A 57,671-nucleotide genomic window follows, 5' to 3' on the forward strand; every position below is an offset into this window, starting at 1 on the left:
CATCCAGAGACACGTTTCGTGTATTGGACATTGGCCGATAATACGGAACTTACGGAATATCCGCAATTCAGCGGTTGGTGGGGAAACCGAGGTCGACCCGGCTTCCGGCGGGATCGGGCCAGCGCGCCGTCATCACCTTCGGTTTCGTGTAGAAGTGCACGCCCTCGGGGCCATAGATCGCGTGCGCCCCGAACGCCGACTCCTTCCAGCCGCCGAAGGAGTGGTATCCGACGGGGACGGGGATGGGGACGTTGAGGCCCACCATCCCGGCGTCCGCGTCCTCCTGGAACTGTCGCGCGGCGCCCCCGTCGCGGGTGAAGATCGCCGCACCGTTCCCCCAGGAGTTGTTGCGCAGGAGGTCCACGGCGTCGTGGTACGTGTCCGCCCGCACCACGCAGAGGACGGGACCGAAGATCTCGTCCCGATAGACCGACATATCCGGTGTGACACGGTCCAGCAGCGTGACGCCGAGGAAGAAGCCGTCGCCCTCGAAGGGGGCGTCCCGGCCATCGACGACGACGCGCGCGCCCGCCTCGGCGCCCTCGCGCACGTATTCCGCGACGCGGTCGCGGTGCTCGGCCGTGATGAGCGGGCCCATCTCGGAGGCGGGATCGTCGCCGGGGCCGATGCGCAGCTTCTCCATGCGGGCGCGGATCGCGTTGACGAGCGGATCGGCGCTGTCTCCGACCGCGACCGCGACGGAGATCGCCATGCACCGCTCGCCGGCCGATCCGTACGCGGCGGAAACGGCAGAGTCCGCCGCGAGGTCGATGTCCGCATCGGGCAGCACGACCATGTGGTTCTTGGCGCCACCGAGCGCCTGCACGCGCTTTCCGTGCGCGGTGGCGGTCTCGTACACGTGACGGGCGACCGGCGTGGACCCCACGAAGCTGACGGCCTGCACATCAGGGTGCTTGAGCAACCGGTTCACGGCCACATGGTCGCCGTGCACAACGTTCAGCACGCCCGCCGGGAAGCCGGCTTCGTGGAAGAGTTCCGCGATGAAGTTCGCGGCGCCGGGATCGCGGGGTGACGGTTTCAGCACGAAGGTATTCCCGCACGCGACCGCGTTCGGAAACATCCAGAGCGGCACCATGGCCGGGAAGTTGAACGGCGTGATCCCCGCCACAACCCCGAGCGGCCGCCGGACGGAATAGACGTCGACGCCAGTGGAAGCCTGCTCGCTGTACGTCCCTTTCAGGTGTTCGGCGAGGCCGCAGGCGTATTCGATATTTTCCAGGCCGCGGGCGACCTCGCCCATCGCGTCGGCAAGGACCTTTCCGTGCTCGGCGGTGAGCCGCTTCGCGATCTCCTCGGCGTACGCCTCGACCAGGTTGCGGTACGCGAACATGAGCTTCGTGCGACGCGCGACGCTGACACCCCGCCATTCGTCGAACGCCGCCACGGCCATCGCGATGGCTTCGTCCACTTCGCCGACCCCCGCCAGCGGCACTTCGCCCGTCTGCCGCCCCGTCGCCGGATTGAAGACAGGCGCCGTACGGCCCGAAGCGCCGGGCCGCGCCCGACCGCCAACCAGGTGCGGGACAGGTTCGATCGCTCCCGCCGCGGCGTTTCCGACCGCTTCATCCACCGCCGCCGCCGAGGTCGAGGACAATGCCGTCTTCACTTCGCCTCCTCGTGATAGCCGAGGATCGCCTTCAGCTCGAGGAACTCCTCGAGCCCGTGGCGACCCCATTCACGCCCGTTGCCGGATTGCTTGTAGCCGCCGAACGGCACCCTGAAGTCCGGACGCGCGCCGTTAAGGTTGACCTGGCCCGATCGGATCCGGCGCGCGACGGACCGTCCACGTTCGCGGTCGCCCGCCGACACGTAGCCGGCGAGACCGTAGAGTGTGTCGTTCGCGATGCGAACGGCGTCATCATCGTCCTCGTATCCGATGAGCACGAGGACCGGTCCGAAGATCTCCTCGCGCGCGACGACCATCTCGTTGCTCACGTGCGAGAAAACCGTCGGCCGGACGTAGTACCCCCGCTCCAGTCCCTCCGGCCGCCCGGGCCCTCCCGTCGCGAGGTGCGCACCCTCCTCGATCCCCCGCTCAATCAGCCGCTGGATCCTGTCGAACTGCACATCGGACACCGCCGGACCGATCGTTGTCCCCTCGCCGCCGGGCTCGCCGACCACGACCTTCCCTGCCGCCGCGGCCGCGATCTCCGCCGCCTCGTTCATGCGCGAATGCGGCACCAGCATGCGCGTCGGCGCGTTGCAGGACTGTCCCGTGTTGTTGCACACCGCGAAGACCCCCCGGGACACCGCCCGCCCGAAATCGGCGTCATCCAGGATGATGTTCGCCGACTTGCCGCCCAGTTCCTGCGCCACGCGCTTCACCGTCGGCGCCGCGTTCCGGGCGACCTCCACCCCGGCCCGGGTGGAGCCGGTGAAGGAGACCATGTCGACGTCGGGGTGCGCGGAAAGCGCCGCTCCCACGACTGGACCCGCCCCGTTCACGAGATTGAAGACCCCGGGCGGCACACCGGCCTCATGCAGGATCTCCGCGAAGATCAGGGCGTTCAGCGGTGCGACCTCCGACGGTTTGAGCACCATCGTGCACCCCGCCGCGAGCGCCGGCGCCACCTTGCAGGCGATCTGGTTCAGCGGCCAGTTCCACGGCGTGATGAAGGCGCACACCCCCACCGGTTCCCTCACGAGGAGAGACGTTCCGAGGTCCGTCTCGAATTCGAAGTCCGCGAGGATCTTCAGCATGGTTCGAAAGTGCCCCATGCCGGAAGGGACCTGCGCCTGCACGGCCAGGGCCATCGGCGCGCCCATCTCCGAGCTGACGGTCGCGGCCAACTCCGCCGAACGGGCCGCGTAGCCCTCACAGATGCGTTCCAGCAGCGCGACCCTTTCCTCCCGGTCGGTCTGTGAGAAGGCGTCGAAGGCGTCGGTCGCGGCCGCCACCGCGGCGTCCACGTCGGCCTGCTCACCCATCGCGATGGCTCCGATCACTTCCTCGGTCGCCGGGTTGACCACGTCCAGCGTATCGTCGACCGACGGTTCGACCCACGCCCCGTCGATGTAGAACTTGCGGAGGTTCTCCACGGATCCCCTTCCCCGCGCCGCGCGATGCGGCGCCATGATGTTCGGTACGAATACACAACCCCGGCGGGGGGCGGCCTTCGCCTCCCGCCGGGGTCGGATCCTACGCTCCGGGCTCGGCCTCGACTACCGGCGACCCCGGGTCCCGCCTGACTACGCTTCGGAACTCACCCCGTGAGCCACGACCACCGGTAGTTCACGCGAACGTAGTAGTATCCGCCGTTGAATCCGAACGGCGAGCTCTCCGGATAGAGCAGACCCACATTGTCCGCCGTGTCCGGATCCTGCGCCGCCGGATACGTGTCGAACAGGTTGTTCGCGCCGATCGTGAGTTCGGCATCGTCCGTGAGGTCCGTGGACAACTCGAAGTCGACGAGGAACCGGCCGGGGAAGGCCGTGCCTTCCACACCGCCGATCACGACGCCACCAACGTCCACCCACGAATCGTACCAGGTGCCGCGCACGAGGCCGCGCACCCCGCCGATCGTGTGCAGGACGTTGAGCGAGCCCCGCCACGAGGGGACGGACTGCTCAAGCTGGTCGACCCGGTCCTGGTTGATGACGTCGGGGTTGAAGTCGGTGACCGACGTCCCGTTGTAGTTGAAGAGCACGCTGAAGCTCGTCGCGCCGCCCATCGACGGGGGCGTGTAGTTCGCCACGATGTCCAGCCCCTGCGTCCTCGTGCTGAAGTCGTTCGTGAAGAACCGGAACTCGGCGAGGTTCGCCGCGCTCGTGATCCCCTCGCCCAGGAGTCGCGCGACCTCGGTGTCGGTGAGCGAGAACGTCTGCGTCTGCGCGAAGCGGTCCGAGATCGAGATCCGGTAGTAGTCCATCGTCAGCTTGAACGCATCCGCGTCGAACACGGCCCCCGCCGTCAGGCTGAACGCCTTCTCGGGCTTCAGCTGCTCCCCGCCTCGAAGGGCCGCCACGGCCGACGTCGAGGGGATCGTACCGCGGTTGACGAGGTCGCCGATCGTCGCGTCGAACACCGTCGACACGTTGAAGGCGTTCTGCTGCCCCGGCGTCGGCGCGCGGAAGCCGGTGCTCCCGCCGGCGCGCAGGGCAACCGCGTCGCTCACCTCGAGACGACCCGAGACCTTCCCCGTCAGCTGGCTTCCGAAGTCGGAGAAGTCCTCCCAGCGCAACGCGGCGCCGAGCGTCCACGGATCTTCGCTGCCGCCCAGCTGAACGTCTCCGTAGACCGCCACGTTCTGGCGATCCCATTCTCCCGCGGCGATCGGGCTGAAGCCGGGGAAACCGTTGGAGGACGAACTGAATCCCTGCGCGGCGTAGGGCCCGATCTTCCACGACTCGTCCTGCCCCTGCCCGATCGTGAAGCGCTCTTCCCGCCGCTCGAGCCCGCCCGCGAGGTGGACCTGGTCGCTGGCCTCGTACGCGACGTCGAAGTTCAGGTTGAACTCATCCTGCCGGTACAGCCCCGGGTCGAAATGCGTGGGCGTCTCTGGCCCGAGCGCCGCGTTCACCGTGTTGTAGATGAAGAAGTCGGCGGTGTGGCTGCCGAAGCCGGCGCTGGCGTCCCACGTGAAGCCGTCCTCGTTGCCGCCCTTGACGCCGCTCACGACGGACCAGTCGGTGACGTTGCCGCCGAACTGGGGCGTGAAGCCGCCCGGGAACATCTCCTGGAACGAGAAGCAGTTCGGGTCGGCGAAGACCTGCGCCAGCGCCACCGGGTCGGGCACATGGTTCGTGATGGGGACCTCGGGGCAGTTCGCCGATCCGAGACCCTTCGCCTGCAGCACGTCGCCGATGAGGAGCGACTCGCCCCCGTCGCCGCTGAACACCGCGCCCCGCGTGTTCGGATTACGGAAGAAGAACCCGCCGTCCACCTCCTTGGTGGAGAGGTTACCGAACGCGTAGAACTGCTCGTCGTCGCTGAACGTATAGCCCGTGTTGAGCCACACCTTGAGGTCGTCGTTGACCTCGGGCGACCCCCAGATCTGGGCCGTGGGCGTGCGCACGGCGCTGTTGCCGGCCCCGAGGAGCGCGATGGCGTCGGCGCGCTGGATGGCCCGGTCCGTCGGATCCTGGTTCCCGTATTCGACGCTGAGGTTGGCGAAGCCCGTGGCCCCCAGCGGGACCCCGACGTTTCCGGAGACGGTGAGCATGTCGCCGTCGCCTTCGTAGTAGCTGCCGGTCTTCACCTCGATCATGCCGCCGTCGCGGTCGTCCTTGAGGATGAAGTTCATCACGCCGGCGATGGCGTCCGAGCCGTACTGGGCCGAGGCGCCGTCGCGGAGGACTTCCACCTGCCGCAGCGCGATGCCGGGAATGGAACCGATGTCAACGCCCTGGGCCCCATCCGAGAGACCGGCCCCGAGCCACGTGATGATCGACCCGCGGTGCCGCCGCTTCCCGTTGATCAGCACCATGGTGTGGTCGGACGCGAGCCCCCGCAGGTTCGCCGGGCGCGTGATCGTCGCCGCGTCGCTGATGGGCTCGACCCGGACGTTGTAGGATGGCACCACGGTGCGGAGCAGGAAGTCGATGTTCGTCTCCGCCTGGCTCGTGATCTCGGACACCGGGATCACGTCCACCGGCACCATCGACTCGGTCACCGTTCGCGGCTGCGCGCGGCTTCCGACGACCACCAGCTCTCCGAGGTTGATCGCCTGGAGTTCCAGCGAGAAGTCCTGGTTCGCGGTCTGACCGCTCACGACCGAGACCGTCTGCGTCTGAATGGCGTAACCGATGATCCGGACTTCGACCACATGGTCGCCGGCCGGGACATCGGAAATCGAATAGGCGCCGCCGGCACCCGAGCCCACCGATATGTCGAGCGCGGGGATCGCGACCCTCGCGCCGCTGAGGCCGGCGCCGGATTGGTTGGTGACCCTGCCCTCGATCGTCCCCTGGGCAAAGGCCGCCGCCGGCACCGCCAGAAAGGCAAGGGCCAGGAATGCACGTTTCAGCATACTCATCTCCTGAGGTTGGTTGTCTCAATTCCCGAAGTTTGTCGGTTCAAGCAGATCGGCTCTGAACTTCCCGTCCTCGAGGGCCCGAGCCGATGGGCCCGCGGGACGTCCGATGTCCGAAGATGCGCTAGAGCGGAGCCCAAGGCATCTCGATGGACCTCCACATGTGTGCGACCGGACTGTTGTCGTACCCGAGACCCTCCTTTGGCTGCTTGAAATGTCGCCCGATGATGTCGATGAACGGATCCAGCGAGACCTCCATGCCATCCTGGAAGGCATACGTGTCGTTCACGCAGATCATGCGAGCCGAAACATACAGCGGATGACCCTTCGCGTACTCCGCAGCCTGCTTGATGTAATCCGGCGGGATGTAATCCTCGCCGAAGATCCGGTTGTACAGCTCCGGGTATTCGTACCCGTACTCCTCGTCCGGGTAGAAGCGCAGCGCCCCATGATACCGGATGCCCCAGCTCACGTACTCCGGCACATACGGTTCGTAGAGCTGTGCGCCCCACCAGCCATGATCCACCTTGATCAGGTTCTGCACGGTGTCGTGGAGCAGGCCGGCGAGGACATTCTCCTCGGGCTGCCCGTCATTCAACGCGTGAGTCGCGCTCTGCAGGACATGACGGGCGGGCCAGAACCTCAGGCGGAAGAAATCTTCCAGCGTCGGATTCGCGGGCAGGGGTTCGAGGACCTCATCGCTGGGCCTGAACAGGTTGCCGGTTCCGCGCGGGGCGCGGACTTCCTGTCCGGCATCATGGTCGTCGTCGTGGTGGTGTTCGTCCGCGAACTCGGCTTCGGCCTCCGCCGCTTCCGCCAGCAGGTCGTTCTCGTCGAGGAGCCGCGGGTCGAGGTCTTCGGTCCGCGGAACGGGACCGTGGTGGTGATGATGGTCGTGGACGTGACCCGGATCCTCGCCGTCGAGGAGATCGCACATGTAGTGCTCCAGAGCCTCCGCCTTGTCCTCGGGCGTCATCACCGCGAGGGCACCGGCACCAACCGATGCAAGGAACCTTCTCCGGTCGATCTCCATGATTCCATCCCGGCGCTGGAGGTTACGCGACGGTTACACCCTCAAGTTGATTAAACGAGTGCGGGACCGCTAGTGGCGTGCCCGGAAATCCGCGAGCTACCGGGAGTGCCGTGACATTTCCGGACACGACACCGGATGTGGCGGTGGGGAGGGTCGCGCCAGGCCACGAAAAAAGGGGGCGTCCCATCCCGGACGCCCCCTCCCTTCTACGTGCCCCTCAACGCGATGCGCCATGCTGCCGGTGGGTCAGTAGGCCTGCTTGACCACGTTCTCGGCCTTGGGGCCCTTCGGTCCGTCGACGACATCGAGCTCGACCTTCTCGCCTTCCGCCAGACTCCGAAAACCGTCCGCCTGGATCGCCGTGTGGTGAACGAAGACCTCCGCGGATCCATCATCGAGCGCGATGAACCCGAAGCCCTTCTGATCGTTGAACCACTTGACTGTGCCGCTTCTGCGCATGCCCGTGCTCCTGAAGGTATTGGTGTCGCCGAGAGTACGGGCCTTGCCGCACATGCCGACCACAATGCCGGCGAACCTGATCCGGTTCGCATTTTCCGGAGCCCAGAATACACAGCCAATTTGCGGTTGTCCATGCGCCGGGCGGGATGCGCCTACTTCCCCACAGAGAGGAAATCGCGAAGCCGGAGCTTCGTCTGGTGGTCCTGCATCCGCATGCCGCGCATGTTCTGGCCGCGAATATAGGTCCGCTGCCAGCCCTCTCGAACCGTCTCTTCATCCCGGGCGTGGAGGTCGTCAATGAACTGGGCTCTGGACTCGTTCCATTCCGTGTACTGCCGGGCGACGAGCCTGTCGTCCCACAGCTCTCGCGTGCGGGGGCGCGCGTTCTCGAGATAGTGCCGCGGCATGGGGAGGATCCGGCAGATGGGCTCTGCCTCGTCGAAGCGGATCCAATGCTTGGGCCGCGTGACCTTCCAGTTCATCGTGAACGAGAACGGGGCCCAGTCCGTCTCGATGATCCCGTCGAGCGGAACGATGCCGTCCTTGGGGAGGTTCGGGCAGCCTCGCGCCCAGAGGTTGTGGCCCTTCGTGGTGCGGAACAGGTAGCCGGGCGTGAACGTCACGACTCCGCTCCCGAAATGGCTCGAGATGGCCGGGTGCGGTTCGTCCTCCCAGCGAAAACGGATGGACTCCAACCCGACCCCGCCGTCCCAGCGAAGCCAGAACTTCGTCGGACAGAGCAGATCCCAGCCGGCCTGGTTCGCGATGAGGAGCGGCAGGCAGCGGTACGCGAAGCGGTCGGGCGTCTCGTCCATCCACTCGCGACGCTGGTCGCCCGTCTCGATCTCGAGGGCGGTGTCCGCGACCCGGAACGCCGTCAGTTCGATGCCGCGCGCGGATCGGGGCCGCGCCTTCGCCTTCTTCGCCACCGGGACGCCGTACGCGTTACCGCGCCGAGACGCGGTTCGCCGGCCCACCTCCACCGCCGCCCTCGATCGGATCGAAGAGCGACTTGCCCAGATCCAGAGGCACGAGCCGGCCGCCGATCTCCGCGACGCCCTGTATGCGGACCCAGCGGTCGAGAAGCGTCACCTGGAGCACGGTCTCGAACCCCGCGATCGTCGCCGAGGGGTCGATCTTCATCGTGATCCGCCGCGCATTGACGTCGTACTCCCACGAACCGTAGAGCCGGGTGTCGAGGGTCGTACCGCCCGACCCGAATCCGGTCAGCGTTATCCGTGAACTCAGGTTCTGGACAGACCCGAAGACGAGACGAACATCCGAGCCGGCGGGGAGAGGCTGGAAGTCGTCGGGAAGATCCGGCACCTCGCGCTGGAGGAGTTCGAGGGGCCGGTAGGCGCCGACGATGGTGTGATGGACCGTTCGGTATGCGGGCCCGTACGGATTGTTGTCCAGTTCGCACGCCGTCATGCCGCCGGCGAAGGTAGCGACCGTGGCCGCGCACACCATGTTCCGGACCCGCGGGTATCTCATGAAGCCTCCAGCACTGGTTTCGACCGGTCTGCCGCCGCCCCCCGGGCACGGCCGGGCCGGCCCGGGGGGGCGCGACACCCCTCTGATAAGAAACGCTACTACCTCTTGCGGGCAACCCGCCGTCCGCGCGTCGGGCGCCGGGAGGCCTGCTCGTCAGAGCGACATGGGTCCTCCGCCGCCGCCGATGGTTTCCGGGGTTCTCGGAGTCGGCTTGCCGAGATCCACGTGGATCAGCTGCCCATCGATTTCGCCCGCACCCTGGAGTCGAACCCAGCCGTCGAAGGACGTCGCGTGCAGGATCAGCTCGAACGCCGCCGTCGAGGCCGTGGCGGCCACGCTCAGCGCAACTTGCCGGGAGGACCGGTCATAGTCCCAGGAACCGTTCAGCCGCGCGTTCAGGCCGGTTTCTCCCGGTATCTGCGACGGCAGGATCACCCAGCCCGTGAGACTCCCGCTGGATCCGAAGACGAGCCGGAGGTCTCCCCCCGGGGGCAGCGCGCGGAAGTCGTCCGGCAGATTGCTTACGATCGAGAGGCTGGTGAGCGGGCGGTACGCCCCGACGAGATTGGACTGGGCGTCTTGCCACGCGGCGCCGTACGGGTTTCCGTCCCGTTCGCACGCGGCCGCGCCGGCCAGGAGGAGGGCGAGGGAGAGTATTGTTCGCGATCTCATGGTTGTCCTCGACGTGATGGGGGGACGCGAAGCCGCGGACTTTCCGCTGACGCGCCACCGGTTTCGAAGAAGCCGCCTACCCGCCCGGTGCGGCCGGGTTCCGCTCCCGCGGAGCGCGTCCCCGGCGTCCAGCGGTCCGTGCCGGGCGTTGCGCGGGATGTCCCCGGTTGGCAGGGTCTTGGCGAGGTCAACCGTGCGCCGACTGATACTCCAACCCGGTTCATTGCGAAATGCTCACGATACGCCCCATCCGCCGCGCGCTCGTGCCCGTCGACTCGGCGGCCGCGCACCGCGTCTCCGCGCTCAACTACGACGAGTTTCAGGGAGACCACGAGATCTGGGAAGCCATTCGGGACGCACCGGACTCGGTGCTGAGCGTCACCATGGCGCACTGCGCCGTGGCGAGCCCGGACCGGATCCTGAGGGGGGACTCGGAGGAGTCGCTCGCGCGGGCGCGCCGCAACTTCGAGCGCCTGTGCGGCTCCCCGCTCACGCACGAGGTGCAGAGGACCCTGTACATCTATGAGATCGTGGATCCGCAGCGCCCCGGCGTGCGCCAGATCGGCCTCGGGGGGCTGGCGCGCACGGCCCAGATCCGGACGGAGGCGACGGCGAACGGGCCGATTATCCGCAACGAGGGAGTCCGCCCGCCCAAGGCGAGGGGACGAGCACGGCTGATCGAGGCGACCGGCGCCATCATCGGGACCGTCAACAACGCGGTGCCCGACGCGTCGGGGGCGTTCGCGGCGGCCCTCGAGCGCCACGCCGATGGAACGGCGGTCGACTTCGAGGTGGAGGGACACCTCGGGACGACGCATCGCATCTGGCTCGTCTCGGAGCCGGGCGCCGTCACGCGCCTGCAGCGTCTCCTGGCGGGCGAGCCGGAAGCGTACGTGGCCGACGGGAACCACCGGAGCGCCGCCGCGGCCATGCTGGGACACGAGTCCTTTCTCGCGGTGTTCTTTCCGGCCGACCGGATGGGGATCTCCCCCTACAACCGGCTGGTCCGGCTCCCCGGCGATCGCGACGCGTCGGTGGAGTCGGCGCTGGCGCGCTCGTTCGACGTGGCGCCTGCGGGAGACGGGCCTCTGCAGCCGGACGAAACACACGTGGTCGGCGTGTACACGGCGGACGGAGGTTGGCGGCGCGCCTTGCCGCGGGCCGGCGTCTACGACGAGACGGACGCTGCGGCCTCCATCGACCACGATATCGTGCAGCGGACGCTCCTCGCGGATCTGGGCATCCCCGATGCGGCCGACGAGCGGCTCACCTTCGTCGGCGCCAACAGGGACGCGGCGTGGCTCGCGGCCGAAGTGGACGGGGGTCGCGCCGACCTGGCCGTCACACTGCCCGCAGTGACCATGGACCAGTTCGTCGCGGTCTGTCGGCAGCGCCGGATGATGCCGCCCAAGTCGACCTGGTTCGAGCCCAAGATCCGCAGCGGACTCGTCATGGCGCTCCTCGGCGACGACTGACCCCCGTCACGGTCTCGCGGAGCGCCGCGCGGTCGACCTTCCCCAGGTGCGTGCGGGGGAGCGCGTCCACGACGTGAACGGCGGCCGGCGCCTTGTACGACGCCAGGCGCGAAGCCACGAATGTCCGCAGCGTCGCCGCCAGTCCGGTGGCGTCGGAGTTCGCCCCGGCCGGTACGATCCAGGCCACCGGCTGCACGAGCCCGTCGCGGCCCGGGACGCCGACCACGGCCGCGTCCGCCACGGCCGCGTGCTGCAGCAGGCAGTCCTCCACTTCGCCGGGCGACAACCATTTCCCCTTCACCTTGAGCATGTCGTCGCCGCGCCCGCAGTAGCGGAAGACGCCCCGTTCGTCGCGGACGACCATATCTCCGGATACGTACCACTCGCCCCGGAACGCCTCCGCCGTCGCGTCCGCCCGCTGCCAGTAGCCCAGGGCCCGGGATCCCCCGCGGACCCGGAGCCAGCCCACTTCGCCATCCGGCAGCTCCCGGCCTTCGTCATCGCAGACCCGCACGTCGAACCCGGGGACGGCGCGGCCCAGGGTCCCGGGATGAACCTCCTCCGGGCGATTGCTCAGGAAGATGTGCCACATCTCCGCCGTCCCCAGTCCGTCCAGGAGCGGGACGCCCCACGTGTCCCGCCAGCGCCGGTGAAGCTCGGGCGGCAGCGCCTCGCCCGCCGAAGTCGCCAGGCGGAGGGAGGACAGGTCGCGGCCGGCGGCGTCCGGCTGCGCCACCATGAGCCGGATCATGGTGGGGACATTCACGAGTATCGTCGGGCGGAACGTCTCGATGCGATGGAAGAGGACCTCGGGCGTGCAGCGTTCCGGGAAGAGGGCCGCCGTCGCGCCGACCGAAAAGGGGAAGAAGAGGTTGGACCCGGTGGCGTATCCGAAGAACAGCTTGGGGACGGAGAGCGTGATGTCGTCCTCCGTCAGGCCCAGCACGCGCTTCCCGTAACACTCCGTCGTATTCGCGAACGAGGCGTGCGTCTGCACGACGCCTTTCGGGCGTCCCGTCGTTCCTCCGCTGAACAGCCAGAGGGCGGGATCGTGTCGGTGAGTGGGGAACGGATCCAGCGTCGCCGGTTGGCCGTGCAGACGCTCCCTGAACCGCGGCCGGTCCACAACGAACGTTTCGCGAGGGGCGGAGATCTCTTCGCCCCAGCGGAGCCCCTCCCCGTCATCCGCCGCGGATCCCGCTCCGGCATCGGCCACACCGGGCGACGCGGCTTCGCGGAAGGCGTCCGCGCGGCCGGAATCCACGAGCAGGACGGCGCCGCGCGTATAACGGAAGAAGTACGAGATCTCGTCGCGCCGAAGGTACGGGTTCAGCATGACGCCCACGGCGCCGATCCGCAGCGTCCCGAAGAGGGCGCCGACGAAGTCCGGTCCGTCCGGGAGCGCGATGAGGACCCGCTCCTCCGGCCGCACGCCGGCGCGGCGCAGGAGGTGACCGTAGCGGTTCGCGAGCGCGTCGACCTCGGCATAGGTCTTCTCGCCGCCATCGGTGAGGAGCGCGCGGCGGCCGCCCCACCCCTCCCGGATGCGGTCGCCGAGGAAATACTCGGCGATGTTGAAGCGCTCGGGCGGATCGAAGATCGGCTGCGGAACGGCGGCTCGCATCGGGCTCCGTCGGCGAGGGTCTTCCGGGCGGTCCGGGGTCGGGTTCGGGTTTCGCAGGGTATGTCCGGCCCGGCGCGTCTACAACCGACGCCAGCCTCCCGGACTTGCGCCCCTCCCCGGCACGGCGTAGCGAGATTCCATGACTCTGTACAGGCTGTCGGACCTCACCTGGGAGGAGTTCGGGGCGCTCGACCTCGATCGAACGGTCGCCATCCTGCCCGTGGGAGCTACCGAAGCGCACGGCCCCCATCTGCCTCTCGACACCGACGTCATCATCGCGGAAGCGATGGCGGAAGCCGGCGCCCGGCGACTCTCGGCTCGCGGTCTGGAGACCGTGCTCCTCGACGGCCTCCGGTACACGCCCGCCGCCTTCGCCGCGAACTTCCCCGGCACCATCGATATCGGGACCGCGACATTCACCGCCCTCGTCGTCGATATCGCCGCCAGCCTGGGCCGGGCCGGGATCGCTACGCTGGCGATCGCGAACGCACACTTCGACCCCGCTCACGTCGAGACGCTTCGGGCGGCGGCCGCGGCGGTCGGCGAGGGGGACGCCATTCGCGTCGTATTTCCGGACGTCACGCGCCGGCCGTGGGGAAGCCGGCTGACGGAGGAGTTCCGAAGCGGGGCGTGTCACGCCGGGCAGTACGAGGGTTCGATCGTTCTCGCCCGTAGCCCCGGGTGCGTGCGCATGGAAATAATGCGCGAACTGGAGGACAATCCGGTCTCCCTCTCCGCCGCGATCGGGGCCGGACTCGGAGACTTCGCGGAAGCGGGGGGGACGCGGGCCTACTTCGGTTATCCGTCGCAGGCGACGGCGGAAGAGGGACGTGCTACGATTGAGACGCTCGGAGACATCCTCGCGGAAGCGGTGAGCGCAGCCCTGGAAGAGGAGAAAGAGTCGTGAGTCTCGCCGGACGTGGCGCTCTCATCACGGGCGGGGGACGCGGCATCGGGGCCGCGACCGCCCGCACGCTGGCGGACCGGGGCGTCCGACTCGTCCTCGCGGCGCGGAGCACGCCGGAGATCGAGGCCGTCGCCGCCGAGCTTCGGGACCGCGGCGGAGAGGCGTGGGCGGCGACGTGCGACGTGTCGGACCCGGCGAGCGTGGAAGCCCTGTGCCGCGAGGCCGCGAATCGGCTCGGAGCCGTGGACATCCTCGTGAACAACGCCGGCGTGGCGAGTTCCGCCCCGGTCGTGAAGCTCGCGCTGGAGGAATGGGAACGGCTGTGGCGCATCAACGCGACCGGCGCGCTCCTCGCAATGCAGGGCGTGCTGCCGGGCATGGTGGAACGCGGCTGGGGCCGGATCGTGAACGTGGCCTCGGTCGCCGCGTTGCGGGGAGGGCGCTACATGGGGGGCTACGCCGCGTCGAAGCATGCCCTTGTCGGACTCACGCGCTCTGCCGCGGCCGAAGTGGCGCGAGCCGGGGTCACGGTGAACGCGGTCTGTCCCGGCTACGTCGACACGCCGATGACGGATGCGACGATAGAGAACATCGTGAAGCGAACGGACATGGAGGAGACCGACGCCGTCGAGGCGATTCTCGCGACGACGCCGCAGCGGCGGCTCATCGCCCCCGGGGAGGTCGCGGCGTCCATCGCGTTCCTGTGCGAAGATGAAGCGCTGAGCATCAACGGCCAGACCGTCGTGCTGGACGGCGGCGCCACATCGGCCCTCCAGTGACGTGTCGGGGAACGCCCGCATGAGCGCCGATGGCGGGGCCGATGCCCGCACCGACCCGTTCGAGGTCCTGAATCCGGCCGCGCTGGGCGAGCCGCAGGGCTGGAATCACGGACTCCTCGCGCCTCGCGGAGGGCGGGTGCTGTTCGTCGCCGGGCAAACCGCGACCGGCCCGGGCGGAGACATCGAGACGCCGGACTTCGCCGCACAGTTCGCGCTCGCGCTCGATCGCGTGCTGGCGGTCATCCGGGCGGCCGGCGGAGAACCTTCGCACATCGGACGCATGACCATCTACGTTACGGATCTCGCCGCCTACCGGGACGCGCGTTCCGAACTCGGGGCGGCGTGGCGCGCCCGGCTGGGCCGACACTATCCCGCCATGTCGCTCGTCGAGGTCGGCGGGCTAGTCGATGTCGGCGCGCAGGTCGAGATCGAAGCGACCGCCGTCGTGCCGTGACGCCGCACCACTCCCTGGAAGGAAGCGCGCCGTGCCTCTGAACCCGACTTCATTCCTGTACGAGGTCGATGCCGCGACCTCCGTCGCGACGATCACGCTGAACCGTCCCGAACGGCGCAACGCCCTGACCTTCGAGATCTACGACGAACTCCGAACCACCTTCCGCGCGCTCGACCGGGAACCGGGGGTCCGCGCGGTCGTGATCACGGGGTCCGGCACCGCCTTCTGCACGGGCGGAGATGTGCGGGACATCATCGGACCGCTCCTCGAGATGGACTCCGGCGAACTGCTGGAATTTGCGCAGATGACGTGCGACCTGATCGCCGCCATGCGGGAGTGCGGCAAGCCCGTCGTCGGCGCCCTGAACGGAACGGTGGCGGGGGCCGGGGCCGTGATCGCGACCGCCTGCGATGTGCGGATCGCGGCGGAATCCGCGAAGATCGCCTACCTGTTCACCCGGGTCGGGCTTTCGGGCGCCGACATGGGCATCGCCTGGCTCCTGCCGCGCATCATCGGTCTCGGGCGGGCGACGGAGCTTCTGATGACGGGCGACTTTCTCGACGCGCGGGAGGCGCTTCGTCTCGGACTGTACAATCGTGTCGTACCCGCTGGCGAAGCGCTCGCCGCGGGAACCGAGTGGGCGGCGCGGCTGGCGGCGGGACCCTCCTCCGCGCTGTCCGTCACCAAGCGCGCTCTGGAGAAGGAGGCGCACATGACGCTGCGCGACGCGCTCGCCGAGGAGGCCCGCTTGCAGGCCGCCTGCATGGAGGACCCGAACTTCCGCGAGGGCTTCCGGGCCTTCGTCGAGAAGCGGGCCGCGGTGTTCTCGTGATCGACCTCCATCCCGTCCGCGCCTTTCTCGAACCGGGGCACTTCGAACTCGGTGAGGGCCTCGGGCGCTATGCGGCCGCGGAGTTCGCCGAACACGCGCATCGGGACGACGATGATCTCGCCCGACGGTACGCACGGGAGATCTGCGCGTCCCTCGGGCGGGGCGGCTGGCTGAAGGCGATCGCCCGGCAGGACTTCCGGGCCTGTTCCGTGATTCGCGAGACGCTCGCCTTCTACTCGCCGCTCGCGGACGCGATGTTCGCACTCCAGGCATTGGGCTCGACCCCGATCGCGCTGGCCGGCGACGAGAGGCAGCGGCGACTGTGGCTCGACCGCGCCGTCCGGGGGCGAGCCGTGGCCGCCTTCGCGATGAGCGAGCCGGAGGCCGGGTCCGATGTCGCCGCCATGCGCACGACCGCCGTCCGGGACGGGAACGATTACGTCCTCAACGGCGTGAAGACGTTCATCTCGAACGCGGGGATCGCGGACTTCTACCTCCTGTTCGCGGTCACCGACCCCGGCGAGGGCGTGGATGGGATCTCCGCCTTCCTCCTCCCGGCGGATACGAAGGGGTTCCGCTTCGTGCGGCCGCTTGTGATGGCCGACCCCCACCCGCTGGGCGAGATCGCGCTGGAGGACTGCCGACTGCCGGCCAAGGCCCGTGTCGGAGGCGAGGGTGAAGGGTACAAGCTCGGGCTCGCGACGCTCGACCGTCTCCGCCCCACCGTCGGAGCCGCTGCGTGCGGGATGGCGGGCCGCGCGCTGCACGAGGCGCTCCACCACGCTCTCTCGCGGCGGCAGTTCGGACGGGCGCTCGCCGATTTCCAGATCACGCAGGAGAAGGTGGGACGCATGGGCACCGACCTCACCGCCGCGCGGCTCCTCGTATACCGGGCGGCGTGGGAGCGCGACGGCGGGGCGGACCGCACCGACCTCGAGGCCGCGATGGCCAAGTCCTTCGCGACCGAGATCGCGCAGGGGGTGGTGGACGACGCCGTGCAGATCCTCGGCGGACGCGGCGTGCTGGCGGACCACCCGGTCGACCGGCTGTATCGCTCCGTGAGAGCCCTCCGCATCTACGAGGGCGCGACGGAGATCCAGCGTCTCATCATCGCGCGTCATCTGCTCGACGCCGCGCGCGCCGAGGGCGACCCCTGAGGATCGTCTGCGTCGGAGGCGGGCCCGCCGGCCTGTACTTCGCGATCCTGATGAAGCGCTCGGATCCGGCGCACGACGTCATCGTCCTCGAGCGCAACCGCCCCGGCGACACCTACGGATTCGGCGTCGTCTTCTCCGACGCGACGCTGGAGGAACTCGCCGCCGCGGACCGCGAGAGCTACGAGGCGATCACGCGGTCCTTCCACCACTGGGACGACATCGACATCCACTACCGGGGCCACCGGCTCACGTCGACCGGCCACGGGTTCAGCGGCCTCGCCCGCACCACCCTTCTCGAGATCCTGGAGGCGCGAGCGCGCGAACTCGGTGTCGATCTGAGGTGCGGCGTGGAAGTCGAGTCGGAGGAGGCGTACGCCGACGCCGATCTCGTGCTCGCCGCGGATGGAGTGAACAGCCGCATGCGGGACCGATACGCCCGCGCGTTCGGCCCCCGCGTCGATCTCCGTCCGAACCGGTTCGTGTGGCTCGGCACGACGAAGCCCTTCCCCGCCTTCACCTTCCATTTTCGTGAGACCACACACGGTCTGTGGCGCGTGCACGCGTACCAGTACCGGCCCGGCGGCGCCGGGGAGGAAGCCGTCTCCACCTTCATCGTCGAGGCGACCGAGGCGACGTGGCGCGCCGCCGGCATGGACGCCGGGTCCGAAGAGGAGACCGTCGCCTTCCTCGAGGACACCTTCCGCGAGGAGCTGGACTCCCATCGACTCGTCGCGAACCGCTCGATCTGGCGGGGCTTCCCGACCGTGCGGAACCGGTCTTGGCGCCACGGCAACATCGTGCTCGTCGGCGACGCCGCGCACTCGGCCCACTTCTCCATCGGGTCGGGCACCCGGCTCGCGATGATCGATGCGATCTCGCTCCACGAATCGCTCCTCGCCCACGATCTCGCCGTCGCTCCCGCGCTGGAGGCCTACGAGACGGCCCGCCGGCCGGAGGTCGAGAGCGTGCAGAGGGCGGCCCAGGCGAGCCTCGAGTGGTTCGAGGGGACGGAGCGTTTCCTGGAGACGGAACCCGTGCAGTTCGCCTTCAACCTCATCACGCGCAGCCTCCGGATCACCCACTCCAACCTCGCGCTGCGCGACCCGGAGTTCACCGCGCGCGTCGACCGCTGGTTCGCGGAGCGGGCCGCGGCGGATGCGGCGACGGGAGCCGGGAGGCCTCCCCCCGGGAGCGTCGCGTCCGGTCCGGCTCCTCCTCCGCTCCTCGCCCCGTTCCGTCTCCGGGAACTCGAGTTGAAGAACCGGGTCGTCGTCTCAGCCATGTGTCAGTACTCGGCGGAGGACGGCACGCCGGACGACTGGCACCTGGTGAACCTCGGCAGCCGTGCGATCGGCGGCGCCGGACTCGTGATGTCGGAGATGACGGACGTGAGCCGCGAAGGACGTATCTCGCTGGGCTGCACGGGGATGTACGCTCCCGCGCACGTGGGCGCGTGGAAGCGGATCGTCGATTTCGTCCACCGCCACTCCGAGGCGGCGATCGGGATGCAGCTCGGCCACGCGGGACGGAAGGCGTCCACGCGGCTGTCCTGGGAGGGCGACAACGAACCGCTGGAAGAGGGCGGCTGGCCCATCATGGCCGCTTCTCCCGTGTCCTGGTTCGAGCACAGCCCGGTTCCGCGCGAAATGACTCGGCGGGACATGGACCGGGTGACGGCCGAGTTCCGTCGCGCGGCCGAGATGTCCGAGGAGGCCGGGTTCGACCTGCTGGAGATTCACTTCGCGCACGGCTACCTGCTCGCCAGCTTCATCTCTCCTCTCACGAACCTCCGTGAGGACGAGTACGGGGGAGACGCGGACGGGCAGCTTCGCTTCCCGCTCGAGGTGCTCGCGGCGGTGCGAGCCGTGTGGCCAGCGGAGAAGCCGATTTCCGTCCGGATCTCCGCGGTGGACTGGGCGGAGGGCGGGATGACGCCGGACGGGGCCGTCGAGGTCGCGCGCCGCCTGAGGGATGCGGGCGTGGACATCATCGACGTCTCGGCGGGGCAGACCGTCCCCTGGCAGGAGCCGGTCTACGGCCGCCAGTACCAGACCCCCTTCTCGGACCGCATCCGGCACGAGGCGGCAATCGCGACCATGGCCGTGGGCAACATCTCCTCCTTCATGGACGTGAACACGATCCTCGCGGCGGGGCGTGCGGACCTCTGCTGTCTCGCCCGCGCACACCTCTGGGACCCATACTGGACCCGGCACGCAGCCTACGCTTCAGGGGCGCCGATCCCCTGGCCTCCGCAGTATTCGTCGCTGGATGGCTACACGCCGCGCTTCGAGTGGGGGTACTGAGGACCGGCCGCCGAAGGGAGATCCATGGCGCACGGGAAATACCTGACCTATGCCGGATATCTGCACCTCGACGAGTTGCTGTCGCTCCAGCGGGAGCAGTCGGGCGAGGGCGGGGACCCCGAGCACGATGAGATGCTGTTCATCATCATCCATCAGGTGTACGAGCTGTGGTTCAAGCAGCTCCTGCACGAGCTCGAGTTCGCGCGCGACCGGATGGGCGCGGACGACATGCCGCGGCTGCTGCACACCATGGGGCGCATCCTCACGATCCTGAAGGTGCAGGTCCATCAACTCGACATCCTGGAGACGATGCGGCCGCTGGAGTTCCTCGCCTTCCGGCAGCGGCTGGAAGAGGCGAGCGGCCTGCAGTCGTACCAGTTCCGGGAACTCGAATTCATTCTCGGCCACAAGCGGCGGGACGTGTTCGACCGATACCCGGAGGGAAGCGACGCGCGCCGGCGGCTCGACTCCCGCTACGGGGAGCCGTCGCTCTGGGCCGCCTTCCTCCGGTTCCTCCACGCGCACGGGTACGCGATCCCGGCGGAGGACCTGGAGCGGGACGTCACGGCACCGACCGAGCCGTCCGCGGGCGTGCGGGCCGCCCTCATCCGGTTGTACCGGGAGGATCCGCAGCTCGTCCAGCTGTGCGAGCGCTTCGTGGATCTCGACGAGGGACTCCAGGAGTGGCGCTACCGGCACGTGAAGATGGTGGAGCGCACGATCGGGGCGCGGCCCGGGACCGGCCAGACGGGGGGCGCCGCCTACCTCAGGAAGTCGCTGAACCGCCCGGTGTTTCCCGACCTGTGGGCGATCCGCACCGACCTGTGACCGGACACCACACCCGTCTGGCGCCGGAGGATCTGTACCGGGAGCCGAACGCGCTCGCTCCGCACTATTCCCGCTTCCGGGTCGCGGAGCGGCTGCTCCTCACCGGACATTCGCACCAGGCGTGGCCCGACTGCGGATTCGCGGGACAGCTCCGGGCCTGGGAGGACGCAGCCCGCCTCGTGGACGGGAAGTGGGAGGAGGCGTTCGCCCGCGGGAACCGGGTCCGCGCCGGGTACGCCGAACTCCTCGGACGCCCGGGGCGCCCGGACGAAGGGGACTATGCGCTGGGCTCGAACACGCACGAACTCGTGGTCCGCTTTCTCTCCGCCCTGCCGCTGCGCGCGCGGCCCCGGCTCGTGACGACGGCGGGGGAGTTCCACTCCATCCGGCGCCAGCTCGACCGCCTGGAGGAGGAGGGACCGACCATCGTTCGCGTGCCCGTGGACCCGATCGACTCGCTCTCCGAGCGGCTCCGTCTCGCGACAGACGACGAGACGGCCGGCGTGCTGGTCTCCGCCGTCCTCTACCGCGACGCCCGTATCGTCGGCGGGCTGGACCGCGTGGCGGAACGCTGCGAAGAAGTAGGGTGCCACCTCCTCGTGGACGCCTATCACGCGCTGAACGCGATCCCCTTCGACCTCTCGAAGCTGGGGCTCGAAGGCGCGTTCGTCGTGGGGGGCGGGTACAAGTACTGTCAGCTCGGTGAGGGGAACTGCTTCCTGCGCGTACCTCCGGACTGCGGGCTGCGCCCCGCGGTCACGGGGTGGTTCGCGGAGTTCTCGGCGCTGCACGGGGCGGAGGACGAGGGGCGGGTAAGCTACGGGTCGGGGGCGGAGCGGTTCGCGGGCAGCACGTACGATCCGACGAGTCACTACCGGGCGGCCGAGGTGTTCGACTTCTTCCGCGAGCGGGGACTCGCGCCGGCGTTTCTGCGCGCGGTGAGCCGGCACCAGATGGACCGCCTCGCGCGAGGCTTCGACGGGCTCGACGCGGACCCGGAACTCGTGGACCGCGACCGGGAGACGCCGCCCGATGCGGTGGGCGGCTTCCTCGCGCTCCGGACGCCGCGGGCACGCGACTTCCACGAGGCGCTCGCGGCTCGGGGCGTGGCGACGGACTACCGCGACGATCTGCTGCGGCTCGGCCCGGCCCCCTATCTCAGCGACCGTCAACTGGACGACGCGGTCGCCGCTCTGGGAGAGGTGGCGGCCGGGTTCCAGGCCGTGTCCCGGCGCTAGTCGGATCCGGCGGCGCGCCGCACGGCCCAGGCCAGGTCGGCCCGGCTGTCCACGCCGCGGACCATCGCCTCGAGGTCGCCGAGCCGCTTCAGTTGTTCGGGCGAGACGGTTCGCACCCGCAATCGATCGAGGAAGCTCATCATCGAGGGAGACGGGGCGCCGGACGCGGCGGAGCGCGCAAGGAGCCGCGCGGCGAGCCGGCCAACCCCGCGCCGATAGGCGGCGCACAACGGCTGGGCCCGGCCGCGCGCGCGCGGCACGACGGCGTCCAGCTCCGGGTCGTTCGCGAGTTCGCCGCTCAGGCGGTCGACGAGGTCCGGCGTGACGAAGGGGAGGTCGCCCGCCAGCACGACGCAGATCGCGCCCCGCGCCGCATCAAGCCCGGAGGCCACGCCGGCGAGCGGGCCGAGGTCGGGCACCGGGTCGGGCACAGCGACGAGGGCGCGGCCCTGCGGGCTCCGGAACGCGACCGAGCCGGGTGGGCCCGCGCTATCCGAGTCGGATTCCCAGCCTTCCGCGGCGAGGGCGCGCCGGAAGGGCGGAACCTCGCGCACCGCGAGGACCACGTCCGAGATCTGCTCAGTGGCTTCCAGGATCCGCGACAGCACGGTGCGGCCGTCGATCTCGACCAGAGGCTTGTCGCGGCCGAGGCGGCGTGAACGCCCGCCGGCCACGATCACGAGCGACCGGTCCGGCCCGCTCACGCCCCGGGATCCCCTCCGGGCCCTGCCGCCTTCACCCCGGGCGGCACGCCCAGATCCACCAGCAACGCGGCCACGCGCCGGCGGATGTCATCCCTGACCGCCCGGAACTCGTCCGGGGGCAGGTCCTTCGGGTCCTTCACCTCCCAGTCCTCCCGCCGCCGCGCGGGCACGTGCGGACACGCGTCGCCGCACCCCATCGTGACGACCGCATCGAACGGCCCGGGCGGCACGTCGTCCAGCCCCTCCGACCGGTGGACGCCGAGATCGTAGCCCAACTCCGCCATGGACTCGATCGCCCGCGGGTTCACGACGCCTGAAGGCCGCGAGCCCCCGCTCGACGCCTCCACGCCGGCACCCGCCAGCATGCGGGCGAATGCCTCCGCGATCTGGCTGCGGCAGGAGTTCTCCACGCAGACGAAAAGGAGCCGCGGGCGCGTCATGGTCAGGTCCGCCGCACCGATCCCCGCTCGCGCCCGCGGCGCTCAGCCGCCGAGGACGTTGAACTGCCGGCTGAACTTGACGATCAGCGAGCGGCCCTGCGGCCCGTGCAGGTCCTGGATCCCCTGGATGTCGTTGTAGACGATGAACAGGCCGGTCCCCGCCGTGTTGAGCCATCCGAAGCGCACGTTGGCGGAGAAGGTGTCGAGCTGGGTCGAGTACTGAACGAGCGACTGCAGGTAGATCCGCGGCGTGAAGAAGTAGCCCAAGTTCACCCCGGCCAGCGTGGCGACGAAATCCCCTTCCTCCAACGTCACGTTGTTGTAGTCGAGCCGCAGCGACGTACTGAACGAGGAGCCCGGCCGCACGGTCAACGTCCCGTTCAGGCTGCGGCGCGAACCCGACAGGAACTGGCCGATGTTCGCCCCGCTGCGGAAGGAGACCTTCGCCGATTCGTTCGTCCAGAAACGGAGCTGCGTCTCCCACCCGTCGTAGGTCCCCGCGGGCACGATGATGTCCGTTCCGGGCATCGGGAACGGCTCGTACAGCCCCTCCCGGTTCCAGTTCATGCCGGTGTGGGCCTCCATCCCGTCGTTGAACTCCCAGTGGTTGTCGATGTGGAGCCGGGCCGACTCCTCGAACCCCCGCGTCACCCCGGTCTTGTCGCTCCGGAAGGTGAAGTAGGAGATGTGCGGGCGGATCTCGCGGAAGGTCTCCTCCGGATGGATGTTGTACATGAGGAAGAGTTGGTAGTACTTGTGGCCCGTCCGCCGCAGGAAGCCCACTTCGGGGTTGAAGTTCTCGCCGAAGTGCTGATACTGGAGGTTCCCCCGCCACTTGCGGGTCGTGAGACCGAAGGTCGCGTCGAACGCCCCGTCCGCGTCCGTCAGACCGGGAGTCGCCGTCCTCGCCCCCCACGCCGTCAACGTCCACGCCTCCCCCAGTCCCAGCTGTCCATCCACCGCCCAGGTCCGGTTGTAGTCGCCGGACGCGCTCCCGTCGCGGTTGATGAAGGCCCCGCCGATCCGCGACCGGTTCGGCAGTTCACGGGCCACGCGGGCGACCGAGTACGCGTTCGCCCCCTGGACGCCCTCGATCCCGTCCGTCCCGATGTGGAGCATCCCGACGTTGAACCCGGCCGCGCGCCCGGAGACGCGGGCGCCGCCGGTGATCGGGACCTGCCGTCCGTTGGCGATGCCGATGCGGCGGCTGAAGAAGAGATCCGCCCCGCCACCGCCGACTGCGAAGAAACCCGCGTTCTCGAGGAAGAAGGGGCGTTTTTCCGGGAATAGCAGGCTGAAGCGCGTCAGGTTGACCTGCTGGTCGTCGACCTCCACCTGAGCGAAGTCCGTGTTGTACGTCGCGTCGAGCGTCAATCCACGCGTAAGCTGGAGCTTGGCCTCGCCGCCGAAATCGTAGTTCTGCTCGAACGCCGTCTGCCCGCCCGCGTAGTCGCGCGCCGTCGCACCGAGCATGTACGGCGTGACCGAGCCGAGACGCCGGAATGGAAGCTCGAGCCCCGTCAGGTTCCCCGCGTAGTTGAGCCGGTAGAGGTTGAACTCGCGGGGGACCGCGGACCAGAAGGATTCCTCGTTCCGGCGCCGGATCTGACGGGCGACGTTGAAGCCCCAGGTCGGATCGGTCCCGTAGCGGAGCGTGTTGAAGGGAATCCGAAACTCGGCGTACCAGCCCTCGCCGTCGCGGCTCGTCGCGACGTTCCAGGAGCCATCCCAGTTCTTGTTGAAGCCTCCGCCGGCGCCCGACTGCATCCGCCGCTGGGTGTTGAAGCCGCCCCCTAGGAAGAAGCCGCCGCCGCGGCCTTCGTTGGCGACCTGTCCATCGTACTCGATACCCGCCGGCGTCGTCCCGAACACGAACGCGTTCTGGTCGTCGTGGTACGTATCGAAGGCGAGCAGCACGTGGTCCGCCTCGGACACCTCGGCGTCCCGGATCCGGTCCCCGGAGATAATCCCCGCCGGGTCTTCGTCGAGAGCCCACACACCCACGTAGATCGCCTCGTCGTCGAACACCATGCGCACTTCGGTCCGTTCGGACGCCGGCTGCCCGTCGAAGGGTTCGCGCTGGATGAAGTCCGTCATCACCGGAGCCCCGTCCCAGGCCGCATCGTCCAGGACGCCATCGATGGCGGGCGCCTGCGCCGCGCGCACCGCGAGGCCTTCGAGCGTAGAGGGCGATACCCCTTCCGGTTCGCGCTGCCCCGGACCGTCCTGCGCGCGCAACTCCGGCGCCGGCACGAACAGGACGATGAGACAGGCGATACCGAAGCCGAGTCGACAGCCGAGTCGATGGCAGGGTAGACCATGGGTTTTTCGGAAGCTCATATCGCGAACACCTCGAAGGATGGATCTGCGCGTACCGGGACTGGAAGATAACGCTGAGTCAACACGTACCGGTGCCACACAGTTGCAACCGTGCGTCGCCAATCGGTATGTTCAGATATATGGACACTGTTCAATCTCGTCTCGGATTCTTCCGTAAAGATGTTCAGGGCTTGTCGCTGCGCGATTTTCGGAGCCGCGTCAACGCGGAGTTGCCCGAGCGCGCTCGCGTGAGCCTCGGCACGCTCTCGAACTACGAACGGGACGGCGGCGGGTCCCCGAGGGCGGGCCCGCGGGCCGAGTTTCTTGCGGCGCTGAAACGAGCCTTCCCTCCCCTTCGACTCGAATGGCTGATCCTGGGCGACGGAGAGCCGACGACGATCGCCGAGCGGCTCGCCGCGCCCGAGGGCCTCGAGACGAAGGCGGCGTCAGCGACGGGGGAAGGTCCCTCCTTCGCCGTCCGGGTCCTGGCGCGCTACCCCGACCTCGAGCTGCTCTCGCCGGAAGCGTCGGCCCTGTTCATGGCCGCGCTGACGCGGCTTGCCATGGGCGAACCCAGGCTCGCGCTGGATGAGGGGGACCTGATCGAGCTGGCGGGCGACCTGCGCTGGCTCCTCCTCCTTCCGCCGGGAGCGTGGGGGTTCCGCCACGCGCCGCCTTACCGGGCGTTCTCCGACTACGCCGTCGCAATGCTGCACGCGCTGAGCCGGCTCATGCCCGAGAGCGGGGAGGGCGATCCGATCTCGGACCACCCGGCCTCGATTCTCCCCCGGCTGCGCCGATTTCGGACGGTCGGTTTCTAGACGCGGGAGGGGCGCGTAGATTCCTCGCCGGGTCTTCGTCGCGGTTGGGGCGGGGAGGTTGCGGAAGGCGAAGGCGGAGTCGTGGCGAGTCTCCCGAGCCCGGAGACCCGGCACTCAACTCTTCCTGAATATCTGGACATACATGGCAACCCCTATCGACCAGACTGACGACCTGGAGCGCGCCCTCAGCGCCCTCGCCCGCCCGGAATGGCGGGACCTCCAGGCCGAGGACCTCCTCGCGATGTATCGCGTGATGTACACGTCGAGGACGATCGACGACCGCGAAATCGCGATGAAGCGGCAGAACCGCATCTTCTTCCAGATCTCCGGCGCCGGACACGAGGCGCTCCTCGTCGCGGCGGGCCGCGCACTCAAACCCGGCCACGACTGGTTCTTCACCTACTACCGCGACCGCGCGCTCTGCCTCGAACTCGGCATGTCGCCTTACGAGATGTTCCTCGGCGCCGTCGGGGCGGAGGAGGATCCATCGACGGGCGGACGGCAGATGCCGGCGCACTTCGGTTCCCGGGCGCTGCACATCGTCACGCCTTCGAGTCCGACGGGCACCCAGTTCAACCAGGCGGTGGGGTGCGCGGAGGGCATCGCTCGCGCCCGGACCGCCGGCCTCGACGACCTCGATGCGGTCGCCCCGCACGTGGAAGCGGATGAGATCGTGCTCGTGTGCACGGGCGATGGCACGACCTCGGAAGGAGAGTTCTGGGAGGCGATGAACACCGCCTCCAACCTGCAGCTTCCCATCCTCTTCCTCGTGGAGGACAACGGATATGCGATCTCCGTGCCGGTGGAGGTCAACACCGCCGGAGGCAGCATCTCGAGTCTCGTGCGGAACTTCCCCAACCTCCACGTAGAAGAGGTCGACGGAACGGATCCGCTCGAGAGCTATGTCGTGATGCGGCGCGCGGCGCGATACGTGCGGTCCGGCCGGGGTCCGGCGCTCGTTCACGCACAGGTCACCCGGCCCTACAGCCACTCGATGTCCGACGATGAGCGGCTCTACAAGTCCGACAGCGAGCGGGAACTCGAATCCGCACGCGACCCGCTCGTCACCTTCGCCGATTATATCGTTCGGGAAGGCGTGATCGAGGCCGACGAACTCGAATCGCTCAAGGCGGAGATCAAGGCCGACGTCGCAGACGCCGCGGACCGGGCCATGGCCCGACCGCAGCCGGCCCCCGAGACCGTCTACACCCACGTGTACTCGCACGACGTCGATCCCCGGTCGAGCGCCTTCGAGACGGAGGCCCGCCCCGAGCCCGAGGGGAATCCGAAGACGATGGTCGACCTGCTCAACGCGTGCATCCGCGACGAGATGCGGCGCGATCCGCGGATCGTCGTGTTCGGGCAGGATGTGGCGGACGCGAGCCGCGAGGAGCTCCTGGATGAGGTCAAGGGCAAGGGCGGCGTCTTCAAGGTGACGCACGGCCTGCAGCGCGAGTTCGGGTCGCTTCGGGTGTACAACGCGCCCCTCGCGGAGGCGAACATCGTCGGACGCGCCGCGGGTCTCGCCGTGCGCGGGCTGAAGCCGGTCGCCGAGGTCCAGTTCTTCGACTACATCTGGCCCGCCTACCACCAGTTCCGGAACGAAGTCGCGACCTTCCGCTGGCGCTCCGCGGGACGCTGGAAGTGCCCGCTCGTCATCCGGACTACGTACGGCGGCTACATCACGGGCGGCGCGATGTACCATTCGCAGACGGGCGCCTCGCTCTTCACGCACACGCCCGGCATGCACGTGATCTGCCCCTCGAACGCGGAGGACGCGAACGGGCTCCTGCGGACGGCAATCCGGTGCGACGACCCGGTGCTCTTCCTCGAACACAAGCACCTCTACCGGCAGACGTACAACAAGGGGATCTATCCGGGCCCCGAGTACATGATCCCGTTCGGCAAGGCCGCGTTCGTCGCGGAGGGGGACGACCTCACGATCGTCACGTACGGCGCGATGGTCGAGCGCACGCGCAAGGCGCTCGCGAAGCTGGAACGCGCGGGAGAGCCGGTGCGCGCGGACCTGATCGACCTGCGGTCTCTGAACCCGGTCGACATGGATTCCATCCGCCGTTCCGTAATGAAGACGAACCGCGTGCTCGTGGCCTACGAGGACGCGAAATCGTGGGGCTACGGGGCGGAGATCTCGGCCCGCCTGGCCGACGAACTGTTCGAGTGGCTCGACGCGCCGATCCGGCGGATCACCTCGACGGACACCTTCATCGGCTACGCGCCCTCGCTCGAGAACGCGTCCCTGCCGCAGGTCGACGACATCGCCGAAGCGATCGTGGAACTCGCCACCTGGTAGCGGATCATGCGCCCCCCTCGGGAGCCGCGGGCGGTCCGCCCGACCTGAGCTCTTCGAGCGCCTCCAGGCTGCGGGGCCAGTCCTTCCCCAGCAGCCGGGAGAGGGCCCGGTCCGCGAGCACCTTCCCGCCGGTCTGGCAGGCGGCGCAGTAGTTCGTTTCGTTGTCCGCGTAGCGGATCCGCTGCACCGGAGCCGCGCAGGCCGGACACGGACGCCCGTACTTCCCGTGTACCGCCATCGCGTCGTGGAACGCGGTCACCTTCTCCGGGAACTTCCCCGCCAGCTCGTCGCGCAGCCGCCTCGTCCACTCCTCGAGCGTGCGGCGCGTGGCGTCATGAAGCCGGCCGATCTCCTCATCGTCCAGCCGGCTCGTCCACTTGATCGGGGACAGCTTCGCCCGGTGCAGGATCTCGTCGGAATACGCGTTGCCGATGCCCGAGAAGAGCCGCGGGTCCGTGAGCGCGCGCTTGAGCGTGTGGTTGCGTGCGGTGAGCGTCTCGCGGAAGAGGGCCGCGTCCGCGGTCACGGGGTCGATGCCGCCGGGGTCGTGCCGGGCGAGAGCCTCCGCACCCTTCACAACGTGGAGTGACGCCCGCTTCTTCGTCCCGGCCTCCGTGAGCAGGAGGCTCCCGTCGACGAAATCGAAGGCGGCGAGACCGAGCCGACGCGGGATCTTCACGCCGGGATCCCGCCACCGGAGCCGCCCCGCGATCATGAGGTGGAGGACGAGCCACAGTTCCGGTTCGTCTTCCCGGTCATCCGGGGCGGCGAGTCCGATCGCGATTCGCTTCCCCAGCCGGCGCAGCGCCACAACCTCGCGTCCGTGCGCGTCCGTCAGGGGCGGATCGACGCTCCGGAGCAGGAAGGGACTGCCGAGCCGCACCCGCTCCAGCGTACGCCCGAGGAGACGCGCTTCGAGCCCCTCCAGGTAAATCGTGATGTCGGGCAGTTCGGGCATGGGCGCCGCCTGGCGAAAAACCCCGGGTACGGCTAGCCGCCGCGGCCCGAGCCGGATGCGTGGCCGTGGCCGCGCCCCTGGGCAACTTCGTTCGGTTTCTCGAGGGTATTGCGAAGATCCTGGACGTAGTCCGGGTGCGCGCGGCTGAACGCGGGCCAGTCCTCATCCGCGGCGATGATGATGCCGCCGACCGCGCCCATCCCACCGTCCGGCGCCGGGTGCCCGAGCGGATTCGAGTACTGGACGGAGATGCGGTAGACGTGGTCCTTCCGGATCCGCACGCCCCCGCGCCACCAGAGCCGGCTCGTCGGCACGCCGACCGTGCGGCCTTCGCCGTCCACCTCGGGCCCCGCCTCCCAGATCACCTTGCCCGCCGTGACATCCTCGAGCCGAATCCACTCCCCGTAGTCGTGCAGGTGCCCGCCGATGCCGAGGATTCGCCCGTCCACGGCGGGGCTGCCCTCCCAGCTCCGCCCGTGCGTCCCGGGCGGAAGCGGAAACTCCTTCTCGCCGACCGGGCCCATCACGTCGAGATAGAACGGATAGACGTCCACGGGCTCGACGAAGCCCGGATCCTCGAACGGCGTGTACGGAAGCCGGACGTGCAGGAAGGCCTCGCCGTGCGACGCGTCGGGGAGCGGGGCGAACATCGCGCTCACAAGGACCCGGGTGCCCGGCGCGAGGGGAACGCCCAGCACGCCGGGCAGAAGCTCGCTCTTCGTCTCGCGGCCCGCAGCGAGGATCCGGCGCGGGACCGCGGAGAAGAGTTCGCGGTTGTCGGGGTCGATGACGTTCACGTGATGGAGGAGCCGGTCGGGGAGCGGGTTGCCCGCCCGGTCCCTCATCCGCCACGAGAAGCCGTGCATCCAGCCGGCGACGGGCAGCTCCGCGAGTTGCACCGGGGGCCGGAGGTGCGGACCGCCGGCCGGCAGCGACACGGGGCCGACGACGATCTCGAACTCGCGCTCGGCCGCGTGCACCCGCACGTCGATGAGCGGGCTCGCGGCAGGCAGGCGCGGCGGGTCCGGGTCGCCGGCGTGCGCCGAAGCTCCGTGTGCGTGCTGCTGCGCGGCGGGGGTGTCCGGCGTCTGAACATGCGGCGCGGGCTCGCGCGACGAGAGCGGGTGCGGCAACAGCAGGAGGCCGAGGCTCATGATGCGCGGCACCGACAGGCCGCGCGGACACCGGTGCCACACCGCGGCGGCTCGCCTCAGGGGTCGGACTCGAGGCTCACGCCCGGGATCAGTCGGGCGGCGGAACGTCGAAGTAGGTGTAGTTCTTCGCGGTGAAGGCGTCATACTGCTCCGGCACTTCGTCGTCCGGATAGATCGCCTCCACAGGGCACTCGGGCACGCAGGCGCCGCAGTCGATGCACTCCTCGGGATGGATGTAGTACTGATCCTCTCCCTCGTAGATGCAGTCGACGGGGCACACGTCCACGCAGGATGCATCCTTCTCGCTCATGCATGGTTCGGTGATGATGTAGGTCATGCGCGGGAACATACCGGGGGTCCGAAGGCTGAGCAATTCCGCAACGCCGCCCGCGGGAGCGGGGCGCATCGGGTTGGTCCGTCGCGCAACAGCCGGTATCTTGGAGGGTTCCGGGCGGACGGGATGCGGACGTGTCGGCCGGGTTCGCGGGAACGGCGAATACGGCGCGGATCACACAGCGAGAAGGCGGCGACGTTGAAGCCACTCGAGGTCATACAGGGAGGGAGCACGGCCGATTCCTGGCCTTCGCGGAAGCCGCGATGGCTCAAGGTGCGCGCGCCCGGAGGCCCCAACTATCAGCGCCTCAAGGAACTGATGAGAGGGCTGGAACTCAGCTCGGTCTGCGAGGAGGCGCAGTGCCCCAACATCGGCGAGTGCTGGGAGGCGGGCACGGCGACGTTCCTCATCATGGGCGACGTGTGCACGCGCAACTGCCCCTACTGCGCGATCGCGCACGGCCGGCCGGAGGAACTCGACGAGGACGAGCCGCGGCGGGTCGCGGAGGCCATCGAGCGGCTGCAACTCAACCACTGCGTCATCACGTCCGTCGACCGCGATGACCTCCCCGACGGCGGCGCCTGGATCTTCGCCGAAATGATCCGCGAGATCCGGTTGCGCCGTCCCGAGTGTTCGATCGAGGTCCTGACGCCGGACTTCCAGGGGAATCCCGAGGCGATCCGCACGGTGATCGCCGCGAGGCCGGAGATCTTCAACCACAACATGGAGACCGTGCGCCGGTTGCACCGGGTCGCCCGGCCGGGCGGCCGCTACGACCGCTCCCTGAACGTCCTGACGACGGGCCGGCAGTTGGACGACCAGGTCCTCATCAAGACGGGGATCATGCTCGGGCTGGGGGAGACGGCCGCCGACATCGACGAGTTCATGGGAGACGCGCTCGAAGCCGGCGTACAGATCCTCACCCTGGGCCAGTACCTGAGGCCATCGCCGGACCATCTTCCGATCGACCGCTACGTGTCCCCGGAGGAGTTCATGAACTGGAAGGAGATCGGGGAATCGCGGGGGTTCCTGCACGTCGAGAGCGGGCCGCTGGTGCGGTCCAGCTATCACGCGCGCGAGCAGGTGGTCGAACTGCGCCGGCGGGTCGCGGCGCTGGCGGCGGGATGAGCGCGGCGAACGCGGACCGGTCCACGGCCACGGTCTCCGACGCTCCGGCGGCGGGAGCCCCCGGCGGGGAATCGAGCGAAGACCCCGACGCCTTCCTCGGACTCTCGACGGAGGAATGCGTCGGACTCCTCCGTGAGATGATCATCGAGCGCCGGTTCGAGGAGAAGGCGGCGGAGGTCTACCAGGTCGGCAAGATCGGCGGCTTCTGCCACCTCTACATCGGGCAGGAGGCGGTCTCCGCAGGATCGATCTCGCCGCTGCGGGACGACGACTACGTGGTCACCGCGTACCGCGACCACGCGCAGGCGATCGCGCGCGGGATGACGCCGAACGCCGTCATGGCCGAACTCTATGGACGGGCGGACGGCTGCTCGAAGGGCTTCGGCGGCTCGATGCACATGTTCGACAAGACGCTCAACTTCATGGGCGGGCACGGCATCGTCGGGAGCCACCTGCCGCTCGCGGTCGGGGTCGGCTACACGATCCGGTACCGGGGCGGAGACCAGGTCTGCCTCTGCTTCTTCGGAGATTCGGTCGTCAACATCGGCGCGTTCCACGAGTCGATGAACATGGCGGCGCGCTGGAAGCTGCCCGTCATCTTCCTCCTCGAGAACAACCGGTACGGGATGGGGACCGATTTCCGGCGCGTGGCCGCGGTGAAGGAACTGAAGGACCGCGGCCGGGCGTACGAGGGCCTCACCTCGCTCGATGTGGACGGCATGGACGTGCTGGCGGTCCGCCAGGCCGTGGAGGAGGCGATCGAGCGGGGACGGAACGAGAAGACGCCCAGCTTCATCGAGGCGCGCTGCTTCCGCTACATGGGCCACTCGATGGCGGACCCGATGCACGGGACGTACCGGACGCGCGAGGAAGTCGAGAAGTGGCGGTCGGATGACCCGATCCTCTCCTTCACCCGGCAACTCATGGACGCGGGGCGGCTGACGGAGGAGGAGTACCAGGCGATCGACCGCGAGGCGAAGGAGATCGCCGAGGAGTCCGCGGCCTTTGCGGACCGGAGCCCCTTCCCCGATTCGGACGCGCTCTATCGCTACGTGTATTCGGACGGGTACCCGGACGACATGCGGCGGCGCGACGCGTGGCGGAAGGAGCTGCGCTGATGGCCGTCCTCACGTATCGGGAAGCGCTGAACGACGCCCTCCGGGAGGAGATGGAGCGCGACGACTCGATCTTCATCATCGGCGAGGAGGTCGGGGAGTACGACGGCGCCTACAAGGTCACGAAGGGGCTGCTCGAGCAGTTCGGGGAATGGCGCGTCCGGGACGCCCCCATCGCCGAACTGGGGTTCGCGGGGCTCGGCGTGGGCGCGGCGATGGCGGGCCTGCGGCCGATCGTCGAGTTCATGACGTGGAACTTCGCCCTGCTCGCGATCGACGAGGTCGTGAACGCGGCGGCGAAGATGTTCCAGATGTCGGGCGGACAGTACAACGTCCCCATCGTCTTCCGGGGACCGGGCGGCGCGGCGCTCCAGCTCGCGGCGCAGCACTCGCAGTCGCCGGAGCCCTGGTACAGCTACGTACCCGGGCTGAAGGTGATCGCGCCCGCCACGGCGAAGGACGCGAAGGGGCTCCTGAAGAGCGCGGTCCGCGACAACGACCCCGTCGTGTTCATCGAGAGCGAGATCATGTACAACCTCGTCCGGGATGAGGTGCCGGAGGAGGAATATCTGATCCCGATCGGCAAGGCCGAGGTGAAGCGCGAGGGGTCGGACGTGACCGTCGTGTGCCACTCGAAGATGGTGCACCAGGCGCTCGCGGCGGCCCGCGCCCTGGAGAAGGAAGACATCGATGTCGAGGTCCTGGACCTGCGCACCGTGCGTCCGCTGGACGTGGACGCAGTCGTGGCGTCGGTGAAGAAGACCAACCGGGCCGTGGTCGCGGAGGAGGGGTGGCCGATGTGCAACGTCGGGGCCCAAGTCGTCGATGACATTCAGCGCGAGGCCTTCGATTCGCTGGACGCGCCGGTGGCGCGCGTGAACGGGCTGGATGTGCCCATGCCCTACGCGAAGAACCTCGAGAAGCTCGCAACTCCGAACGCGGACCATGTGGCGGCGGCGGTGCGCCACGTGTGCTACGCGGACTAGCCCCCGGGACGCCGACCGATATGCCTACGAGAGTCGTGATGGCGCAGCTGAGCCCGACGATGGAGGAGGGCAAGCTCATCGAGTGGAAGGTCGCCGAAGGCGATGCCGTGGCGCAGGGGGATGTCGTCGCGGAGATCGAGACGGACAAGGCGAACATGGACGTCGAGGCGCTCGGCGGCGGCGTGCTGCGCAAGATCGTCGTGCCGGCGGGCGCCACGGTCCCGGTGGGCGCGCTCATCGGCGTGATCGCCGAGCCCGACGAGTCGATCGACGACATGCTCGCGGAGGCGCAGGCGGCCGACGGCACCGGGACGGCGGAAGGTCCGGCCGGGGAGCCTGCCGCGCCCGCCGCCGAGCCGGAGCCCGCGGAGCCGGTCGAGGTCGCGGCGGAGCCGGCAGGGGCCGACCCGGCCGGGGCGGCGACCGGGGCCGGCGCGGCTACTGCCGCCAGGGGCCGCATCAAGGCCTCGCCCGTCGCGCGGCGGATGGCCGCGGAGAGCGGGATCGCGCTGGCCGGCCTCGCCGGATCCGGGCCGGGCGGCCGGATCGTCAAGGCCGACGTCGAGGCCGCGCTGGCCGCCGGCGCCCCGGGCATCGCCCCGGCGCCCGCGCCCGCGCCGCCCACGGCGCCCGGTCCTCCGGCGCCCGTGCCGCCGGCACCCGTGCCGCCGGCGCCCGCACCGATCCCTCCCGGGCTGGAGGACCGGGTCGAAGAGGCGAGCCAGATGCGGAAGGCGATCGCGCGCCGGCTTGGCCAGTCGATCGGGCCTGTCCCCCACTTCTTCCTCACGACCGAGGTCGACATGGGCCGGGCGCTCGAGTTGCGCGCCGACCTCAACGCTCGCTTCGCGGACGGCAAGATCGGGGTGACGGACCTGCTCCTGAAGGCGACCGCGGAGGCCCTGAACCGTCACCCGGCGGTCAACGCGTCGTGGGAGGAGAACGCGATCCGCTACCACGGCGCGGTCCACCTCGGCATCGCGGTGGCGCTCGACGAAGGCCTCATCACGCCGGTGCTGCGCGACGCGGGCCGCAAGGGGCTGCGACAGATCTCGGTCGAGGCGCGCGACCTCATCGCCCGGGCGCGGGCGCGGAAGCTCGCGCCGGAGGAATACCAGGGCGGGACCTTCTCGGTCAGCAACCTCGGCATGTTCGAGATCGACCAGTTCACGGCGATCATCAACCCGCCGGAAGCCGGCATCCTCGCCATCGGCCAGACGGTCGAGAAGCCCGTCGCGGTGGACGGCCAGGTCGTCGTCCGCAAGCGGATGCGGGTGACGATGTCGTGCGATCACCGCGTCATCGACGGCGCCACGGGCGCGGCGTTCCTCGGCACCTTCAAGGCGATGCTCGAGAACCCGCTCGAGATGATCCTCTAGCGGCCATGGCCTCCTCCAGGGCCACGGGCCTCTTCCAGCGGCCATGGGCTGCTCTAACCCTCCAGGAACAGAGAGAGTGAAGGGATAGATGTCGGAGACATACGACGTCGTCGTAGTCGGGGCCGGACCGGCCGGCTACGTATGCGCGATCCGGGCCGCGCAACTCGGCCTCCGGACGGCCTGCGTCGAGAGCGGGTCGTACGAGGGCGGCCTCGGCGGCACCTGCCTCAACTGGGGCTGCATTCCCGCCAAGGCGCTGCTCGAGAGCGCCGCGCTCGCGCACAACCTCCAGCACCACGGCGCCCGCATGGGCGTGAAGCCGGTCGAAGTGGAGTACGACTTCCCTGCGGCCGTGAAGCGCAGCCGCATCATCACCCGGAAGCTCACCGCTGGCGTCAAATACCTGCTCGGGAAGAACAAGGTCGACATCGCGCAGGGCCGCGGCCGGCTGGCGGGGGCGGGCCGCGTCGCCGTGGAGACGGAGGACGGCGAAACCCGGGAGATCGCGACCCGGAATGTCGTGTTCGCGACCGGCTCCGTGATGAAGACCTTCCCCGGCTTCGAACTGGACAGCGAGAAGGTGATCGGCAGCCGGGAAGCGCTGGGTCTCCAGGAACTCCCGGCGAAGATGGCGATCGTCGGGGCCGGATTCGTGGGCGTCGAGTTCGCCGACGTCTTCAACGCCTTCGGAGTCGACGTCACGCTGATCGAGGCGCTCGACACGCTCGTGCCCTTCGAGGACCCCGAGATCGGCAAGGCGCTCGAACGCTCGTTCAGGAAGCGGGGCATCCGCAACCTCACGAACACCCGCGTCAAGCACCTGGACCGTGACGCGAGCCCGATGGTCCTCACGGTCGTGAACCCGGACGGCAGCGAGACCGCCGAGGAGACGGATCTCGTGCTCATGGCCGTCGGACGGCGGCCCGTGAGCGAGAATCTCGGCCTCGAGAAGAACGGGGTCGCCGTGGAGGACGGCTTCATCCGGATCGACGAGTGGTGCCGGACGAACCAGCCCGGCGTCTACGCGATCGGGGATGTGGCCGGGCAGCCGATGCTGGCGCACGTCGGGTCGCACGAGGGCATCGTCGCCGCCGAGCATATCGCGGGCGTGGCCAAGCACCCCATGACGTACGGGAACATCCCGTCCGTCGGGTACTGCCACCCCGAAGTCGCCTCGATCGGCATGTCCGTGGCGCAGGCCGAGGAGGCGGGCCACGAGGTCGTCACCGGCAAGTACCCGCTCGGAGCGCACGGACGCGCGCTGACGGCCGAATCCGCGGACGGGTTCGTGAAGATCGTGGCGGACGCCAAGTACGGCGAAGTGCTGGGCGTCCACATGATCGGTCACAACGTGAGCGAACTCGTGGCGGAGGTCGGCATGGCGCGCGAACTGGAAGCCACGCTGGACGAGATCGTGCGGCACTCGCACGCACACCCCAGCATGGCCGAGGCCGTGATGGAGGCCGCGTTCGCCGCGCTCGGGCGTTCCATCCACATGTAGGCTGGCGGGGCAGGCGGAGACAGGTGGAGCTTCGATGAGCGGGGAGCGGCAACTCCGGGTGGTCGACCTCGGCCGCCGCGAGTACCGGGAGGTGCTCGAGCTGCAGCGCTCCATCGCCCGCTGGCGCCGGAGTTCCCCGCCGGACCACGACCTCCTGCTCCTCGTCGAACACCTGCCGGTCCTCACCTTCGGGCGGGGATCGAGGGAGGACGTCACGCCCCCCGACCCGGCATGGCTCGCCGAGGCGGGGCTGGATCTGGTCGAGATCGAGCGCGGCGGCGACCTCACGTATCACGGCCCCGGCCAGCTCGTGGGCTATCCGATCCTCGACCTCCGCGCGCACCGGAAGGACCTCCACTGGTATCTGCGCCGCATCGAAGAGGTGCTGCTGCGCGTCCTGGCCGAGTGCGGCCTTCCCGCCTTCCGGGTCGCTTCGTACACGGGCGTGTGGACGGGTTCTCCACCCGCCGGGAGCCTCGAGACGATCGAGGAGGACGGGTTCGGGACGGTCGCCGCCGGACGCGCGGAGGCGCTCATCGGGGCCGGCGCGATCCGCAAGGTCGCATCGATCGGCGTGCACGCGAGCCGCTGGATCACCTCGCACGGCTTCGCGCTCAACGTGACGCCCGAGCCTCTCCTGAACTTCCGCGGGATCGTCGCGTGCGGCATCCACGGCGTCCGCATGACGAGCCTCGCCTCCGAGGGCGCCTCCCTCACCCTGGAAGAGGCCGGCGAAGCCGTCGTGCGCGCCTTCCCCGCCGCGTTCCCGAACCTCGCGCCGTCACCGGTGCCGGCAGCCGGCCTGCGCATCTGACGTTCCCGAGGGAATGTACTCCACGCGATACCCCACGCAGTTGCCCATCGTCCTTGAACACGGCCCGACCGACCCACGCGGCTCGGCGTCGGGCTTGAGCCCGGCCGCGCGGCGCTGAGCGCTTCCATGTAACGTCTGGCCGCCTCGCCGCATATGAGGGATAAGGGTGCCCCACCATGTTTCCCGCACGATCGAAGCCGACGCGAGTCTGGAGCCTGGAGTTGTACGATGGCCGCATCAGACGTGACGCAGAGACACCATGCAGCCTGAGGCGCGCGGGCGGGGGCGCTCGCAGCCCCTCTCCTTGCGCCTGAGAGGGGCTGCAGGAAACAGCGCCGGGCGCGATCAACCACACAGATCGCCCGTTCGCGAGAGTGGGACAATTCCGATCTACTCTGGCACAAGGAGGAAAGCATGCTGAAGCGTGCGAAGATGGCCGCGCTCGCGGCGATGATTGCCGTGGCGTCACTCGCCGTACCGGTTCCCCACGCCCCCACAGGACCGGCACAAGTTGTCGCCGAGGAATCGGCCTTGAAGGTGTTTTTGATACCGCCCTTCGGATTTATCTGCTTCTGGTCGTGCGGTGACAACTTGTTGTGCTGCCGAATCGTCATCGAGTAAGGCGCGTGCCGGGGGTCCGGTACGTGTGAAGGGACGTAAACACCAGCAAGGAGTAGGGTCATGCGCGGACGAGGACGACGTATCACACGGAAGAACATGCTAGCGGCGTTTGCGCTGGCGATCGTAGCGAGCTTCGCTCTGCCTTTCACGGCATCGCCCGACCGCACTTACGCCAGCGTGTCGGCACAGCTTGTTCTTCAAGCCCGCAAGATTCCTTTCATACCCGTCTGGATTTGTCTAGGCACGTGTGACGGCGGGCAGTGCTGCTACATCGGCCCGGCGTAAGACGGGAGCATACCATGAACGCGCCCGGTTCACGCTGCATGCGAGGGGTGTTCCCGCTTATTGCTTTCGTGACGGTCGCATGTGCCGAAGATCCCGCACCACGCGTCTCGGCGGAACCGGTGGTGGACATGGAGGCGTTCGAGGAAGCGTTCGAGGTGGTGCGTGTGGTGACCTTGGAGGAGACCGACGATGTAATATCGGTCACACCTAGGATCGTCGCCGACGGCCAGGATGGCTTGATCATAGTGGAACCGCAGGAGTCACAGGTTAGGGAGTACGGTCGCGATGGCACGCTCCGGGCCGTACATGGCCGGGCGGGCGGAGGACCGGGCGAGTTCCAGATGCCCATCTCGGCACGCCGTACGTCGGACGGTACGCTCGTCGTGCCGGACATCATGCTAGGTCGTCTGACGTTCCTCGGTGCGGACACGCTGGTCGACGCTGCGCCGGTGGCCATGCTGCTTGATGCGCATGACCTAGGAGGCGGAGAGCTTCTCTTGACAGGCATGGGGAACCAGTCGGCCGACCGCCCGCGTTTCCTTCACATATGGGACATGGAGGCCGACCGCATCGAGCGCAGCTTCTTCCCCATGGGTATCTCGGACCGGGATCGGCCCACGGCCAGCGCCTTCGCGTCGGCCAGCGCTTCTTTGGTCGGTGACACCATTTGGGCTGTGTGGTCCCTGTCCGATACGGTCTACCAGTACAGCTTGGGCGGTGACCTGTTATCCGCCATCCCTATCCCGCTCGTTCGACCACGTGCGGCGCTACCTAGCTTCGCCCGCCAGATCGACGTGTCGGAAGCGGGCACCGCATTGGACTCGGTTTCGCAAGTGTCCCGCGTATTAGTTGCTGAGGGCGACGGGCTGGCCGTTACCGTAGCGCACATGCGCGGCATCGAATACGAGTGGGATCTGGTGGTCATGGACCGCGACGGCACACCGCGAGTGCAGCTACGCGCCGCACCGAGGCTACTTCTTGTGGACCGTGACGAGTTTTGGTTCTCCGACCCGCAGGGTCTACAGCCCAACCGCATTCTAGTCGCCCGGCGAAGGGATGCACCATGAAGAACGTTTCCCTTCTTGCCGCGCTGTTCCTGTGCGTGGCATGCCGCCCACCGGGACCGACGGTTGTAGGTGACGCCGCCCCCGTAGCGGTCGCTACGGACCGCCCTGCGGTCGTGTGGGCGTTCAATGCAGACCGGTGTCTTAGCTGTACCCTTACGGACCCTTCTCGCATCCTGCGTGGCATTCAGCACCGTCACGGGGACGCCGTGGACTTCGTGGTCGTTGCCATCACCGCTGACCGCGAACGCGACGAAGCACTCGTGGACGCGTTCTTGCGGACGGCACGGCTGTCGGCCCGCGTTGAGTTACAAAGCGCGATGGCGTTCACGATGGCCTTTGGCCTAGGTGGACCCGAACCGGCGGTCTACGTGGCCGACGCAGGCCGTGTGGTAGCGGTTTACGGCGAGGATCTGGAAGGTTTGTCGGATCAAGTAGCTTCGCTCGTGACCCCGGACCTCGTGGAGGGAAAGACGTAGGTTTGCTAGAATCCCGTCAGGAGCGACGATTAGCCGACGAGATCGAGCAGGGCGAGAGCAAGCCGCTGGAGCGCCTGTACAAGGCGTATTCGAAGGAGTTGTACAACATCGCGTATCGCTTCACCGGGTCGACGGCGGATGCTCGCGATGCCCTACATGACGTGTTCTGTCGGCTCCCCGAGGCTCTGCGGAGCTATGATCGGAGGCGCCCGCTCGGGCCGTGGCTCCGTGCTGTGACGGCTAACGCTGCGCTGGAGCGACTTCGGCGGGAGCGTCGTCGAAACGAAGTCTCCCTATCGGACGAATCGGTTAGCGGGGCGCTGGCTGGGGGGACCCCCGCCATAGATTCAATCGTGCTGGAAGAAGCGCTGTCCTCGCTCTCGGACGGATTGCGGCACGTGATCGTCCTGAAGGAACTCGCCGGTTATTCGCACCGGGAGATTGGCAAGCTGCTGGGAATAACGCCCGCAGCCTCACGGGTGCGGCTATGCAGGGCACGAGCGACCCTCCGTGCCATGTTCGAGGAGTAGGGGACTGTACGATGTCAACCGACAGACGAAACGAACACCTCGACGATCTGACCCTGAGCCGCTTCGCGGACGGCGAGTTATCTGTGCGTTCTTCTCGCCGCGTCCGGTCGCATCTTCGATCGTGCGAAGCGTGTCGCGAAGAAGTCCAGTTTATTCGCACCTTGAGCGCTGCGATCCGGAGCATTCCCTCTCCGAAGCCGCCGGACGAGTTGTTCGACGATCTCTTCCGCCAGGAGCCAGACGGTGCGGCGGTCGTCCAATTCCGGGCTCCGCAGCGGCGGTGGAGCGCGCTTTCCCGAGTTCCGTTCCTGTCGGCATGGGCCGTTCTGCCGGTGCTGATCGCGGTCGTTCTGGCGCTCGCGGTTGGAACCGACCGGGTGATGGCCGGCTCGAGCTCGCTGAGCCTTCAATGGGAAGAGCCGGATGAGCTGGCGCTCCAGTATGAGACGGTCTCGTTCGCTGCAGAATCCCGCCTTCGCGCCAGGCTGCGCTACTGGGTCCCAGACTCGCTACGCTACGGCCAGACCGCGTCGGGATACGCCGTGGTCGAACTCTCCGGGCGGGGACCAGGTGTCTTCTCCGGCGCCGTGGACCTGCCGCCCGGCACCGCCTACGCCGTCGCCGCTGTCGAAGACCTGGCTGGAACCTACATCGACACCGACTTCGGCCGGCTCTGGGAATACCTTGAGACAGAAGAGCGGGAACGACCTACCTTGCAGGCGCGGCGCCACCAACTGCTGGCAACTTCCGAATTGAGCGCGGCCAGAACGGCAGCGGTCGCAGAGGAGGCAGCCGCACAGTTCCCCGAGCAGCCCGAGTTCCGGGTCTGGCAGTTGTTGTTCGCGCAGGGGGCGGTTCCACCCGAATCGCGGGATTCTCTCCTACGGGAACACGCCGCGCGCCTCGTGGCGATGGACCGGCTGGCTCGGGAAGGGAATCCCGACCCGGTGGAACTCGATGCTCTCCATCGCTACTCGGCGCTACTCGGGCGGCCGGACTTGGCGAGCTACTGGTCGGACCAGCTGATGAGCCTGTACCCGCAACACGAAGCGGCGGTGCTGCTCCGCCTGCAAGCGATCGCCCGTTCCTCCATGACGACTCGAAGAAAGCTGGAGGCTCTCGAGGAGAGCTGGACGAGTGTGAGGGTGCCGATCACCGCGCAGATCGGACTCCGGCTCGCCCTCGAACTTGCAGAGCCCGACGTCGTCGGGATATGGCTGGATCGCCACTCGCGAGCCTCGGTGTTTCGTGACCTGACGTACGACGCTGAGCTTGCCCGGGATCTGATGGCCGTACCCAAGCTGGCGTCACTCGCCGAAGTGTGGATCCTCGACCGGCTCGCCGATGGAGACCATCAACTGGAACCGGACCGGCCGCTGGATCAAGCCCGTCGGAACTTTCGAGCCGCGCGGAGCCGACTCCGCGCACAGCTCAACATCGACCTCGCCAATCTCCGACTCGTGCGAGGGCAGCTACGTGGGGCGCTCGAGGCGGCGGACAGGGCCGTTGAACAGACTTGGAGTTCCGAGGTCTTTCTCGAGGCGGCCGAGATCCATCGGGCTGCCGGCTCCGATCTCCGCGCCGCTGAATTGTTGTCGTTCGCTCAGGTGGACCCGATCACGCCCTCGAGTTCCCGTCCACGCACCGATCCGCCTGGGGGACTCCCCAGCCCTTCGGAGGGGGAACTGGCGACAGCTCGGGCGACCATGTACAACCGTGTCACGGCCACATTGCTCGACGAACACGTCGACCTCAATGCGCACATCCGGTTCGCGACGGGCACCGAGACGACGCTCCGCGATGCTGCGGGCGGGAGTCCCGTCGTAGTGGTGTACGCAGTACGACCCGACTTCGTAGCCGACGAAGCGTTAGCACTGCTGGACGCGAACCTGGAGCGGTTAGGTTCGGCCGGCGTGCAGGTTCTCCGCATAGCCCAGCAGACAGCCCCGGCCCCGTTGGAACGATCCGGCTTCGACTCACGCTTCCATTACGACGTGCGATACGAAGCCTGGGACAATCTTCGGGCGTGGCGCGAGGTCCAATACTTCGTGTTGGATTCGGGCCGAATCCGCCACCGCGGCGCGGATCTTGGAGAGGCCCTCCGCGTCTCTCTCGTGCTCTCGACACGAGCCGTCGCGTCCGATTGATGTAGTCACTCACCGAAAGGACCCAGAAACATGACTTGTAAGCGCTTGCTGACAGCCGCCGTGATCGCCCTCGTCACCGCGATCATCCCCGTCACAAACGAGACCAGCGCCGCATTTGGCGTGGAATTGTCGACCGCTGCCTGCGCGGAAGCGGGTTGTGGATACGTGACCTGGGTGGACTGCATCTGTCCCGACATTCAGATGCCCAACCGTAGCCCGCAATGCGACGAGTAGTCTCTGGTGGTATGAGCAGGGCGTTGGCCAAATGGACCGTCGGCGGGGTCATCGCGGTCGTGATCTGCGCGCTGGGGCTGGTCCGGTCAACGGGGGAGGAGGCGAGGCCAGCGGTCCCGGTACGTCCGACTCTCGTCCCCGAAGTCGTGTACTCTGACGACTCGCTGGGCTGGGTCGTCGACCTCGGGCTGGCAGGTGGGCGCCTCGTGGGCATCGACGCGTTGCTGGACCCCAGTGTGCATGTCTTCGATCTCGGGAGCCTGGAGCGTCTGGCTTCCTACGGGCGGCGCGGCGACGGACCGGGCGAATTCAAGGACCCCGAACAGATCGTGCCGGGAGGCACGGACTCGCCCGATGAGGTGTGGATTCTGGACGGCGTCCACCAACGACTGACGCGGCTATCCCTCGACGAGATCGTAACGGGATCCCTTGTCGAGCCCGAAACGTTCCAGATGGACGGCCCGAACGCCGGGTCGCTGGTCCGTGCCCCCGACAGCCACTGGTTCGCCGGTGGCTGGATCACCGGAGGCCGGGTGGCGCGGTACCGGCCTGATCGAAGCTACGATCGCACGATCCTCGGCTTTCCCGCGGGAGCCGCAGCGCCCGGAATGACACTCCTTCAAGCGTACGAAAGCCGTGTTGTAGCGGACCCCGCCGGGGGCAGGCTGGCGGCGGCTACGCTCCTTGGAGGACTCCTCGAGATCTTCGACTACGATGGCGCGTCCATCGCGCAGGCCGCTGTCCCGGACGCCTTTCAGCCGACGTGGCGACAGGGACGATCGCGGGGCGGAAGGGCCGTCATGTCCCTGGGACCGGAGACGCGCTACGGATTCACGGATCTGGTCGCGACGGAGCGTCGCGTTTACGGCCTCTTCTCGGGACGTAGCGTGGCTGAGCCCGGAACACCTTGGGCCACGACGCAAGTTCAGCTCTACTCTTGGGACGGCGCCTACCTTGGAACACTGCAACTCGGCCGAGCTGCGGAGGCGATCACGGTGGACGCTTCCGACACCTGGCTCTACGCGAGCGGACCCGATCCCGAGCCGTGGGTCGGACGGTTTCGGCTGCCGAAACCATAGCAACGCACGTTCAACGCTAAACAACTATAGCGGGACTACGCTCAAGACTCTCCCACTGGTCGTCACCGGAAAAGCCACTGGCGTGACGAACGTCCCCATTACGCCAGTCGCGAGTTCATAAAGGAGGATAGGTCGGTCGATCTTCCACTCCTGGATCACCCACCGGTCAGGGGCGATCATGCCGAATCGGAGCCAGCCGCGGAAGCGGGACTCCAGGATTCTGGTTCGGGCAAACCTTGGGCGCGGAAAGCGCGATTGGATGTCCGCCCTCAGAGCTGGCTCCAGGTGTCGCCGCAGGAAGGGGCCCAGCGAGACGTACCGGAACTCGAGCTCCCGCGGTTCGACGGCCATGGTATCGATCCACAGGACACCCGACACTTCAACGACCTCACGTCCTGGCCGGGGCTCGAACGCCAGCCCAGCCGTGCCCTCATCCTCGGCCTCGGTCGTACTCAGGCAATGCGTCGCAAGGAAGCCCGGAGACACCAGGGCGTCTCCGTCCGGGACGTAGAAGGTGGTCAACGTATCGTTGATGGCCTCGGCGTATCCGTGCGTCGCGAGGTATCCGGGCGAAGCGTTATACAGAGATCTTGACTGAACGACGGCTGTGGTGTCGTACCCGTACAGGAACTGCCCGCGCCTCCACTCCTTGATCGGTCGTACGATTCGCATCCTCAGGTGACCGATGTCTTCGGTGTGCGAGACGGAAGCGAGGATGGGGACGACCGATTCGTAGAGGTCGAACGCACGCTGCCGCTCCTCGGGCGTCGTCGGACAGTCGGTCTGCTCCGTGACCATCAGCTCCGGGAGCGGTATCGGCTGCACCGGGATCTCGAGGCGCAGGGGGCCGGTCGCCTGGGCTGAGTCGATGCGGATCGGGCCGGAGGTCCACGAATCGTAGCCGATGCGCGACACCCGCACGCGGTACGTGCCCGGAGGCGGCGACGGCAGGCTGAACGCGCCGCTGACGTTCGACAGCGTCTCCCACACGACGACGCCGTCGAGACCATCGAGCGACACGACCGCCCCGTCCACCGGCGCGCCGTCGCCCTCGGACACGAGGACGCCCGCCAGCCGCGGGCCCGGCTCCTGCGCGGCGACCGGAACCGCCGCCATGCCAGCCGCGAAGAAGACTGCAAACGAGCCCACGTTCATCAACTTAAGGTCGTGTGTCAGGGATTCCTCCAAGGGAAACCGTGAGCCGGAAGCGGCGGCCCAATGTCCACCCACACGCCTCATATGCCTGGAATTAGGCGGACGTTACATGCCCGTTCCGGGACGACCGTGCGTACGGCAGGAAGGGGTGGAGCAGTCCGCGGGGACTCGTGGGCGGAAATGTTGCCGAAACGCGGGCTTGGACCGACCTTGTGGCCCGTCGCTCACCTATGGGGGTGACCCGATGTCCGTCGTCGAATCGCACAAGGATGGCTTGCGAAGATGAGTACGATTCTCGGAATCCTGCTGCTCAGCACGGTCGTCGTTGCACTGCTGCTCGGACAACTCGCGAAGCTGTCACTCCGGGAGCGCGTCCTTCAGACCGGCGCCATGCTCGCCGCCGCGTTCGTCTTCTACGGCCTCGTCGTCCTGGTCGAGTCCGCCACGCACTAGCTCGTCGAGTCCGCCACGCGCCAGATGTTCGGGCGCGACACGCGCGGACGGCTAACCGCCGTGAACCGTCGTGGCGGATACGGCCGCGGCGGCGGTTTCGTTCGGGCCGTGGACGATCTTGGAGCCCTGCCAGGCGGCGATTCCGATCATGAAGGTCGCGAACAGGCCCAGCAGGAGTACGAAACGCCGCAGCCGGCGGTCGTCGCGCTCGTGCAGCGCGAAGGCGGCGAGCGCGCCGGCGGTGAAGGCGGGGACGGCCGCCCACGTGGCCCAGAAGCGGTGGGTCTGGACGATGCCGGGCCGCACAAAGGTGCGGTCCGCGACGACGTCGGCGGCGGCGAGGCCGGTCAGATAGGCCGGGGCCACGAAGGCGCCGGCGATGACGAGGGCCACCAGCCCCCACAACTCGAGCGGCTCGCGGTCGCGCGCCCACCCGTACAGACCGACGGCGCTCCCGGTCGCGGCGAGGACGATGGGGAAGGCGTGCATGATGTTGTGCAGGTATTCCCAACTCACCGCACCCCACCCCCGCTCCGTACTCCACCACCGCTCCGCGCGCTGCCCCGACTCTTCATCATCTTGACACGCCTTCCAGCCCGACTAGAATATCGCTTCCCAACTCGGCCCCCTTCGTCTAGTGGCCCAGGATACCTGGTTCTCAGCCAGGAGACAGGGGTTCGATTCCCCTAGGGGGTATGCGCCGCGGCGGGTCCCGACCGGATCCGCGCGGCGTTTGTCATGCCACGACGGTTCACGTCACGGCGTGTCCGGCGCGTTCAGGCTCCAGTCGTATTCGTGGTCGAGCGACCCGTCGAAATCCCGAAGCTGCTCGGCCAGGTCGCCCTCGGCGTACTTCCGCAGGTGTTCGAGCACGCCCGCCTCGGAATCCCCGAAGTCCTCCTGGTACCAGAAGTAGATGCTGGAGACGACGCCGGACGCCTGGCCGCGGAGCGTCACGCCCCGCGGGTGATTCACGTAGTCCCGCGCCGCCTGGTCCAGGAGGCGCTCCAGGTTCTCCGCGGTGTAAGGCTCCGGGGCGAGGTTCGGACAGCCGATGCTGGCGCAGTTCACGCCGTAGTGGATCCGGGCGTCCCGCCAGATGGGACGCAGGATGTCGTGCTCGATGTTGTCCAGCGTCAGCGGGTGTCCGGCCACGTTCGCGTGGATGTCGCGCCACGGGCCCGTGCCGGGAATCAGGCCTTCGTGGATGTCCTTGATCGACTCGACGGGATACTCTTCCACGACGACCCGCAGGGTGACGGCGTTGTAGAGGTTGATCCAGTACGCCATCTGCACGTCCTTCGCGTACTCTCGCGGATCCAGTTCCTGCAGGTAGTCGATGTAGCCGGCCAGGCGCGCCCGGTCGGCGGCATTCGCCCGCAGCTTCGCGTAGTCGACGAGGGTGACGCCGGACGGGTCGTCGGTGATCAGGTAGGCGTCGAGCAGCGCCTGCCATTCGCTGTGGTCGAGCGTGGCGGTATTGGCTGGGTCGTGCGCGTCCCACTCGACGTCGGTGGACGGCCCGGCGCACGAAATCCCGCCGAGCGCCAGGAGGCCGAGCAGCCCCCACGGGGCGAAGCGTGTCATCGACGAGGAATCCCTTTCCGTCCGTTCATTTTCCTGCCTCCTGCGGCCGGGTGGAGCGGGCGGCGCGCCACTGCCGCCAGCGGAGCCGCGCGATCATCGAGAGGATGCCGGCGCTGGCGCCGACGACTCCCCGAACCGTGCCTCCCACCTTCGACCGGCCGAAACGGCGCCGCAAGGTGTCCACGGGCACTTCGACGACCCGCAGACCGTGCTGGATGGCCTTGACCTGCATCTCCACGGTCCAGCCGTACGTGCGGTCGCGCATGTCGATGCGGCGCAACGCCTCGGCGCGGATGGCGCGGTAGGGCCCGAGGTCGGTCACCGCCGCCCCCCACAGCAGACGTATGAGCAGCGCGGCCACCCGGTTGCCCGCGATCTGCGGCGCCGACAGGGCGCGCGGCTCCCTCCGGCCCAGCGCGCGCGACCCGATGGCCAGGTCGGCCCCGCCGGCGACGGCTTCGAGCAACCGGAGTCCCTGCGCCGCCTCGAACGACCGGTCGCCGTCGGTGAACAGCACGATGTCGACGGGGCGCAGGTGCGCGAGGGCGGTCAGGCAGGCCAGTCCGTAGCCCGGCGTGTCCTGCCGGACGATCCGCGCCCCGGCCTCGCGCGCGCGGGTCGCGGTCGCGTCCGTCGACCCGTTGTCGCAGACGACGAGATCGTCGACCACGGGCCGGCCCCGATCATCGCGCAGCGCCAGCAGGTCGGCGACGACACCTCCGATATTCTGCTCCTCGTCCCTCGCCGGCACGACCGCGCCCACCGTCATTCCCGCGTACACGCCGCTCCGGCCCTCCGCTCAGAAGTCGACCTGGGCGAGGAACTGAAACTGGCCATCGGACAGCGTCGGCGCGTGGGGCGAGTCGTCGAGGGCGCTGGCGTACTGCAGCCCGAACCTCGCGTAGCCGTCGGGATACAGATTCAGTCCGAACACCATGAACTTCCGGTCGGCGCCCAGAGCCGGCCGGAATCCATCATACCGCACGACGGCCTCGAGCAACCCCCAGGGCCGATAGCCGAACTGCACCCAGCCGCCGTAGGCCTCCGTCTCGGCCGGCCCGCTCCCGGTGAGCGGCGCATCGAGATCGAAATCCGCCCGCAGGTACTCGCCCGTCAGCGTAAGGCTGTGGTAGGAGACCTGAACGTCCGCACCCCAGTACAGGCGGCTGCCCGCAAAATCGGACGTGATCCCGGGTGCCGCCGATCGATCCCCGGTGATGATGCCCTTTCCGAGCGGCGCGGATGTGTCCTCCGAATAACTGAGGGAAGCTCCCGCCTGTACGACGAGTTCGTCGTAGAAGGCGATCGTGCCGATCGAGTTGTACTGCAGGCGGCCGGCAAACATGTAGTTGTCACCGTCGTTCGTGACGGACCGGCCGTTGCCATTGTAGAGGCCGGCCCCGTAGGTGAACCGCCCATCGAGCGCCTGCCCGCCCGCCTGCACGCCGATCTGCCGGTCCGGCCTGAGGGCGGTCGCGGCCTGCGAGCGTTCGACGAACGTGATGTCGCTTCGCGACACCGTGGCTTCGTAGCCAAAGTAGGGCTTGAACATGCCGAGGCTGAGTTCGAATTCCGGAATCACCGGCATCGTGACCACCGCGTCGTGGATCCGGTACGTGTCACGCCCGGCGTCGTAGCGGACGACGAACTTGTAGTCGAAGACGAGTCCGACGGCGCCCTCCACCTTGAGGCGGGATTCGAAGAGCCGGAATCCCTGCCCGCCCAGGGTGGAATCGGCATGCGCCCGGGCTCCGGCCCGCAGCAGCCCCCCGACCTCGATCGGGGAGGCCTCCTGCGCCGCCATTCCCGACGGAATGGCCAGGCCAAGCGCGACGACCGTGCGCGCGCAAATTCTCGCGATCATGTATCACTCCTCATCATGTCTCGGGTTCATCGGGTTCGTCGACATCGAAGTTCGCGTGGAGGTGGCGCCAACCTCCCAGGCCGATCGCCGCGTTGATCCAGAAGTGCCCGACGATGGACGGGAACAGACTGTCCGTCCAGATGACGGTCGCCGCGAGCACGACGCCGAGCGCCGTCGCCCGGACCACGCCGACCAGCTTCTGGTATCCGTGAGCGAGTCCGAAGGACACGGAGACCAGGGCCACGCCGAGCCACGGGTTGCCGGTCCATGCCGAGACGGCCCACAGGCCGAATCCACGATAGGCATACTCCTCGCAGACCGCAGCGATCCCGGAGAGCGCGAGAAACCAGCGTTTTTCCGAGGCGTTTCGCGGCATCAGCAGCAGCACGGCCGCGGTCTCCCGGAGCCCGGCGAGCCGCCCGGCCGCGGTGATCAGCCAGGCGGCCAGGAGCCCGACGGCGGCCACGCCCAGGCCCCCGAGCAGCGCGGGCGCCGGCGCGTCGACCCTCCAGCCCAGCGCGGCCGCGGGGACGCTCTGCCACGCCGCGACGCCGAGCGTCACCAGGCCGAGCACGACGAGCGATGCCCCTACCGACACGTACAGCAGACGGCGGTGTTTCGCCGCTGCGGCGAGATCGGCCCCGCGACGGGCATCGAGGGCGGCGAGGAGGGGCATGCCGATCAGGAGCAGCAGGGCGTACGCCGCCGCGATCGGGGTCGGAGTCTCCGGCATCGCGGAGGGATAACGCGGCGCGGGCGCCGCGTGCAACACGCGCACCGGACGACGGTGGCCGGGCCCGTTGACAGCGGCGCGCGGTTCGGGGACGTTCACCCGACCGCCGGCCTCCGGACCGACGGCATTTCACTCGAACGACGACTGCGGAACGCGCATGCCGCTCGATATCGCGATCGCCCAGTTCCGGCCCTCCAAGGGCAACTTCGACGCGACGCTGGACGGCTGCGCGGGGCTCATCCGGCGCGCGGCCGGAGCGGAACGGCGGCCGCGCCTGATCGTGTTCCCGGAGACCGCGCTCACCGGCTATTTCCTGGAGGGCGGAGTTCGCGAACAGGCCATCGCGGCCCCGGAACTGTTCGAGGCCCTCAACGCGCGCGTCGGCGAAGATGCGGACGGTCTCGATGTCGCGATCGGCTTTTACGAGCGGGACGCGGCGGGCATCTACAACTCGGCCCTGTACGCGACGCTGGGGCCCGGCGGCGGGATCCTTCACGTCCACCGCAAGGTGTTCCTCGCCACCTACGGCGTCTTCCAGGAAGAGCGGTTCGTCGAGGCGGGGGCCGGAATCCGGGCGTTCGACGCGCCGCCGGGACGCACTGCGCTGCTGATCTGCGAAGACGGTTTTCACTCGGTCTCCGGCACGCTCGCCGCGCTCGACGGGGCGTCGATCATCCTCATTCTCAGCGCCTCGCCGGCGCGGGGGGCCGCCCCCGGGGCCGGAGTGCCCGGCAACCTCGTCCGCTGGGACGCCCTCGCGAGCGGGATCGCCGCCGAGCATGGGGTGTTCGTCATCGTGTCCCAGCTGGTCGGGTTCGAAGGGGGCAAGGGATTCGCCGGCGGGTCCGCGGCCTACGACCCGCGCGGACACCGGCTCCTCGCGGGGCCGCTTTGGGAGGAAGCGGTGCTGCCCGTGCGGGTCGACCTCGACGAGGCCGCCCGCGCCCGCACCGAAGAGCCGCTTTTTTCGGACCTCGAACGGTCCTGGACCCGTCTTCTCGTGAACAGTCCGGGATCCGGCGTGCGCCGGCCGGCTCCCGACGGCGAATGACCGGCGCCTGGCCGCCGGCGGGCACCGCGGAGGCCCGCGCTCCACACCCCGCCGACCGGGGCCCGCTCGACATCGATACGGACCTCGTGCGGGATTGGCTCGTCCAGTTCCTTCGAGAGGAGATCGAGCGTCGGCGCGGTTTCCGCCGCGTCGTGGTCGGGTTGTCGGGAGGGGTGGATTCCGCCCTCACCGCTGCGCTGTGCGTGGAGGCTCTCGGTCCCGAAGCAGTGCTCGCCCTCCTGTTGCCCTACCGGACCTCGAGCCCCCGGAGCCGCGAGCACGCGCTCCTCGTGGCGGGGAAATTCGGGATTCCGACGCGCACGATCGATATCACGCGGGCCGTGGACGGCTATCTCGACGAATTCGAGCCCGAGGCGGGCGGACACCGGAGGGGCAATGTGGCAGCGCGCCAGCGCATGATCGTCCTCTTCGACCAGGCCTTCAAGCTCTCCGCCCTCCCCGTCGGTACCGGAAACAAATCCGAGCGTCTCCTCGGCTACTATACCTGGCACGCGGACGACTCCCCGCCGGTGAACCCGCTCGGAGACCTGTTCAAGAGCCAGGTATGGGCGCTCGCGCGGGCCATCGGCGTTCCCGTCGAGGTGGTCGACAAGCCGGCGACGGCGGATCTGATCCAGGGGCAGACGGATGAGGACGACCTTGGCGCCACGTACCCCGAAGCCGACCTCATCCTCCACCACCTCACTTCCGGACGCGGGGCGGATGATCTCGTCGAAGCGGGGTTCGAGAGAACGAAGGTCGAACTCGTCGCCCGGCGACTCGAAAGCACGCACTGGAAACGCCACCTGCCGACGGTCGCGATGCTCTCGCCGACCGCGATCGGGGAATGGTACCTGAGACCGGTGGACTACTGACGGACTTGTCATGGGGAGAGGATAGGCGGGTCGGGTAACGCCCCCGGACGGGAAGCGTCACGAGTTTGTCACAACCGGTTGCCGGGAAACGCGTCACGCCGCGCGGATGTTTACGATATGGTTACAAAAACGTTACGATTCCGACGGCAGCCATGAGCCAGGTTAGCGCATGGTGAAGATGGCGGACGCACGGATCCTGGTAGTGGATGACGAGCCGGATATCCTCAGCGTACTCGTGTATCACCTGAGTCGCGAAGGATACCGGGTGACCACGGCCGTGAACGGTCAGGGGGCGCTGACCATGGCGGACGCCGAGCGCCCAGACCTCATCATCCTCGATCTCATGCTGCCGGGCATGGACGGATACGAGGTGCTGCAGCGGCTCAGGCGGGCTGACCGCACGAGCGCGATACCCGTCATCCTGCTCACGGCGAGGCGGGCAGAGGACGAGAGGGTCAGGGGATTCGAGGTCGGGGCCGACGACTACATCACGAAGCCGTTCAGCGCACGCGAACTCACGCTCCGCGTCGAGGCGCTGCTGCGGCGCGCGAAGGCGGAACCCGTTTCCGCTTCGCGGAGGATTGCCGTGGGTCCGGTGGAACTCGACCGCGAGGCGCATCGGGCCTTCTCGGACGGCGCCGAGGTCGACCTGACACCGCTGGAGTACCGGTTGCTCGAAGTTCTGCTGGAGCGGCGGGGACGGGTGCAGAGTCGCCGCCAACTGCTCCAGGCCGTCTGGGATACGAACGCGGCGATCGAGACGCGCACGGTCGACATGCACGTCGCCCGCCTGCGCACGAAGCTCGGGGGCGCCGCCCCGCTGATCGAGACGGTTCGAGGGATCGGCTACCGGTTCCGGGCACTCGACAAGTAGTCCGCGCAAGGTGAGACTCGCGAACCGCTTTTTCCTCGCCGCGGGGGCGGTGCTCTTCGTGGCGTATATCGCCGCCTGGTTCGTGTTCCGGCTCGACACGAGAGGCGTAGTGGTCGAGTCGGCCGTTCTCGGCGGCATTCTGATCCTGCTGTGGCCCGCCACCCGGCTCGCGGCCCGCCGGATCGAGGCGGAAGTCGACCAGGCGCGGGAGACCGTGGACCGCATCGCTTCCGGCGATCTCGATCCTTCCATCGGCCCGACGGGTTCGGGCCCGATCAGTTCCCTGAACCGGGCGATCGACCGCATGGCCGACCGGGTGCGGGACCGCGTGGCCCATTCCGAACGGGAATCCAGCGATCTCCGGATCCTGTTCGACGAGCTGGAGGACGGGCTCGCCTTCATCGACCGGGACGGGCTCGTGAGCCTCTGCAACGCGGCGTTCGAACGCTGGGCGGGACGCGCCGTCTCGCCGGGCGTTCGCATAGGGACGCTGTTCCGGTCGCCCCGCATCGCCCAGGCGGTGAGCGCCGCGCGGCAGGGCGAATCCACCACTGTCGAGGTCGAACTCGGCGAGCATACCGTGTTGATGTCGACCCGTCCCCACCGCTCGGGCGCGGTCATCGTGCTGCACGATCTCACGGTGATGCGGCGTCTCGAAGGGGTCCGGCGCGATTTCGTCGCGAACGTGTCCCACGAACTCAAGACCCCGCTGACGAGCGTCGTCGGGTTCGCGGAGGCGCTCTCGGAGGGTGGACTCGACTCCAGCCACGCGCGCGATTTCGCCCGGCGCATCCTCGTCAACGCGACGCGCATGCGGCACTTGGTGGAGGACCTCCTCGACCTCTCGCTGCTGGAGTCCGGCAGTTGGAGTCCGGAGCCGCAGCCGGTGTCCGTGGGGGCCGTCGCCCTGGAGGTCTGGGAGACGCTCTCGCCGCGGGTGCGCGGAGAGGAGGTGACGCTGGACGTCTCCGGCCCGCGGGAGCCCGCGTACGTCGACCCGGACGCGATTCGGCAGGTGTTGCGCAACCTCCTGGACAACGCGGCGCGCTACAGCGATGACGACCCGAACATCGCCGTGCGGATCCGGTCCGACGGGGAGTTCCAGCGCGTCGAGGTCACGGACCGGGGGCCGGGAATCCCGTCGGTGCACGTGGAGCGCGTGTTCGAGCGGTTTTACCGGGTCGATCCGGCGCGTTCGCGCGCCCGCGGGGGCACCGGACTCGGACTCGCGATCGTCAAGCACTTCGTCGAGGCGCACGGGGGCGAGGTCGGCATCGACAGCGCGCTCGGCCGCGGCACGACCGTGTGGTTCACCCTTCCCGTCGCGGCGCAGATCCCGGACGAGGAGACGTTCGATGTCCCGGCCTAGCAGCCCGTGGCAAGACCGTGCGTCAGCGCCGAGCGTTGGCGCGCTGCGGGTGCTGGCGGTCCTCTCAGGCTGGGGCTGCGGCGCCGGCGGAAGCGCCGGAGCCTCATCGGAACTCATCGAGATTGATGGCTCGAGCACCGTGTTTCCGATCAGCCAAGCGATGGCCGAGGAGTTCCAGATCGCCGGCGGGCGCGCGGTCCGCGTGTCCGTCGGCGTCTCCGGCACGGGCGGCGGGTTCCAGCGGTTCTGCAATGGCGAGACGGACATCACGAACGCTTCGCGGCAGATCGACGAAGCCGAGGCGGCGTCCTGCCGGGCGGAGGGCATCGAACCGGTCGAACTCCAGATCGCCCGGGACGGCCTCACGCTGGTCGTGCACCCCTCCAACGACTGGGTCGCCTGTGTCAGCGTGGCTGAACTCCGGCGCGTATGGATGCCCGGGTCCGGGATCGAGCGATGGAGCCAACTCCGCCCGGACTGGCCGGATGAGGAACTGAAGCTGTACGGCCCCGACACCGATTCCGGCACCTTCGACTACTTCACGGCCGCCGTGGTCGGCGAGGCGGGCGCGAGCCGGAGCGACTACACCGCCAGCGCAGACGACAACATGCTCGTCGGGGGGGTGAGCGGCGACCCCGGCGCGCTCGGCTACTTCGGCTACGCGTACTTCGAGGACAACCAGGAGCAGCTGCGCGCCCTCGAAGTCGACGGGGGCGACGGTTGCGTCGCGCCGTCCCGCGAAACGATCCTGAACGGCACGTATACGCCGCTCGCTCGACCGATGTACATCTACATTCGGCGCGACGCGCTCGACCGGCCGGAGGTCCGCGCGTTCGTGCACTTCTACCTCGAACAGGCGGCGACCCTGATCCCGGAGACGGGATACATACCGCTCGAGCCGGACGCCTATGCGGAAATCCGAGCCCGGATCGGTTAGCCGTCACACCAGGGTCGGCGAGCGCCTGATCGGGGCGCTCCTCTTCGGCTCCGAAGCGCTCTCGATCCTGGCGACGGTCGGGATCGTCGTCGTGCTGCTCACCGAATCGCTGGGTTTCTTCGCCGAGGTATCCCCCGTCGAGTTCCTCGCGGGGACGCGATGGTCTCCGGACCTCGTGCCGCGGTCGTTCGGCATCCTCCCGCTCGTCAACGGAACCCTTCTCGTCGCGGCCGGCGCAGCGCTGATCGCGCTTCCGACCGGGCTCGCGACGGCCATCTACCTGAGCGAGTTCGCGTCGCTCCGGACGAAGCGGACCGTGAAGCCGGCGCTCGAGATTCTCGCGGGGATCCCGACGGTCGTCTACGGATATTTCGCCGTGACCCTCGTCACGCCGGTCCTCCGAACGCTCTTTCCGGGGGTCGGGGTCTTCAACGCCGCGAGCGCCGCCATCGTCGTGGGTATCATGATCCTTCCGATGGTGTCGTCCCTTTCCGAGGACGCGCTGAGCGCGGTCCCCGGGTCCCTGCGCGAGGCCGCGTACGGCGTCGGGGCCACCCGGTTCGAGGTGGCGACCCGGATCGTGGTGCCGGCGGGTCTGCCCGGCATCGCCGCCAGCTTCATCCTCGCGATCTCGCGCGCCATCGCCGAAACGATCGTCGTGACGCTGGCCGCCGGCGCGACGCCGGGGATGACGCTGGACCTCCTCCAGAGCGTTCAGACGATGACGGCCTACATCGTGCAGGTGAGCCTGGGCGACGCGCCCTCCGGGTCGATCGAGTACCGGACGCTGTTCGCCGTCGGCCTCCTTCTATTCCTCATCACGCTGGTCCTCAACCTGCTGAGCCAGCGCATGACGACCCGTTTCCGGGAGAGCTTCCGGTGAGCCCCCGGGCGCCCCGCGGTGGCCGGTTCGACCCGCGCCTCGAGGCCCGCCGCCGGGCCGGGGTCCGGTTCATGTGGCTCTGCCGCCTCGCGGTGGCCTTCGGGGTCGCGTCCCTCGTCGTCCTCCTCGTGAGCCTCGCGGCGGACGGACTCCCGGCGCTCTCCTTCGAGTTCCTGACCAGCTACCCGTCCCGCTTCCCGGAGCGGGCCGGCATCCGCTCCGCGATCCTCGGGAGCGCGTGGATGCTCGCGCTCGTCGCCGTGATGTCCTTCCCGCTCGGCGTCGGCGCTGCGCTGTACCTCGAGGAGTACGCCCCGACGAACCGCTTCACGACTCTCCTGAAGATGAACATCGCGAACCTCGCCAGCGTGCCCTCCATCGTGTACGGCATCCTCGGACTCGCCGTGTTCGTCCGCTTCCTGGCGCTCGAACGGAGCCTGCTCGCGGGAGCGGCGACGCTGTCGCTGCTCGTGCTGCCGATCGTGAACATCGCCGCCCGGGAGGCGATCCGCGCCGTTCCGGACTCGCTGCGGGAAGCCGCCTACGCGCTCGGCGCCACGCGCTGGCAGGCCATCCGCCACCACGTGCTCCCCGCGGCCATGCCCGGCATCCTCTCCGGCACCATCCTCGGTCTCTCGCGGGCGGGGGGAGAGACCGCCCCGCTGCTCATCATCGGGGCGCTGACGTTCATCGCCTTCGACCCGCTCTCGCCCATGGATCCCTTCACGGCCCTGCCGATCCAGATCTTCAACTGGACCACGGATCCGCGCGGGGAGTTCCATGCGCTGGCGGCAGGGGCCATTGTGGTACTGCTGGGCGTGCTGCTCATGATGAACGCGGCCGCGATTCTGATTCGTAACCGATTCGAGAGGTGACGGTGGCTCCGGAAGCGGTCCTCGAGACCGTCGGGCTCGGCGTTCGCTACGGCGAGACGCGGGTGATCGAGGACATCTCGCTCACGATTCCGAAACGGCGGGTAGTCGCCTTCATCGGGCCCTCGGGCTGCGGCAAGAGCACGCTCCTGCGCTGCTTCAACCGGATGAACGACCTCGTGCCGACGGCCCGCGTCACCGGCCAGGTCCTCTTCCGCGGCCGGGACCTCTATGCACCCGGTGTCGAGCCGGCCGACGTCCGGCGCGCCATCGGGATGGTGTTCCAGAAGCCGAACCCGTTCCCGAAGTCGATATTCGAGAACATCGCGTTCGGCCTGCGGATCAACGGGTTCCAGGATGACATCGGCGACCGGGTGGAGGCATCGCTCCGCGCGGCCGCGCTCTGGGACGAGGTGAGCCACCGTCTCGACGCGGACGCCCTCGGGCTCTCGGCCGGACAGCAGCAGCGGCTCTGCATCGCGAGGGCGCTGGCCGTGGAACCGGAGGTTCTTCTCATGGACGAACCGGCGAGCGCGCTCGACCCGATCGCGACCGGCCGCATGGAGGACCTCATCGGAGAACTGCGCGGAGGCTACACGATCGTGATCGTGACCCATAACATGCAGCAGGCCGCGCGCATCAGCGACGACACGGCCTTCCTCTACATGGGCGAACTCGTCGAGTACAAGGAGACGCAGCGCTTGTTCACCAATCCCGAGGACGAGCGAACCGAGGCCTACATCACGGGCCGGCGGGGCTGACGGACCGGCGGCGATCGATGTCCTTCAGGCAATTCGACGACCGGGTCAGCGACGTCACGCGGACGCTGCACCAGATGGCGCACGATATCGAGGAGTTGGTGCGGCGCGCGATGGCGCTCGTGGGCCAGCCCGCGGTGGATGCGGAACCGATCCGGGCGGCGGACGACGCCATCGACCGGGCCGAAGTGGAGGTCGAGGAATCCACGGTGGAGATCCTCGCGCTCCATCACCCGGTGGCGAGCGACCTGCGCGTGCTCGTCACCGTCCTCAAGATCAACAACGACCTCGAGCGGATCGGCGACCATGCGGTCAACATCGCCGAAGCGGCGGAACGGCTGGCGAAGGCCGAGAAGAAGGTGCCGGTCCCGCCCGAACTCGACGAGATGAGCCGCATGGCCAGGGCGATGCTGCGCGATGCGCTCGACGCGTTCGTCCACCGGAACGCGAACGCCGCACGCTCCGTGATCGCGCGGGACGACCGGCTGGATCAGCTCCAGGACTCGCTGAGCCGGGTGATGATCACCCATATGCCGGAATACAACCTCTCCGGGTGCCTGCAGGTCATCCTCATCGGCCGCAACCTCGAGCGGATCGGCGACCTCGCGA

Annotated in this window: 53 protein-coding genes and 1 tRNA gene (1 of these 54 running past the window's edge); 33 read left to right on the forward strand and 21 right to left on the reverse strand. The window is 68.5% G+C overall.

Features of this window, described 5'->3' with window-relative positions; genetic code table 11:
- Window positions 1–67 precede the first annotated feature (67 nt).
- The 8 genes from RN729_RS05440 to RN729_RS05475 all read right to left on the reverse strand — a co-directional run bounded on the left by RN729_RS05440 (window position 68) and on the right by RN729_RS05475 (window position 9,651).
- Complete coding sequence (locus tag RN729_RS05440; RefSeq protein ID WP_343218902.1) at window positions 68–1,555, reverse strand: CoA-acylating methylmalonate-semialdehyde dehydrogenase; 1,488 nt, start codon at window positions 1,553–1,555, stop codon at window positions 68–70.
- A gap of 68 nt (window positions 1,556–1,623) precedes the next feature.
- On the reverse strand, window positions 1,624–3,060 hold the full coding sequence (locus RN729_RS05445; RefSeq protein ID WP_310782665.1) for an aldehyde dehydrogenase family protein: 1,437 nt from the start codon (window positions 3,058–3,060) through the stop codon (window positions 1,624–1,626).
- A gap of 164 nt (window positions 3,061–3,224) precedes the next feature.
- Entirely contained in the window at window positions 3,225–5,990 is a 2,766-nt protein-coding gene (locus RN729_RS05450; RefSeq protein WP_310782666.1) for a TonB-dependent receptor, read from the reverse strand.
- 127 nt (window positions 5,991–6,117) lie between these two features.
- Window positions 6,118–7,026, reverse strand: a complete 909-nt coding sequence (locus RN729_RS05455) for a hypothetical protein (protein WP_310782667.1) — start codon at window positions 7,024–7,026, stop codon at window positions 6,118–6,120.
- A gap of 246 nt (window positions 7,027–7,272) precedes the next feature.
- A complete protein-coding gene (locus RN729_RS05460; RefSeq protein ID WP_310757763.1) occupies window positions 7,273–7,485 on the reverse strand; it encodes a cold shock domain-containing protein in 213 nt (70 codons plus the stop codon).
- A 152-nt stretch (window positions 7,486–7,637) separates the two neighbouring features.
- Window positions 7,638–8,414, reverse strand: coding sequence for a DUF6065 family protein (locus tag RN729_RS05465; protein WP_310782668.1), 777 nt, complete (start codon window positions 8,412–8,414; stop codon window positions 7,638–7,640).
- Between the two features lie 16 nt (window positions 8,415–8,430).
- Window positions 8,431–8,979: a hypothetical protein gene (locus RN729_RS05470; protein ID WP_310782669.1), complete on the reverse strand. Its 549-nt coding sequence runs from the start codon at window positions 8,977–8,979 to the stop codon at window positions 8,431–8,433.
- Between the two features lie 153 nt (window positions 8,980–9,132).
- Window positions 9,133–9,651, reverse strand: a complete 519-nt coding sequence (locus tag RN729_RS05475) for a hypothetical protein (protein ID WP_310782670.1) — start codon at window positions 9,649–9,651, stop codon at window positions 9,133–9,135.
- A gap of 230 nt (window positions 9,652–9,881) precedes the next feature.
- Between RN729_RS05475 and RN729_RS05480 the strand changes: the two genes are divergently transcribed.
- The gene (locus tag RN729_RS05480) at window positions 9,882–11,126 is read left to right on the forward strand and encodes a DUF1015 family protein (protein ID WP_310782671.1); all 1,245 of its coding nucleotides are present in this window, start codon (window positions 9,882–9,884) and stop codon (window positions 11,124–11,126) included.
- Here the strand turns inward: RN729_RS05480 and RN729_RS05485 are convergent.
- On the reverse strand, window positions 11,101–12,750 hold the full coding sequence (locus tag RN729_RS05485; RefSeq protein WP_310782672.1) for a benzoate-CoA ligase family protein: 1,650 nt from the start codon (window positions 12,748–12,750) through the stop codon (window positions 11,101–11,103). The genes RN729_RS05480 and RN729_RS05485 overlap by 26 nt on opposite strands.
- A 139-nt stretch (window positions 12,751–12,889) precedes the next feature.
- Between RN729_RS05485 and RN729_RS05490 the strand changes: the two genes are divergently transcribed.
- Genes RN729_RS05490 through RN729_RS05525 form a run of 8 tightly spaced genes read left to right on the forward strand, consistent with a single transcriptional unit; the run spans window position 12,890 to window position 21,248 of the window.
- Window positions 12,890–13,657, forward strand: coding sequence for a creatininase family protein (locus RN729_RS05490; protein WP_310782673.1), 768 nt, complete (start codon window positions 12,890–12,892; stop codon window positions 13,655–13,657).
- Window positions 13,654–14,436: an SDR family NAD(P)-dependent oxidoreductase gene (locus RN729_RS05495; RefSeq protein WP_310782674.1), complete on the forward strand. Its 783-nt coding sequence runs from the start codon at window positions 13,654–13,656 to the stop codon at window positions 14,434–14,436. The genes RN729_RS05490 and RN729_RS05495 overlap by 4 nt, the downstream gene beginning before the upstream one ends.
- A 19-nt stretch (window positions 14,437–14,455) precedes the next feature.
- On the forward strand, window positions 14,456–14,890 hold the full coding sequence (locus RN729_RS05500) for a RidA family protein (protein WP_310782675.1): 435 nt from the start codon (window positions 14,456–14,458) through the stop codon (window positions 14,888–14,890).
- 31 nt (window positions 14,891–14,921) lie between these two features.
- Entirely contained in the window at window positions 14,922–15,722 is an 801-nt protein-coding gene (locus tag RN729_RS05505) for an enoyl-CoA hydratase family protein (protein WP_310782676.1), read from the forward strand.
- Window positions 15,719–16,879, forward strand: a complete 1,161-nt coding sequence (locus RN729_RS05510) for an acyl-CoA dehydrogenase family protein (RefSeq protein ID WP_310782677.1) — start codon at window positions 15,719–15,721, stop codon at window positions 16,877–16,879. Before RN729_RS05505 ends, RN729_RS05510 begins: the two co-directional genes overlap by 4 nt.
- Window positions 16,880–16,881: 2 nt before the next feature.
- Window positions 16,882–19,182: a bifunctional salicylyl-CoA 5-hydroxylase/oxidoreductase gene (locus tag RN729_RS05515; RefSeq protein ID WP_310782754.1), complete on the forward strand. Its 2,301-nt coding sequence runs from the start codon at window positions 16,882–16,884 to the stop codon at window positions 19,180–19,182.
- A 24-nt stretch (window positions 19,183–19,206) separates the two neighbouring features.
- Window positions 19,207–20,010, forward strand: a complete 804-nt coding sequence (locus tag RN729_RS05520; RefSeq protein WP_310782678.1) for a tryptophan 2,3-dioxygenase family protein — start codon at window positions 19,207–19,209, stop codon at window positions 20,008–20,010.
- Window positions 20,007–21,248, forward strand: a complete 1,242-nt coding sequence (locus RN729_RS05525; RefSeq protein WP_310782679.1) for a hypothetical protein — start codon at window positions 20,007–20,009, stop codon at window positions 21,246–21,248. The genes RN729_RS05520 and RN729_RS05525 overlap by 4 nt, the downstream gene beginning before the upstream one ends.
- Here RN729_RS05525 and RN729_RS05530 read toward each other — a convergent pair.
- Genes RN729_RS05530 through RN729_RS05540 form a run of 3 tightly spaced genes read right to left on the reverse strand, consistent with a single transcriptional unit; the run spans window position 21,245 to window position 24,732 of the window.
- Window positions 21,245–21,952 (reverse strand): molybdenum cofactor guanylyltransferase, encoded by a 708-nt coding sequence (locus tag RN729_RS05530; protein ID WP_310782680.1) that lies wholly within the window; start codon window positions 21,950–21,952, stop codon window positions 21,245–21,247. The two genes, RN729_RS05525 and RN729_RS05530, sit on opposite strands and share 4 nt — an antisense overlap.
- Entirely contained in the window at window positions 21,949–22,392 is a 444-nt protein-coding gene (locus RN729_RS05535) for an arsenate reductase ArsC (protein ID WP_310782681.1), read from the reverse strand. Before RN729_RS05535 ends, RN729_RS05530 begins: the two co-directional genes overlap by 4 nt.
- A 42-nt stretch (window positions 22,393–22,434) precedes the next feature.
- Window positions 22,435–24,732, reverse strand: coding sequence for a DUF5916 domain-containing protein (locus tag RN729_RS05540; RefSeq protein ID WP_310782682.1), 2,298 nt, complete (start codon window positions 24,730–24,732; stop codon window positions 22,435–22,437).
- A gap of 227 nt (window positions 24,733–24,959) precedes the next feature.
- Here RN729_RS05540 and RN729_RS05545 point away from each other — a divergent pair, with 227 nt between their 5' ends.
- Window positions 24,960–25,532 carry a hypothetical protein gene (locus tag RN729_RS05545; protein ID WP_310782683.1) on the forward strand — a complete coding sequence of 191 codons (573 nt, stop codon included), beginning with the start codon at window positions 24,960–24,962 and terminating at the stop codon, window positions 25,530–25,532.
- Between the two features lie 142 nt (window positions 25,533–25,674).
- The gene (locus RN729_RS05550) at window positions 25,675–27,843 is read left to right on the forward strand and encodes a dehydrogenase E1 component subunit alpha/beta (protein ID WP_310782684.1); all 2,169 of its coding nucleotides are present in this window, start codon (window positions 25,675–25,677) and stop codon (window positions 27,841–27,843) included.
- A gap of 4 nt (window positions 27,844–27,847) precedes the next feature.
- On the opposite strand, the gene RN729_RS05555 is transcribed toward RN729_RS05550, so the two are convergent.
- The 3 genes from RN729_RS05555 to RN729_RS05565 form a co-directional block, all read right to left on the reverse strand.
- On the reverse strand, window positions 27,848–28,801 hold the full coding sequence (locus RN729_RS05555) for a DNA-formamidopyrimidine glycosylase family protein (RefSeq protein WP_310782685.1): 954 nt from the start codon (window positions 28,799–28,801) through the stop codon (window positions 27,848–27,850).
- Between the two features lie 32 nt (window positions 28,802–28,833).
- Complete coding sequence (locus RN729_RS05560) at window positions 28,834–29,955, reverse strand: hypothetical protein (RefSeq protein ID WP_310782686.1); 1,122 nt, start codon at window positions 29,953–29,955, stop codon at window positions 28,834–28,836.
- 88 nt (window positions 29,956–30,043) lie between these two features.
- Window positions 30,044–30,292: a ferredoxin family protein gene (locus RN729_RS05565; RefSeq protein ID WP_310757742.1), complete on the reverse strand. Its 249-nt coding sequence runs from the start codon at window positions 30,290–30,292 to the stop codon at window positions 30,044–30,046.
- 195 nt (window positions 30,293–30,487) lie between these two features.
- On the opposite strand from RN729_RS05565, the gene lipA reads away from it, so the two are divergent.
- From lipA to RN729_RS05620, 11 genes are all read left to right on the forward strand, one after another.
- On the forward strand, window positions 30,488–31,417 hold the full coding sequence (gene lipA / locus RN729_RS05570; protein WP_310782687.1) for a lipoyl synthase: 930 nt from the start codon (window positions 30,488–30,490) through the stop codon (window positions 31,415–31,417).
- Window positions 31,414–32,535, forward strand: a complete 1,122-nt coding sequence (gene pdhA / locus RN729_RS05575) for a pyruvate dehydrogenase (acetyl-transferring) E1 component subunit alpha (protein WP_310782688.1) — start codon at window positions 31,414–31,416, stop codon at window positions 32,533–32,535. The genes lipA and pdhA overlap by 4 nt, the downstream gene beginning before the upstream one ends.
- Window positions 32,535–33,518 (forward strand): pyruvate dehydrogenase complex E1 component subunit beta, encoded by a 984-nt coding sequence (locus tag RN729_RS05580; protein ID WP_310790055.1) that lies wholly within the window; start codon window positions 32,535–32,537, stop codon window positions 33,516–33,518. Before pdhA ends, RN729_RS05580 begins: the two co-directional genes overlap by 1 nt.
- 38 nt (window positions 33,519–33,556) lie before the next feature.
- The gene (locus RN729_RS05585; RefSeq protein ID WP_310782690.1) at window positions 33,557–34,897 is read left to right on the forward strand and encodes a dihydrolipoamide acetyltransferase family protein; all 1,341 of its coding nucleotides are present in this window, start codon (window positions 33,557–33,559) and stop codon (window positions 34,895–34,897) included.
- A gap of 88 nt (window positions 34,898–34,985) precedes the next feature.
- Window positions 34,986–36,398, forward strand: a complete 1,413-nt coding sequence (gene lpdA, locus RN729_RS05590) for a dihydrolipoyl dehydrogenase (RefSeq protein WP_310782691.1) — start codon at window positions 34,986–34,988, stop codon at window positions 36,396–36,398.
- A gap of 34 nt (window positions 36,399–36,432) precedes the next feature.
- A complete protein-coding gene (lipB, locus tag RN729_RS05595; protein ID WP_310782692.1) occupies window positions 36,433–37,212 on the forward strand; it encodes a lipoyl(octanoyl) transferase LipB in 780 nt (259 codons plus the stop codon).
- 414 nt (window positions 37,213–37,626) lie between these two features.
- Entirely contained in the window at window positions 37,627–37,833 is a 207-nt protein-coding gene (locus RN729_RS05600) for a hypothetical protein (protein ID WP_310782693.1), read from the forward strand.
- A gap of 299 nt (window positions 37,834–38,132) precedes the next feature.
- Window positions 38,133–39,185 carry a hypothetical protein gene (locus RN729_RS05605; RefSeq protein ID WP_310782694.1) on the forward strand — a complete coding sequence of 351 codons (1,053 nt, stop codon included), beginning with the start codon at window positions 38,133–38,135 and terminating at the stop codon, window positions 39,183–39,185.
- A 206-nt stretch (window positions 39,186–39,391) separates the two neighbouring features.
- Window positions 39,392–39,661, forward strand: a complete 270-nt coding sequence (locus RN729_RS05610) for a hypothetical protein (RefSeq protein WP_310782695.1) — start codon at window positions 39,392–39,394, stop codon at window positions 39,659–39,661.
- A 691-nt stretch (window positions 39,662–40,352) separates the two neighbouring features.
- Window positions 40,353–42,338 (forward strand): hypothetical protein, encoded by a 1,986-nt coding sequence (locus RN729_RS05615; RefSeq protein WP_310782696.1) that lies wholly within the window; start codon window positions 40,353–40,355, stop codon window positions 42,336–42,338.
- Window positions 42,339–42,583: 245 nt separating this feature from the next.
- Complete coding sequence (locus tag RN729_RS05620; protein ID WP_310782697.1) at window positions 42,584–43,651, forward strand: BF3164 family lipoprotein; 1,068 nt, start codon at window positions 42,584–42,586, stop codon at window positions 43,649–43,651.
- Window positions 43,652–43,675: 24 nt separating this feature from the next.
- Here the strand turns inward: RN729_RS05620 and RN729_RS05625 are convergent, their stop codons facing one another.
- Window positions 43,676–44,767 carry a carboxypeptidase-like regulatory domain-containing protein gene (locus RN729_RS05625; protein WP_310782698.1) on the reverse strand — a complete coding sequence of 364 codons (1,092 nt, stop codon included), beginning with the start codon at window positions 44,765–44,767 and terminating at the stop codon, window positions 43,676–43,678.
- A 321-nt stretch (window positions 44,768–45,088) separates the two neighbouring features.
- Between RN729_RS05625 and RN729_RS05630 the strand changes: the two genes are divergently transcribed.
- Window positions 45,089–45,259, forward strand: a complete 171-nt coding sequence (locus tag RN729_RS05630; RefSeq protein ID WP_310782699.1) for a hypothetical protein — start codon at window positions 45,089–45,091, stop codon at window positions 45,257–45,259.
- A 51-nt stretch (window positions 45,260–45,310) separates the two neighbouring features.
- Here RN729_RS05630 and RN729_RS05635 read toward each other — a convergent pair whose 3' ends face one another.
- Complete coding sequence (locus RN729_RS05635) at window positions 45,311–45,775, reverse strand: hypothetical protein (RefSeq protein WP_310782700.1); 465 nt, start codon at window positions 45,773–45,775, stop codon at window positions 45,311–45,313.
- 107 nt (window positions 45,776–45,882) lie between these two features.
- Here RN729_RS05635 and RN729_RS05640 point away from each other — a divergent pair.
- Window positions 45,883–45,955, forward strand: a tRNA-Glu gene (locus RN729_RS05640).
- 60 nt (window positions 45,956–46,015) lie between these two features.
- On the opposite strand, the gene RN729_RS05645 is transcribed toward RN729_RS05640, so the two are convergent.
- The 4 genes from RN729_RS05645 to RN729_RS05660 are packed head-to-tail and all read right to left on the reverse strand — an operon-like array spanning window position 46,016 to window position 49,542.
- Window positions 46,016–46,846: a DUF547 domain-containing protein gene (locus RN729_RS05645; RefSeq protein WP_310782701.1), complete on the reverse strand. Its 831-nt coding sequence runs from the start codon at window positions 46,844–46,846 to the stop codon at window positions 46,016–46,018.
- Between the two features lie 25 nt (window positions 46,847–46,871).
- A complete protein-coding gene (locus tag RN729_RS05650) occupies window positions 46,872–47,627 on the reverse strand; it encodes a glycosyltransferase family 2 protein (protein ID WP_310782702.1) in 756 nt (251 codons plus the stop codon).
- An 18-nt stretch (window positions 47,628–47,645) separates the two neighbouring features.
- Window positions 47,646–48,710, reverse strand: a complete 1,065-nt coding sequence (locus RN729_RS05655; protein WP_310782703.1) for a porin — start codon at window positions 48,708–48,710, stop codon at window positions 47,646–47,648.
- A 13-nt stretch (window positions 48,711–48,723) separates the two neighbouring features.
- Window positions 48,724–49,542, reverse strand: a complete 819-nt coding sequence (locus RN729_RS05660) for a type II CAAX endopeptidase family protein (RefSeq protein ID WP_310782704.1) — start codon at window positions 49,540–49,542, stop codon at window positions 48,724–48,726.
- A 58-nt stretch (window positions 49,543–49,600) separates the two neighbouring features.
- Between RN729_RS05660 and RN729_RS05665 the strand changes: the two genes are divergently transcribed.
- From RN729_RS05665 to phoU, 9 genes are all read left to right on the forward strand, one after another.
- On the forward strand, window positions 49,601–50,494 hold the full coding sequence (locus RN729_RS05665; RefSeq protein WP_310782705.1) for a nitrilase-related carbon-nitrogen hydrolase: 894 nt from the start codon (window positions 49,601–49,603) through the stop codon (window positions 50,492–50,494).
- Window positions 50,491–51,369, forward strand: coding sequence for an NAD+ synthase (locus tag RN729_RS05670; RefSeq protein WP_310782706.1), 879 nt, complete (start codon window positions 50,491–50,493; stop codon window positions 51,367–51,369). The genes RN729_RS05665 and RN729_RS05670 overlap by 4 nt, the downstream gene beginning before the upstream one ends.
- A 169-nt stretch (window positions 51,370–51,538) precedes the next feature.
- The gene (locus RN729_RS05675) at window positions 51,539–52,243 is read left to right on the forward strand and encodes a response regulator (RefSeq protein ID WP_310782707.1); all 705 of its coding nucleotides are present in this window, start codon (window positions 51,539–51,541) and stop codon (window positions 52,241–52,243) included.
- Between the two features lie 10 nt (window positions 52,244–52,253).
- Window positions 52,254–53,612 (forward strand): ATP-binding protein, encoded by a 1,359-nt coding sequence (locus RN729_RS05680; protein WP_310782708.1) that lies wholly within the window; start codon window positions 52,254–52,256, stop codon window positions 53,610–53,612.
- The gene (locus RN729_RS05685) at window positions 53,599–54,549 is read left to right on the forward strand and encodes a PstS family phosphate ABC transporter substrate-binding protein (RefSeq protein ID WP_310782709.1); all 951 of its coding nucleotides are present in this window, start codon (window positions 53,599–53,601) and stop codon (window positions 54,547–54,549) included. The genes RN729_RS05680 and RN729_RS05685 overlap by 14 nt, the downstream gene beginning before the upstream one ends.
- Window positions 54,521–55,432 carry a phosphate ABC transporter permease subunit PstC gene (pstC, locus tag RN729_RS05690; RefSeq protein WP_310782710.1) on the forward strand — a complete coding sequence of 304 codons (912 nt, stop codon included), beginning with the start codon at window positions 54,521–54,523 and terminating at the stop codon, window positions 55,430–55,432. Before RN729_RS05685 ends, pstC begins: the two co-directional genes overlap by 29 nt.
- Entirely contained in the window at window positions 55,429–56,307 is an 879-nt protein-coding gene (pstA, locus tag RN729_RS05695) for a phosphate ABC transporter permease PstA (protein ID WP_310782711.1), read from the forward strand. Before pstC ends, pstA begins: the two co-directional genes overlap by 4 nt.
- Window positions 56,308–56,309: 2 nt before the next feature.
- Complete coding sequence (gene pstB / locus RN729_RS05700; protein ID WP_310782712.1) at window positions 56,310–57,065, forward strand: phosphate ABC transporter ATP-binding protein PstB; 756 nt, start codon at window positions 56,310–56,312, stop codon at window positions 57,063–57,065.
- Window positions 57,066–57,082: 17 nt separating this feature from the next.
- Window positions 57,083–57,671, forward strand: partial view of a phosphate signaling complex protein PhoU gene (gene phoU, locus RN729_RS05705; RefSeq protein WP_310782713.1) — the 5' portion only. It continues 80 nt past the right edge of the window; the window shows 589 of its 669 coding nt (coding positions 1–589); it begins with the start codon at window positions 57,083–57,085; its stop codon lies beyond the right edge, outside the window.

The sequence above is a fragment of the Candidatus Palauibacter polyketidifaciens genome, assembly GCF_947581785.1.
Classification (GTDB): Bacteria; Gemmatimonadota; Gemmatimonadetes; order Palauibacterales; family Palauibacteraceae; genus Palauibacter; species Palauibacter polyketidifaciens.

Coding starts and splice junctions, on each gene's coding strand:
- RN729_RS05540 (WP_310782682.1), bottom strand. CDS start 24,732: ATGAGCTTCCGAAAAACCCATGGTCTACCCTGCCATCGACTCGGCTGT.
- lipB (WP_310782692.1), top strand. CDS start 36,433: ATGAGCGGGGAGCGGCAACTCCGGGTGGTCGACCTCGGCCGCCGCGAG.
- RN729_RS05580 (WP_310790055.1), top strand. CDS start 32,535: ATGGCCGTCCTCACGTATCGGGAAGCGCTGAACGACGCCCTCCGGGAG.
- RN729_RS05605 (WP_310782694.1), top strand. CDS start 38,133: ATGAACGCGCCCGGTTCACGCTGCATGCGAGGGGTGTTCCCGCTTATT.
- RN729_RS05500 (WP_310782675.1), top strand. CDS start 14,456: ATGAGCGCCGATGGCGGGGCCGATGCCCGCACCGACCCGTTCGAGGTC.
- RN729_RS05490 (WP_310782673.1), top strand. CDS start 12,890: ATGACTCTGTACAGGCTGTCGGACCTCACCTGGGAGGAGTTCGGGGCG.
- RN729_RS05485 (WP_310782672.1), bottom strand. CDS start 12,750: ATGCGAGCCGCCGTTCCGCAGCCGATCTTCGATCCGCCCGAGCGCTTC.
- RN729_RS05460 (WP_310757763.1), bottom strand. CDS start 7,485: ATGCGCAGAAGCGGCACAGTCAAGTGGTTCAACGATCAGAAGGGCTTC.
- RN729_RS05480 (WP_310782671.1), top strand. CDS start 9,882: ATGCTCACGATACGCCCCATCCGCCGCGCGCTCGTGCCCGTCGACTCG.
- RN729_RS05450 (WP_310782666.1), bottom strand. CDS start 5,990: ATGCTGAAACGTGCATTCCTGGCCCTTGCCTTTCTGGCGGTGCCGGCG.
- RN729_RS05560 (WP_310782686.1), bottom strand. CDS start 29,955: ATGAGCCTCGGCCTCCTGCTGTTGCCGCACCCGCTCTCGTCGCGCGAG.
- lpdA (WP_310782691.1), top strand. CDS start 34,986: ATGTCGGAGACATACGACGTCGTCGTAGTCGGGGCCGGACCGGCCGGC.
- RN729_RS05550 (WP_310782684.1), top strand. CDS start 25,675: ATGGCAACCCCTATCGACCAGACTGACGACCTGGAGCGCGCCCTCAGC.
- RN729_RS05620 (WP_310782697.1), top strand. CDS start 42,584: ATGAGCAGGGCGTTGGCCAAATGGACCGTCGGCGGGGTCATCGCGGTC.
- RN729_RS05670 (WP_310782706.1), top strand. CDS start 50,491: ATGACCGGCGCCTGGCCGCCGGCGGGCACCGCGGAGGCCCGCGCTCCA.
- pdhA (WP_310782688.1), top strand. CDS start 31,414: ATGAGCGCGGCGAACGCGGACCGGTCCACGGCCACGGTCTCCGACGCT.
- RN729_RS05655 (WP_310782703.1), bottom strand. CDS start 48,710: ATGATCGCGAGAATTTGCGCGCGCACGGTCGTCGCGCTTGGCCTGGCC.
- RN729_RS05665 (WP_310782705.1), top strand. CDS start 49,601: ATGCCGCTCGATATCGCGATCGCCCAGTTCCGGCCCTCCAAGGGCAAC.
- RN729_RS05470 (WP_310782669.1), bottom strand. CDS start 8,979: ATGAGATACCCGCGGGTCCGGAACATGGTGTGCGCGGCCACGGTCGCT.
- RN729_RS05535 (WP_310782681.1), bottom strand. CDS start 22,392: ATGACGCGCCCGCGGCTCCTTTTCGTCTGCGTGGAGAACTCCTGCCGC.
- RN729_RS05600 (WP_310782693.1), top strand. CDS start 37,627: ATGCTGAAGCGTGCGAAGATGGCCGCGCTCGCGGCGATGATTGCCGTG.
- pstC (WP_310782710.1), top strand. CDS start 54,521: ATGCGGAAATCCGAGCCCGGATCGGTTAGCCGTCACACCAGGGTCGGC.
- RN729_RS05520 (WP_310782678.1), top strand. CDS start 19,207: ATGGCGCACGGGAAATACCTGACCTATGCCGGATATCTGCACCTCGAC.
- RN729_RS05685 (WP_310782709.1), top strand. CDS start 53,599: ATGTCCCGGCCTAGCAGCCCGTGGCAAGACCGTGCGTCAGCGCCGAGC.
- RN729_RS05475 (WP_310782670.1), bottom strand. CDS start 9,651: ATGAGATCGCGAACAATACTCTCCCTCGCCCTCCTCCTGGCCGGCGCG.
- RN729_RS05565 (WP_310757742.1), bottom strand. CDS start 30,292: ATGACCTACATCATCACCGAACCATGCATGAGCGAGAAGGATGCATCC.
- RN729_RS05555 (WP_310782685.1), bottom strand. CDS start 28,801: ATGCCCGAACTGCCCGACATCACGATTTACCTGGAGGGGCTCGAAGCG.
- RN729_RS05625 (WP_310782698.1), bottom strand. CDS start 44,767: ATGGCGGCGGTTCCGGTCGCCGCGCAGGAGCCGGGCCCGCGGCTGGCG.
- RN729_RS05645 (WP_310782701.1), bottom strand. CDS start 46,846: ATGACACGCTTCGCCCCGTGGGGGCTGCTCGGCCTCCTGGCGCTCGGC.
- RN729_RS05675 (WP_310782707.1), top strand. CDS start 51,539: ATGGTGAAGATGGCGGACGCACGGATCCTGGTAGTGGATGACGAGCCG.
- RN729_RS05585 (WP_310782690.1), top strand. CDS start 33,557: ATGGCGCAGCTGAGCCCGACGATGGAGGAGGGCAAGCTCATCGAGTGG.
- RN729_RS05455 (WP_310782667.1), bottom strand. CDS start 7,026: ATGGAGATCGACCGGAGAAGGTTCCTTGCATCGGTTGGTGCCGGTGCC.
- RN729_RS05630 (WP_310782699.1), top strand. CDS start 45,089: ATGAGTACGATTCTCGGAATCCTGCTGCTCAGCACGGTCGTCGTTGCA.